The sequence below is a fragment of the Catenulispora pinistramenti genome, assembly GCF_018274385.1.
Lineage (GTDB): Bacteria > Actinomycetota > Actinomycetes > Streptomycetales > Catenulisporaceae > Catenulispora > Catenulispora pinistramenti.
Genome location: NZ_JAAFYZ010000009.1, coordinates 57,672 through 106,397, shown reverse-complemented (window position 1 = coordinate 106,397; position 48,726 = coordinate 57,672). Strand labels below are relative to the sequence as shown.

Below are 48,726 nucleotides of genomic sequence, written 5' to 3'. Positions count from 1 at the left end.
GCCCCCAGCCGCACGTTCTCCGCCACCGTCCCCGCGAACAAATACGGACGCTGCGGCACCCAAGCGATCGGCCCGCACGCGGTCGCCGTCCCCGCCGCCACATCCACGAAGCCCAGCAGCGCCTTCAACGCCGTCGACTTCCCCGCGCCCGACGCCCCCACCAGCGCCACGCACTCCCCCGGGGCCACCGTCAGCGAGAAGTCCGAGAGCGCCGGCTCGCCGCGGCCCGGGTAGCTGACCGTCAGCCCGTTGATCTCGATCCCGGTGAGCTCCGTCGCGGCGCGCGGGCCGGGCACCGGCGCCGGGACCGGTGTCTCCAGCACCCCCAGCACCTCCCCCGCAGCCGCCTTCCCCTCGGCGCTCGCGTGGTAGAACGCCCCCACCTGTCGCAGCGGCCAGTACGCCTCCGGCGCCAGGATCAGCACCAGCAGCCCGGTGCGCAGGTCCAGCGTGCCGGCCACCAGGCGCAGCCCGATCCCGACCGCGACCATCGCCACCGAGATCGTCGACGCCAGCTCCAGCACCAGCGACGACAGGAACGCCAGCCGCAGCGTCCGCAGCGTCGCCACCCGGTCCTCGTCCGTGGCCCGGCGGATGGCGGCGGCCTGGGCCCGGGCGCGGCCGAACACCAGCAGGTCCGGCAGGCCCGCGACCACGTCCAGGAAGTGCCCGGCCAGTACGTCCAGCGCCCGGCGGCGGCGCTCGACGTGCGTGCGGGTCGCCACGCCGACCAGCCACAGGAACAGCGGGATCAGCGGCAGGGTCACCAGGACGATGAGGCCGGACTCCCAGTCCGCGCCGAACAGCACCGCCAGGACCGCGGCCGGGACCGTCGCCGACAACACGACCTGCGGCAGGTAGCGCGCGAAGTAGCCGTCGAGGCCGTCCACGCCGCGAGTCGCCAGCGTCACCAGCGATGCCGTCTTGCGCGTGGCCAGCCATCGCGGTCCGAGAGCCATGAGATGCGCGGCCAGCCCGACCCGCAGTGCCGACTTCACCGACGCCGCCGCCCGGAACGCCGCGGCCTCCATCGCCCACGCGAGCCCGGCCCGCGCCGCGACACAGCAGCCCAGCGCCACCAGCCACGGCCAGACCCCCGACGCCGTGGGCGCCGCCCGATCTGCGGACCCGGACCCGAACCCGGACCCGAACCCGATCGCGATCGCGATCAACGACGCCAGCGCCCACGCCTGCCCGATCACGGCCAGCGCCGACAGCGTGCCGAGCGCCGCGCAGACCGCCGTCCACGGCCGGACGGCTCCGGCGTGCTCCGCCAGCCGCCGGTCAAGCATCAGCGGCCCGCTGCGGCAAGGCCGGCCGCCGCGGCGAGGCGAGTCGGCACGGCAAGGCAGGTCGGCACGGCGAGGCAGGTCGACGGCATCGCAGAGGTCATCAGTGCGCCGCCGGAATGTTCCGGACCCCGATCCGCTTCCGGAACACCCAGTACGTCCAGCCCTGATACAGCAGCACCAGCGGCGTGAACACGCACGCCACCACGCTCATCACCGTCAGCGTGTAGTGCGAGGACGCCGCCGAGTGCACCGTCAGCGACCAGTCCGGGTTCAGCGAGGAGGGCATCACGATCGGGAACACCGCGATGAACATCGACGCCACCATCGTCGCCACCGCCGCCCCGGACAGCACGAACGCCCAGCCGTCCCGCCCGATCCGCACCACCACCGCACACGCCAGCAACGCCACCAGCGGCACCACCGCCACCGTCCAGGACAGCGGGCCGCCCCAGCGGTTGTTCACCCGGCCCAGCAGCACGCCGACCAGCACCAGACTGACCAGCGCGCCGGGGACCGCGAGGCGGCGGGCGCCGTCGCGGATCGGGCCGCGGGTCTTCAGGGCGGTGTAGACGGCGCCGTGGGTGAGGAACAGGGCCAGGAAGGCCAGGGCGCCGATGATGCCGTCCAGGGTGGTGAGGAAGTCCGACATCCGGCCGTGGAAGTTCATGTCGTCGCCGATCTTGGTGCCGGAGAACATGCAGCCGAAGACCAGGCCCCACAGCAGCGGGGGCAGCAGCGAGCCGACGAAGATGCACAGGTCCCACCAGCCGCGGTGCCGGGCGTCGCTCTTGCCCCGGTACTCGAAGGCGACGTTGCGCACGATCAGCGCCAACAGCACCAGCAGCAGCGGCACGTAGAAGCCGGACAGCAACGTCGCGTACCAGTTGGGAAAGGCCGCGAAGGTGGCGCCGATCGCCGTGATCACCCACACCTCGTTGCCGTCCCAGACCGGGCCGATGGTGTTGATCAGGACCCGGCGGTTGGTCTCGTCACGGGCCAGGACCTGGGTCAGGATCCCGACGCCGAAGTCGAAGCCCTCCAGGAAGAAGTAGCCGATCCACAGCACCGCGATCAGCAGGTACCAGAAGTTCACCAGGCTCACGGCCGTCTACCTCTCAGTGCTCAGTACGCGAATCGAGGGCTCAGTAAGCGAATGCCAGCGGCTGGTCTTCGTCCCCGTCCGCGGATGTCGACGCCGGCCCGTCAGGCGGGGCGACGTCGTGCGCCCCGGCCCGCGCGTACTTGACGCACAGCCCCACCTCGACCACCGCCAGCACCGCGTAGAGCGCCGTGAACAGGATCAGCGAGGTCAGCACCCGGCCGGCCGGGACCGACGTCGAGACGCCCTCGCGGGTGCGCATCAGGCCGTAGACGATCCAGGGCTGGCGGCCGGTCTCGGTGAAGATCCAGCCCCAGGCCGAGCCGATCACCGGGAAGACCAGGGTCCACAGGCCGAACCGCCAGAACCACGCGCCCCAGCGTCCGGCCGGTGTGCGGCCGCGCCGGGTGAACCAGAGCCCGAACAGCGCGACCAGCACCGAGAACATCCCGAAGCCGATCATCCAGCGGAAGGACCAGTAGGCCATCGGGATCCACGGCCGGTAGTCGCCGGGGCCGTACTTGGCCCGCTCGGCGGCGTTGGTCTGGTTGATGCCGGGGACCGGGTCGTGGAAGTTGCCGTGGGCCAGGAAGGACAGCAGCCGCGGGATCTCGATCTCCACCGAGTTGCGGCCCTTCTCCACGTCGCCGACCGCGAACAGCGAGAACGGCGCCGGGCCCTGGGTGTCCCACAGCGCCTCGGCCGAGGCCATCTTCATCGGCTGCTGCTCGAACATCACCTTGCCCTGCTGGTCGCCGGTCAGCCCGACGCCGACGCCGGCGATCAGCAGCGCCCACAGGCCGACCAGCAGCGAGGGCCGGAACACCGTCGGCTGCTGCTTCTTGCGCAGGTGGTAGCAGGAGATGCCGACCAGCGCGGCACCGGAGCACAGGAAGCAGGCGGTGAGCACGTGCAGGAAGGTGATGACAGTGGTCTTCTGCGTGATCACCGCCCAGAAGTCGGTGAGCTCGGCGCGGCCCTTCAGCTCATTGATCACGTAGCCGACCGGGTGCTGCATGAAGGAGTTGGCGGCCAGGATGAAGTAGGCGCTGGCCATGGTGCCGAAGGCGGCGATCCAGATGCAGGCCAGGTGCACGGCGCGGGGCAGCCGTTCCCAGCCGAAGATCCACAGGCCGAGGAACGTGGACTCCAGGAAGAAGGCCAGCAGCGCCTCGATGGCCAGCGGCGAGCCGAAGATGTCGCCGACGAAGCGGGAGTACTCCGACCAGTTCATGCCGAACTGGAACTCCTGCACGATCCCGGTGACCAGGCCGAGGGCGAAGTTGATCAGGAACAGCCGGCCCCAGAACTTCGTGGCCTGGTAGTACCGCTCCTGGCCGGTGCGATGCCAGGCCGTCTGGAACCCGGCGACCAGGAACGACGTACCGATGGTCAGCGGGACGAACAGGAAGTGGTAGACCGTGGTGATCGCGAACTGCCAACGCGCCACCGACACCGGGTCCATCGCGACGGTCACGGTCTGGTGCACGGTTCGGCCTCCCGCGGACGGACAGACGTGGTCAGGTGATCACGCAGCGTAGTGGGTCCGGGCTCGATGCGGCCAAAGCCCCGTCACCTGTTCGGCGGCACGCGCGGGGCCGGTGTTACCTTGCCTGCATGGATTACTGCGGGCAGTGCGGCGAGCCGACGGCCGCGACCGGCCACGACCGGTGCGCGGCGCGGGCGGAGCTGGAGCCGCCGCGGTACTGCGAGCAGTGCCGCCGGCGGATGGTGGTGCAGGTCGTGCCCCGGGGGTGGTCGGCGCGGTGCGTCGAGCACGGGACGATCACCAGCTAGGGCCGGACAGCAGGTCCGAAACAGCAGAGCCGGACAGCAGGTCCGAACACGACGAAGCGCGCCGCCGGTCGACCCGGGACGGCGCGCTTTCTGTTGTCTCGCCGTGTGCTGTCTTGCCGTGACTCAGCCGATGACGGCGATGAGGTCGCCCTCCTGCACCACGTCGCCCTCGGCGACGGCCAGGCGCGACACCTTGCCCGAGACCTCGGCCAGGACCGGGATCTCCATCTTCATCGACTCGAGGATCACGAGGGTGTCGCCGTCCTCGACCTCGTCGCCCTCGGCCGCCACGATCTTCCACACGTTGGCCACCATCTCGGCGCGGACTTCCTCGGCCACGTTCGATGCTCCCTCGCAGTCACAAGCTAACTGGGTACGTGCGCATCCAATCACGCCGCACCCGGTACCCGCCCGCGCAGGGGGGCGGACTCACTCACCGACCATCCGGCTCAGCGACTCCACGACCGCCGGGTCGTAGTGCACGGCCAGCCCGAGCCGGATGTTCCGCAGCGCCTCGGTGCGCTCGGCCGGCTCCGGCGCCTCGCCGGCCAGGTCGTCGTAGTCGTTGGCGACCCGCAGTATCCGGCTGGGCAGCGGGCCGGCGGCGCCGAACGGGTCCGGGTGGTGCTCCACGATCTCCGCGGCGTTGCCCAGCGCCCCGGCGCGCCGGATCACCTCGGCGCCGGCCCGGGCCAGCTCGCGCTGGCGTTGCAGGGACAGCGGAGCGGTGCGGCCGCCGTGCACGGGCTCGGCGACGGAGAGCTGGCCGATGTCGTGCATCAGCGAGGCGTACTCCAGGTCCAGCAGCTGGTCCTCGCTCAATCCCAGCTCGCGGCCGATGCGCTGGCAGGTGCGGGCCACCCGGCGGGCGTGCCCGGGCTGGGTCAGGCCGGCGACCTCGGTGATGCGCGACAGGGCCCTGATGGTCTCCAGGTGCACTTCCTTGATCCGGGCGAAGCGGCGCAGCGAGACCTGGGTGAAGGCCAGCGGCAGGCACAGCGCCGGCAGGACCCAGATGGACATGGTGCGCGAGGCCAGGGTGACCAGCAGCGCGGTCGCCACCACGGCCAGCCCGACCCGGGTGGTGAAGCGCACCTCGTCCCGGGCCGCGGCCAGGATCGGCCGCCGGTGCTGGCCGGCCTGCAGGACCGCGCCCATCAGCCCGTCGCTGATGATGGCCAGCACCAGGAACCCGGCGGTCGCGGCGCCGACCGACACGCTGTGCAGGTGGTGCGTGAGGAAGCCGGGGTCCATCGCGGTGGTCTGCGCCAACTTCGGGCCGTCGACCCGCGCCCCGAGCACCCAGCGCAGGTAGAACATGCGGAACAGCCACGCGATCAGCGCGACCATCAAGAAGCGGCGGGCGGTGTAGTCCAGCGTGGTCGGACGCCGGACGGCCAGGTGCGGCACCGAGCCGACCAGGAACCCGAACGCGGCGACCGCGACCGCCTGCGGCGCGTTGTGCAGCGCGGGCTGGTGGCCGATCTCGGTGATGACGGCGTAGGCCAGCGCTGTGGCCGCCCCCAGCGGCGCCGCCTCGCGCCCGCCGGGCAGCCGCACGCGGAAGGCCTCGCCGGCGGCGATGATGAAGCCGAAGGCGAGGGCGTAGCCGGGCTGGCTGAAACCGTGGACCGCGCACGACCCCACCGCCGCGAACGCCACGAAGCAGGCCAGCACCAGCAGCACCGGATTGCTCTGCGCCCACGCGGTCCGCGCGTCGCTGTCAGCGTCGAAAGCCGCCCGATGGGCGGGAGGCTTGGCGTGGTTCATGCCGACCTCTCGGAATCCTTCGCCTCAGGATCGCGCGGCGGCCACGAGCCCGAACCTGCGGGCCCGATGAAGCGCATCGCGGACGAGGACGCGGACGACCCGCGGGAGAACCAGGAGGCGCCCCCGGAGGGCGCGGAGCGGGGATCAGGGTCGGCGGGCTCGGCAGCCTTCGGAGCCTCGGTCGGCTCGGGAACGGACCACGGCTCGGGGGACGGGGCCCAGGCTTCGCGGTCGCCGGGCTTCGCGCGGGGGACGGGGATGGTGTCTTCGCTGTCGATGTTGTCAGCGTTGCTGGCTTTGCTGGCTTTGTCAGCGTTGCTGGCATTGTTAGCGTTATCAACGCTATTGGCGCTGCCGGCGGGGACGGGCTCCTGGCAGGCGGGTATGGGCTTGCGGAGGTCGAAGTCGGCGGCCGACGGCCCGGCGTGCGCAAGGCGCGCCGGATCCGCGGGAACCGTCGATGGTGCGGCATCGGCAGGGCGCATCGGATCAGCGCTGTCAGCGGCAGCCGGAGTCATGCCGTCTTGGGGCGAGGCGGTCGGCTCCGCGGTCGGCCCGGCGGCAGCCGCGAGATGCACTGGTTCAGCCCTCGCGGCAGCCGGAATGTCGCTGTCCTGAGAGCCGAGGTCAGCCGTCGGAGCCGCGGCATCAAGCCGCACCGAATCAGCCTCGCCCTCGTCAGCGGCGCCGGCATCCTCCGGTGCGGCGACCGGCCCTCGCGGATCAGGTTCCGAAGCCGGTGTCGCGGCGCGCATCCGCATCGAGCCGAGCCCGACGCCGCCATACAGACCCGGGTCCTGCGGCCACCGGGTACTCTCAGCCGCCGGCTCAGACTTCGCCTCGGCCTCGTCCGCCCAAGCCCATCCTTCATCCGGCTCCGGCCCCGGCTCACGCACCACGGCCGAGTGCATCCGCTCCGACCAGCCGTCGTCGAGGTCCGCGTCCCCCGCCGTGTCGCCGGCACCCACGTCGGCGCCCGCCAAGCTGCCGTCGCTGCCGTCGCTGTCGGCCTCCGGCTCCGCCACCCGCTGCCCCGGAATCCCGCCCAGCACCTCGGGCACCGGCCGGCCGGGATCCGCGTCCTGTTCCCCGCCGTGCGCCAGCCAGCTCGGGTACCAGTCCGAGAACCACTCGGCCGGGACGAAGGGGTCGTCGTGGTCGGCGAAGGAGAATCCGGGGACGCGCTTGGGAAGCGGCCAGGGGCCCACTGCCGCGGCGGTGGTCCCGTCTTCGGGCTGGGGTTCGGCCGGCGCGAGTTCCGTGGGGACCCAGGGAGTGCCGGAACGCGCCGCCTCCTCCAGCGCCGCCTCGAAGGCGCGGACCAGGGCCGGGTCGAACTGGGTACCGGCGCCGCGGCGGAGTTCGGCCACCGCCTCCTGGACCGAGCGGGCCGCGCGGTAGGAGCGGGTGGAGGTCATCGCGTCGAAAGCGTCGGCGACGCCGATGATGCGGGCGAACTGCGGGATATCATCGCCGGACTTGCCGGTCGGGTAGCCGCGGCCGTCCAGGCGCTCGTGGTGGTAGAGCACGCCTTCGTAGACCTCGGTCAGGAACCGGATGTCGCGCAGCACCGCCACCCCGTGGTTGGGGTGCATGCACAGCAGCTTGAACTCCTCTTGGGTCAGGCCGCCGGTGCTGGTGAGCAGGCGCGTGGGGACGCCGAGTTTGCCGATGTCGTGCAGCAGGCCGGCGAAGCGCAGCATCGCGCGCCGGTCATGGGGCATCTTGAGCTGTTTGGCCAGCATCTCCGAGCCGCGGGCGACGCGCTCGCTGTGGCCCCGGGTGTAGGAGTCCTTGATCTCCACGGCCTGGACCAGCGCGGCGATCGTGCCCTCGTGCGCCGCGTTCTCCTTCGCGTACTGCGACAGGCTCCAGTGCGCGATGTACATCGGCACGATCACCAGCAGCGCGGTGTACCAGCCGATGTCGTGCCACAGCGACAGGAAGATCAGCGCCAGCACGCCCGAGGAGTAGTACGGCATGGTCGCGCGGCGGATGTCGCCGCGCAGCACGTCGATGAAGCGGGCGTTGCTGGACAGTTGGGTGTAGCCGGCGACGATCACAGCATTGGCCACCAGGCAGGTGGTGACCGCGGCGGCGACCGGCAACAGGAACTCCGGGAAGTTCAGGAAGTGCCCGGAGGCATGGCCGCCGGCCAGGAAGCACACGACCGACCCGCCGGCCGGGACCAGGCTTGTCATCGCGCTGTTGAGGATCTGCTTGGGCCAGGTCCAGTTCGGTTTCCGAGACCGGGACATCGGCACCGAGGCGGTCAGACCGACCAGCGCGGCTGCCGGCGGCGCCAGGACCACCACCGTGATGAGGGTCACGACCAGGGATACCGACATCGTCCAGCCCGACGCGCCGATCTGCACGCGGGAGAGCCGCTCGGCGACCAGCACGAGGACGCACATCGCCAGCAACAAGCGCGGATCGGTTCTGGACAACGGAAACGTGGCGATGACCGAGAGGGCCACCGCCGCCAAGCCAAAGATGTAACACCGCACGGAGAACGGCATCGATCATCCTCTAGTCCGCGCAGGGAGCGCGTCAGTACCGGTCAACGCAAAACCCTGTCACGAAACGGCCGACGGGTCCACAGGCCGACGCATGGGGCGGCGTCGGCCTGTGGCGTCGAAAGGGACCGGCGTTACCCTAGATTGCCGCTGCCCACCTGGATCATCCGAACCACCGTCTTCCAAAAATCGCCCGCGGCCATGGGACAGGCCGCGGGAATGGATCAAAGCACGTAAGAGTACAGAGGAAAATTACCCGCCAGTCAAGAAAAGATCCACTCTTCCGAGTGGATCCGGCCGGAACGCGCCAGGGGCGCGCCAGAGGCGCGCCCCCGATCCTCCGACGTCTCGCTACTCGCCGGTACCGCCCACGGCGACCTCACCGCGCACCTGCCGGATCCGGGCCAGCACCTTGGCCCGCAGGTCGACCGGCGGCTCGTCACATCCGCAGCAGCGCTGCACGAGCTTCTTCACCATCGCGTCCAGCCCGTACTTCTCCAGGCACGGCTGGCACTCGTCGAGGTGGCGCTTAACCGCCGCGCAGTCCTCATCGGGCATCTCGTTGTCGATGTACTCGTAGAGATGATCGAGGACTTCGGTACACGGCGTCTCGTGCGGCTGCCCGCAACTCATGGCGCTTCAGTTCCCTTCCGCCGCGGCGGCCACCAGGCCGCGCTCCCGCGCGTAGTCCTCAAGCATCGCACGGAGTTGCCGGCGCCCGCGGTGCAACCGGGACATCACGGTGCCGATCGGCGTCCCCATGATGTCGGCGATCTCCTTGTAGGCGAAGCCTTCGACGTCGGCCAGGTAGACCGCGATGCGGAACTCCTCGCCGATGGCCTGCAGCGCTTCCTTGACGTCGGAGTCCGGCAGATGGTCCAGCGCCACCGTCTCGGCCGACGGCAGCCCCGCCGAGCTGTGCGATTCGGCACGGGCCAGCTGCCAGTCCTCGATCTCCTCGGTCGGGCTGACCTGGGGCTCGCGCTGCTTCTTACGGTAGCTGTTGATGAACGTGTTGGTCAGGATCCGGTACAGCCAGGCCTTGAGGTTGGTGCCCTCGCGGAACTGGTGGAAGGAGGCGAAGGCCTTCGCGAAGGTCTCCTGGATCAGGTCCTCGGCGTCGGCCGGGTTGCGGGTCATGCGCAGCGCGGCCGGGTAGAGCTGGTCCAGGTACACCAGCGCGTCGCGCTCGAAGCGTTCGTTGCGCGCGTCCTCGGACTCGGCGGGGTCCACCCGCGGCGCATCGGCCGGGGCCGGTTGCTCCGGGGAGACGGCCTCGGCGATGACGGCCTCGCCACGTGCGTCGTCTGCGGTCACGGCGACCGTCCTCACCTCCTCGGGGGTACCCGAAGAGCTTATCCAAGGCGTGGCCGCCGACAAATCGATCTTGACAGCCGGACGGCGCTGCTTCAGTGCCAAAGTCATTCCTGTCCCCTCGACAACGTGGTCGGACCCTTGAGGGTTCAAGCGCTATAACCGGGCGCGGGACAGGGCTATTCCCGGGTGCGCACCCCTGTGAGCTGGGCCGCACCCGGTGTGACGAACGCCTCAGGCGGCGTCGGTGATCTCCCGGGCGACCTTGCAGTCGTCGGCCATCCGGTCCAGGAGCGCCTGGACCGAGTCGAACTTCAGCGTGTCCCGGATCCGGGCGGCGAACTCCACGGCCACGTGCGTGCCATACAGGTCCAGGTCGTCGCGGTCCAGCGCGTAGGCCTCGACCCGGCGGTCCACGCCGTCGAAGGTCGGGTTGGTGCCGATGGAGATCGCGGCCGGGTGCCGGACCGACTTCTCCGGCTTGTCGACGTCGGTGATCAGCCAGCCGGCGTAGACGCCGTCGGTCGGGACCGCGGCGAACGGCACGGTCTCCACGTTCGCGGTCGGGTAGCCGAGCTCCCGGCCGCGCTGGTCGCCGCGCACCACCACGCCCTCGACCCGGTGCGGCCGGCCCAGCAGGTCCGCGGCCTCGGCCACGCCGCCGTCGGCGATCAGCGCCCGCACCCGGGTGGAGGAGAAGCGGTTGTCGGCGCTCTCGCCCTCCGGCCCGCGCAGGCTCACCGGCACCACCTCGAAGCCGTACTCCTGCCCCGCGGCCTGCAACGCCGCGACGTCGCCGGCCGCCCGGTGCCCGAAGCGGAAGTTGGCGCCGACCACCACGGCCCGCGCGCGCAGGTGCTCGACCAGCACCAGGCGGATGAACTCCGCCGGCGCCCAGCGCGAGACCTCCAGGCTGAACGGCAGCACCAGGACCGCGTCCACGCCCTCGGAGGCCAGCAGTTCGGCCCGGTGCCGCTGGGTGGTCAGCAGCGGCGGGTGGCTGCCGGGCCGGACGATCTCGCTGGGGTGCGGGTCGAAGGTGAGCACCACGGTGGGCAGGCCGAGCGCCCGGCCCTGGGCGACCGCGCTGCGGACCACCTCGCGGTGGCCGCGGTGGACGCCGTCGAAGACGCCGATCGTGACGACCGAGGGGCCGAAGTCCTGCGGGACCTCGACAGTGCCGTGCCAGCGTTCCACGGGGGTGCCTGCCTTGTGATCGAGAGTGTCTGCCGACAAACAAGAGTGCCATCCACCGGACCCGGTCGCGCAATCGGTCCCCGGCAGGATCTCGGTCTTAGGACTTTTGGACCATTCCTCAGATGAAGACGGCTACCGGCTTGGCTTTCTTCCCGCCCGGCAGATCCTCGTACAGCGCCAGGAAGCGCCCGCCCGGCCCGAACACCGCCACCGGTTCCCCGGACCGCCCCGAGGCCGTCAGGAAGCCGCCGTGCGCCACCATCCCGGCCTCCTCGGCGGAGATGTCGCGCGCCGGGAACGCCGCCCGCGCGGCGGCGTCCAGCGGCACCACCGGCAACTCGCCGCCGCCGTCCACCAGCTCGGTGAGTTCGGCCAGCGGCCGCGCCAGGTCCAGCCCGTAGGGGCCGACCGCGGTGCGGCGCAGCATCGTGAGATGCCCGCCGACCCCGAGCACGGCGCCGAGGTCGCGTGCCAGGGCCCGGATATACGTGCCCGAGGAGCATTCGACGGTGGCGTCGACGTCGACCAGCGGGCCCTGCCGGCGGATCGCGTGGACCTCGAAGCGGTACACGGTCACCGGCCGCTCGGCCAGCTCCACCGCCTCGCCCTCGCGCACCCGCTTGTAGGACCGGACGCCGTCCACCTTGATCGCCGAGACCGCCGACGGGCGCTGCATGATCGGGCCGGTGAATGACGGAATCGCGCCACGGATCATGTCATCTGACACGTCCGCGGCGTCGGCACTGTCCGTCACCTCGCCCTCGGCGTCGTCGGTGACCGTGCTCTGACCTAGGCGGATGGTGGTCTCGTAGGTCTTGCGGGTGAGCGCCAGGTGGCCCAGCAGCCGGGTGGTCTTCTCCACCCCGACCACGAGCACGCCAGTGGCCATCGGGTCCAGCGTCCCGGCGTGCCCGACGCGCCGGGTGCGCGCCAGTCTGCGCACCCGGCCGACCACGTCGTGCGAGGTCCAGCCGGCCGGCTTGTCGACGATCACCAGACCGCCGGGCCCGTCGTCGGCCTTCGTCCGTTTTCCCACGGGACTAGGCGTCCTCGTCGTCGAGGTCGTCCTCGTCGTCGCGCGGGGCCTTGTAGGGGTCCGGCTCGCCGGCGTAGGCCGCGGTGGCCGCCGCGTCCCGGACGGCGGCGTCCGACACCGCGACCTTGGCCAGCAGGTCCTCGATGTTCCGGGCACCCTCCGGGATGGCGTCGGCGATGAAGGTCAGCGAGGGGGTGTGCTTCACCCCGGTCTGCCGGCCCACCTCGGTGCGCAGGATGCCCTTGGCCGACTCCAGCGCGGCGGTGGACTCCGCGCGCTCGTCCTCGCCGCCGTAGACGGTGTAGAAGACCGTGGCGTCGCGCAGGTCGCCGGTGATGCGGACATCTGTGATGGTCACGAATCCGAGCCGGGGGTCCTTGACCCGGGTCTTGAGGGTCTCGGCGACGATCACGCGGATCCGGTCGGCCAGCTTCGCGGCGCGCGTTCCGTTGTTCGCCATGCGAACTCACTCCTTCTAGCTCGGATTTTTCCTAGTCGTCCTCATCGCTGCGCAGCCTCCTGCGGGCGCTGAGCAGCTCGATCTCCGGGCGCCACGCTACGGCGCCCTCGAGATCGTCGAGGACTTCATTCACTCGTGCGGCCGTGGCCGCGACCACCGCGACGCCGATCTCGGCGCGGCGATGGAGGTCTTGGTGGCCGGTCTCGGCGGCGCCGACTCCGGCGCGCTTGTCCAAGTCGGCCAGGATCGGCTTCACGATCCCGCGCTTCTCCTTCAGCGAGTGAACGTCGCCCAGGAGGATGTCGAGGGTCATAGTCCCCACGAACACTGTGCATCAGGGCCAACCCGGCCCAGGGGAGGAGTCTCTATCCGTCGGGATAGAGAGTAGTAGGGGCGGCCCGGTCGGACCGCCCCCTTTACGTTACCTACTAGACGCGCGGCTTCTCGCGCATCTCGTAGGTCTCGATGACGTCCTCTTCCTTGATGTCGTTGAACGACCCGAGGTTGATACCGCACTCGAAGCCCTCGCGGACCTCGACGGCGTCGTCCTTCTCCCGCCGCAGCCCCTCGATGGTGAGGTTGTCGGCCACCACGGCGCCGCCGCGGATGAGGCGGGCCTTGGCGTTCCGGCGGATCAGGCCGCTTTGGACCATGCAGCCGGCGATGTTGCCGATCTTGCTGGAGCGGAAGACCGCGCGGATCTCGGCGGTGCCGAGCTGCACTTCCTCGTACTCCGGCTTCAGCATGCCCTTCAGGGCCGCCTCGATCTCCTCGATCGCCTGGTAGATGACCGAGTAGAAGCGGATCTCGACGCCCTCGCGGTCGGCCTTGGTCTTCGCCCGCCCGTCGGGGCGGACGTTGAAGCCCAGGATGACCGCGTCGGAGGCCATCGCCAGGTCCACGTCGGACTCGGTGATGGAACCCACGCCGCGGTGCACGACGCGCAGGTCGACCTCTTCGCCGACGTCCAGCTTGAGCAGCGAGTCCTCCAGGGCCTCGACCGAGCCCGCACCATCACCCTTGATGATGATGTTGAGCTGCTGGACCTCGCCGGCCTTGATGACCTTCTCCCAGTCCTCGATCGAGACGCGCTTGCGGGAGCGGGCCATGGCCGCGTTCCGCTCGCGGGTCGCGCGGCGCTCGGCGATCTGCCGGGCCACGCGGTCCTCCTCGACCACCAGGAAGGTGTCGCCGGCGCCGGGGACCGAGGTCAGGCCGAGCACCTGCACCGGACGGGACGGGCCCGCCTCGGCGACGCTCTCGCCGTTGTCGTCCATCATGGCGCGCACCCGGCCGTAGGCGTCGCCCACGACCATCGAGTCGCCGACCCGCAGCGTGCCGCGCTGCACCAGGACGGTGGCCACGGCGCCGCGGCCGCGGTCGAGGTTGGCCTCGATCGCCACGCCCTGGGCGTCCATGTCCGGGTTGGCCCGCAGATCGAGCGAGGCGTCGGCGGTCAGGATGACCGCTTCCAGCAGCTGCTCGATGTTCAGGCCCTCGCGCGCGGAGATGTCGACGAACATGGTCTCGCCGCCGTACTCCTCGGCCACCAGCCCGTACTCGGTGAGCTGGCCGCGCACCTTCGTCGGGTCGGCGCCCTCCTTGTCGATCTTGTTGACCGCGACCACGATCGGCACGTCGGCCGCCTGGGCGTGGTTCAGCGCCTCGATCGTCTGGGGCATCACGCCGTCGTCCGCCGCGACCACCAGGATCGCGATGTCCGTCGCCTTGGCACCGCGGGCACGCATGGCGGTGAACGCCTCGTGACCGGGGGTGTCGATGAAGGTGATGGCCCGCTCGTTGCCCGCGACCTCGGCGACCACCTGGTAGGCGCCGATGTGCTGGGTGATGCCGCCGGCCTCGCCCTCGATGACGTTGGTCTTGCGGATGGCGTCCAGCAGGCGGGTCTTACCGTGGTCGACGTGACCCATGACGGTCACGACCGGCGGACGGACCCGCAGGTCCTCCTCGCCGCCCTCGTTCTCGCCGAAGTCGATGTCGAAGGACTCCAGCAGGACGCGGTCCTCCTCCTCCGGCGAGACGATCTGCACGGTGAAGCCGAGCTCCTGGCCGAGCAGTTCGAAGACGTCGTCGGAGACCGACTGCGTCGCCGTCACCATCTCGCCGAGGTGGAACATCACCTGCACCAGGGACGCCGGGTTGGCGTTGATGCGCTCGGCGAAGTCGACCAGCGAGGCGCCGCGGGGCAGCCGGATGGTCTGCCCGTTGCCGCGAGGGAGCATCGCGCCGCCGAGCGACGGCGCCTGCATGTTGTCGAACTCTTGACGCCGCTGCTTCTTCGACTTGCGACCGCGGCCCGGACGACCGCCGGGACGGCCGAAGGCACCGGCCGTACCGCCGCCGCCGGCGCGACCGCCGCGGCCGTAGCCGCCACCGCCGCCGGGACGGCCGCCGTAGCCGCCGCCACCGCCGCCGGGGGCACCGCCACCGGGACGCGGGGCGCCGTAACCGCCGCCACCGCCACCGCCGCCGGGACGGGCACCGCCGCCGGCCGGGGCGCCGGGACGCGCGCCGCCGCCGGAGCGGCCGCCGGGACCGCCGGCCGGGGCACCCGGACGGGCACCGCCGCCGGGGCGGCCCTGGCCGGGGCCGGGACGCGCAGGGACGCGACCGGGCATCATGCCCGGGTTCGGACGCGGGGCGCCGGGGACGCCGCCGCCGGGACGCGGCGGCATGCCCGGACGCGGGCCGCCGTCGCCGCCACCGGTGGCACCGGACGGCGGGCCCGGACGGGCCGAGGGCCGCTGGGGCTGCTGCATGCCGGTCGAGCCGGAGGACGTGAACGGGTTGTTGCCGGGACGCGGACCGGCCGGACGCGGACCCGGGGCCGGGGCGCCGGGACGGCCTCCCTGGCCCTGACCCTGACCCTGGCCCTGAGCGGGACGACGGTCGCCGGCCGGACCCGGACGGGCACCGCCGGGCGCCGGACGCTGACCGCGATCGCGGTCCCCGGGGCCTCCCGGACGCTGCCCGGAACCCGCGGGACGCGGACCGGGACGGCCGGGGATGCTGCTGCCGCCGGCCGTCGGGGCCTGGCGCGGCGGGATCGCCCCACCGGCACCCTGGCCCTGACCCGCGGCCGGACGACCGGAGGAAGCCGGACGCTCGGGGGCCGGAGCCGGAGCCGGAGCCGAGGGCGCGGCCTGCTCTGGCAGCGCCGCCGGAACCTCCGGGGCGGCGGCCGGAGCCGGGGTCTCCGCCACCGGGCTGGCCGCCGCGGCCGCTGCCTGAGCCTGCGCGGGAACCGCGGGGCCGGGCTTGGGCGCGACCGGACCGGGGCGCGGACCGGGCCTGGGGGCACCGCCGGCGGGACGCGGGGCGCTCGAGGACGCCGCGGTCTTCGCGGCGGGGGCGGACTGCGCGGAGGCAGCCGACTTGCCGGCGCCGCCCTTGGCGCCGCCGGATTCACCTTGCTGGATGCTGTCGATCAGTTTACGGACGACCGGCGCCTCAACGGTGGAGGACGCCGAGCGGACGAACTCACCCAGATCTTGGAGCTTGGCCATCACGACCTTGCTCTCTACTCCGAGCTCCTTGGCGAGTTCATAGACCCGGACCTTGGCCACTTCACTCCTTCTTCGGCCCGCGTCTGTTCGCGAAGCCGTCTGGTTACTGCATGGGCGTACTCATCGCGTGTTGCTGCTCATCGAGTGCTCATCGCCTGACTCGACCTGCTTCCGACTAGTACTGGGGTCTCTGTTCCACGCACCGGACGCGGACAGGGATGTCATGCTTCAGCTGCCTTCCAACAACGCGCGGACCGCCGTTGTTTCCAACGGACCGTCGACCCGCAGCGCCCGCGGGAACGCCCGCCGCTTCTCGGCGAGGGCCAGGCATCCCGGATCGGGGTGGAGGTGCGCTCCCCGGCCGGGCGACCGCCCGCGCAGGTCGGGGACGACGACGCCCTCGACCGCCACGACGCGCAGCAGCTCCGTCTTCGCCGCTTTTGCCCGGCAGCCCACACAAGTGCGCATCGGTACGGAACGCGCCGATGCGGCAAGGCGTGCAGAAGCATCCGTCTGGCTAGACACGTCTCAGTCTAGCGCCTGGATCACTCCCGCGTTTCCCGGGCTATTTGACGGGCGGTCAGAATCCGGCTTATAGTCAACGCATCAGTTGATTAAAGGGATGGTTGATCAAAGGTATGGTTGACAAAGAAGAGGCGCTGGACCGGGCCTTCACCGCCCTCGGCGACCCGGTGCGCCGCGCGATCGTGGCGCGGCTGTCCCGCGGCGAGGCCACGGTGAACGAGTTGGCGGACCTGTTCCCCATCACCAAGCAGGCGGTCTCCCGGCACATCGGAGTGCTGGAGGACGCCGGCCTGATCACCCGCAGCCGGGACGGCCAACGCCGGCCCTGCCATCTGGACCCGGCCGCCCTGGAGCGGCTCACCAGCTGGATCGACGGCTACCGGCTGGCGGCCGAGAGCCGTTTCCGAAAGCTCGACGCCGTACTGGAAACACTCAAAGAGGAGGAAGAACGATGAGTACCAACCCCACCAACCCCACGACCATCACCGCCGAGGAAGGCACCCCGTACCTGGAAGTCGTCCGGGACTTCGACTGCACCCCGGCCCAGCTGTTCCGCGCGCACACCGACCCGAAGGTGGTCGCCCGGTGGCTGGGCCCGCGCGACCTGGAGATGGACGTTGAGGAATACGACGCCCGCCCGGGCGGCAGCTACCGCTACATCCACCACGGCGGCCACCTCGGCGACCACCGCGCGGCGTTCCACGGCGTCTTCCACACGGTCAAGCCGGACCTGATCGTGCAGACCTTCGAGTTCGAGGGCGCACCGGACGAGGTGGTGCTGGGCACCTACCGCATCCAGGAGGTGGACGGCCGCACCCGCCTGATCACCCGCTCGGTGTTCCCGTCGATGGCCGCCCGTGAGGCCGCCCTGGCGTCCGGGATGGAGTACGGCATCCGGGACTCGATGGACCGCCTGGCCGAGCTGCTGGCCCGGGAGGTGTGAGCGCGATGGCCGGGGTCATCATGGCCGACGCGGTCTCGCTGGACGGCTTCCTGGCGACCGAGGACGACCAGGTCGGTCCGTTGCACGACTTCTACTTCAACGGCGACACCAGAATCACTGCGGGCAACCGGCATATGTCCTTCAAGGCGCCGGCGGCGTCGGCGCGGTACCTCGACGAGCAGTGGTCCCGGATCGGCGCGATGGTCATCGGCCGGCGGCTGTTCGATCTCACCGACGGCTGGGACGGCGTGCCGGTGGCCGGGGACCGGGTGTTCGTGGTGACGCACAGCGTTCCCACGGACTGGAAGTACATGGGCACCGCTCCGTTCACCTTCGTCACCGACGGAGTGGCGAGCGCGATCGCGCAGGCGAAGGCGGTCGCCGGGCCGGATCGCGACGTCGCGGTCAACGGCGGCGACGTCGGCGGGCAGGCCTTCGCCGCCGGGCTGGTCGATGAGGTGGACGTAGCGCTGGTACCGGTGGTGTTCGGCTCGGGCAAGCGGTTCTTCGGCGACCGCTTCGAAGGCCAGGTACTGCTGGAGGATCCGGTCGTCGTGCCCAGCGAGCGGGTCACGCACCTGCGGTACCGGGTTCGGAAGAGCTGAGGGGACACGCGGCCGACAGCGCACGGCGCACCGAGGGGGTGTTCACCGTGCGCGGTCGGCTCGCGGCCCCGGCAGGCGGTCGGCTCGCAGCAGGGGCAGGCGGCCGGCGTGGTCAGCCCGCGGCCCAGGAAGCGAGCATCCGCAGCGAGTCCGCGGTCGGCGATCCGGGCGGCGCGGTGAAGACGATCATCGTCAGGTCCGGATCGGCCGCGACGGACAGCGCCTGCCAGTCCAGCAGCAGCCACCCGGCGACCGGGTGGTCGAAGCTCTTGCGGAAGGTGTCGGTCGCCAACACCTCGTGGCCGCCCCACCACTTCCGGAAGTCGGCGTCCCGCTCCAGCAGCTCGCTGACCAGCTCGGCCATCCGCCGGTCCCCCGGCATCAGGCCGACGCTCATCCGCATCCGCGCCACACTGACCGCGGCGACCTCTTCCCAGTTGCGGTGCATGGCCCGGACCCGGGGTTCCAGGAAGAGCATGCGGATCATGTTCCGCTCGCGCGGCGGCAGCTCGGCGAAGTCGAAGTACAGCGCCACCGCGAGCGGGTTCCAGGCCACGATGTCCCCGCGCGGATCGATGACCATGGCCGGGATGTCGCGCATGGCGTCGAGCAGATGCCAGACCAGCGGGCCGACCTTGGTGCCGCCCTCCGCCTGGTCACCGGAGTTCCGGGAGCGCGTCGGGGGCTGCGCCAGGATGTGCAGGTAGGTGCGCTCGGCGTCGGTCAGCCGCAACGCGGTGGCGATCCCGTTCAGCACACTGTCCGAAGCCGTGGTGACGCGGCCCTGTTCCAGCCGCGTGTAGTGATCGACACTCATAGTGGCCAACTGCGCGACCTCTTCGCGGCGCAGACCGCGGACCCGCCGCGGATTGCCCACAGCGGGCAGTCCGACAGATTCCGGCGCTATGGCCGCGCGCTTCGACTTCAGGAAATCACCGAGCTCACTCACGTACCCAGCATCGCATCCGCGCCGCCGACGTTCCTGGGGTCGCTGTCCCCAGGAACAGGCGAGCTCTGGTTGCGCACCGCCGCGCCGAGCACGCTGGAGGCCATGAGCACTCTGAACCTCGAAACCGCAACCCGCCTCCTCGCCGCCGGCCAGGAGGCCGCCGCCGAGATCGGCGTCCCCATGAGCATCACGATCGTCGACACCGCCGGGAGCCTGATCGCGTTCCAGCGGATGGACGGCGGCTGGCTGGGCTCCGTGGATCTGTCCCAGCGCAAGGCGAAGACCTCCGCGCTGTTCCCGATGCCGAGCTCCGTCCTCGGCGAGATGTCGCAGCCCGGCGGCCCGATCTACGGCGTGGAGAACTCCAACGGCGGCCTGGTCACCTTCGGCGGCGGCCTGCCGCTGGCCACCGCGGACGGCACCGTGCTCGGCGCGGTCGGCGTCTCCGGCGGCCTGGTGGACCAGGACGTCGCGGTCGCCGAGGCGGTCGCCAAGGCCCTGTGATCCCACCGCCGGGCAGACGGGTCTGCCTGACTCTGTAAGCAACTCCCCGCATGAGCAGATAAGGGCCTTCCAACCGGAAGGCCCTTATTTATGCTCGCCAGGTACTACTCCGTGACCGGCTCCACGTCCGAGCGGATGTCGATCCGCCAGCCGGTGAGCCGCGCGGCCAGCCGCGCGTTCTGGCCCTCCTTGCCGATGGCCAGCGACAGCTGGAAGTCCGGGACGATCACCCGGGCGCTGCGCTGGTCCAGATCCACGACCTGCACCTTCGACACCCGGGCCGGGGACAGGGCGTTGCCGACCATCTCGGCCGGGTCCTCGGACCAGTCGACGATGTCGATCTTCTCGCCGTGCAGTTCGGCCATGACGTTCCGGACCCGCGCGCCCATCGGGCCGATGCAGGCGCCCTTGGCGTTGACGCCGGCCCGGTGCGAACGGACCGCGATCTTGGTGCGGTGGCCGGCCTCGCGGGCGATCGCGGTGATCTCCACCGCGCCCTCGGCGATCTCCGGCACCTCCAGCGCGAACAGCTTCTTCACCAGGTCCGGGTGGGTACGGGAGAGGGTCACCTGCGGGCCGCGGGCACCGCGCCGGACGTCCACGACGTAGCACTTCAGGCGCTCGCCGTGCCGGTACTCCTCGCCCGGGACCTGCTCGGCGGCCGGCAGCGTGCCCTCCAGCTTGCCGATGTTCACCAGCACCGCGCGCGGGTCCCGGCCCTGCTGCACGACCCCGGTGATCAGGTCGCCCTTGCGGCCGGAGAACTCGCCGAAGGTCTGCTCGTCCTCGTGGTCCCGCAGCCGCTGCAGGATCACCTGCTTGGCGGTGGTGGAGGCGATGCGGCCGAACTCGCTCGGGGTGTCGTCGTACTCCCGGGTGGTGCCGTCCTCGATGTCCTCCACGGCCCACACGGTGACGTGGCCGCTGGCCCGGTCGACCTGGACCCGGGCCCGGGTCTTGGCGCCGTCGGTGCGCTTGTAGGCGATCAGCAGCGCCGCCTCGATGTCCTCGACCAGCTTCTCGAAGGGGATCCCGCGGTCCTTCTCCAGGTCGCGCAATGCACTCGTGGGGATGTCCATGGTCGTCAGCCCTCCTCGTCCTCGTCGATGTCGTCATCGATGTCGTCGATGTCCGCCGGCTCGCCGTCCGCGTCCGGATCGGCCTGGCCAGTCTCGTCGTCCTTGCGGTTGAACTCAATCTCCACGCGCGCCTTGGCGACCTCGGCGAACGTCAGCCTGCGCTGTTCGGCCACGGCCTTCTTCTTGCCGGGCTTGGCGGGCTCCGTCTGGAGTTCGAGCAGCACGCCCTCGTCGTCGCCGTCCAGCACCCGGCCGGTGACCTCGCCGCCGTCGCGCAGCACGGCCCGCACCAGCCGGCCCTTGGCCCGGTGCCAGTGCTTGGGCAGGGTCAGCGGCCGGTCGGTGCCCGGGGACCCGACCTCCAGCACGTAGGGCTGATCGCCCATGACCCCGGCCGCGTCTGGGCCGTCGAGCACCTCGGAGACCACCCGGGTGAGATCGGAGACCGCGTCGAGCGACACGCCGTCGTCGCCGTCCACCACGACCTCGACCCGGCGACGCCGGGCCACCTGCGAGACACGGACGGCTTCCAGGTCGTAGCCGGCGGCGGCGACGACCGGCTCCAGCAGCGTTTGCAACCGGTCCGCCGGGGATCCGGATCGGGGGGTGCTCATCGTTCTCCTTGTGCAGTTGTCGTGCAGTTGTCGGCGTTCGTGCTGTCGCTTCGTAGCCAACACAGTATCCGTTCCGCCCCAGGGCGCGCTCCCGTCAGCACGTCCGTCGGAATCGCTACACTTTGCCGGTGACCTGGGTGCCCGCCGTGCTGACGAGACGCATGCTGCTCACTGTGACGGGTGTGGCGCTGGTAGGCGCCTGTGCCGCTCCGTCCGACAAGACAAGCCCGGGGAGCTCTCCGGCCAAACCGGTGCCGGCGGGGCAGCCGGATCCGGTGCGGGACCGGGCGCTGGCGGCGGAGTCCGACCTGATCGCACGCTACGACGCCGCGCTGGCGCTGCCTTCCGTGGGCGCCGACGCGGTTCTCAGCGCGAAGCTCAGAACGATCCGCGCGGAGCACTCCTCGCATGCCGCCGCTATAGGGGCCGGTTACACGCCGCCCCCATCCACGCCGTCGTCCACACCGCTGTCATCCACTCCGCCGCCCTCCCCGCCGGCGGCCACCGTTCCCCCGGTGGACGCCAAGACCACAGTGGCGACGCTGGCCAAGGCGGAACAGGACGCCGCGAGCGCCCGGACCACCGACATCCTGTCCACCGACGCCGCCACCGCCATGCTGCTGGCGTCGGTCGCCGCCTCCGAGGCCGGACACGCGGCGTTGCTGCTGGGAGGCACCGCATGAGCGCGTTTCAGACCGCGCTGGGCAACGAGTACGCGGCGGTATACGGATACGGAGTCCTCGCGGTCCGCCTCACCGGGGCGCAGCGGACCGCCGCGCAGAACGCGTACGACACCCACCGTGCGCGCCGCGACATCCTCATCGGATGGATCGAGGCACAGGGCGACAAGCCGGTGGCCGCGGCGCCCGCGTACACGATCCCGTTCCCGGTGAACACCGCCGCTGATGCCACCCGATTGGCGACGCAGTTGGAGGAACGGCTCGGCGCCTCCTACGCGGACGTCGTCCAAGCCTCTGACGGTGACGTCCGCCGCACCGGCGTGGAGTGGCTGACCGACGCCGCGGTCCGCGCGGTCCGGTGGCGCGGGACCTCCGTGCCGTTCCCGGGCCTTCCCGAACGGGACTGATGCCCCACCGGTCTGTCCGGTCCGCCATCAGTTATTGCCGTTGTCACCGCCACCGTTGCTCAGCGCGTCGGAGAAGTTCTGGAGCTCACCGGACAGGGCCGAGGCCGTGGTGTCGTTGACCAGCCCCTGGCCCTGGTCGTCGTTGACCTGCGAGCCCAACTGGTCGGTTTTGTCCTGCACATCGCGCAGGTAGCCGCCCTTCATCCCGTGCTGCTGCGCCTTCTGCACCGAACTCTCCAGATCGGTCAGGGAGTTCTGCAGATCGCGCCCGGCGTTCGGGTCCATCACCGTCGCCCCCTGCGCGATGAATCCGTCGATCTGGCTCCGGATGCCCTCCAGATAGGCGAGCGGGTTCGCGTTCGGATCGGCGGTCGGTGAAGCCGTGGACGCCGGCCCGGAGGAGGAGGGTGTGGAAGGGGTCGGGCTGCCGGACGACGACGTGGCCGAGCCGGACGGCGCCGTCGCGGATCCGCTCGGGGTGGTCTTCGCGGTGATGCCAGGCGGCGGCGCGGACTTGGTCTGCTTCTCCGCCTGCGAGCCCTTCATGAACAGCGCGGTGGTGGCCGCCGCGATGAAGGCGATGACCAGGGCGCCCAGGAGCATCCAGATCCAGTTGTAGCGGCGCGGCGGAGGCGGGCCGGGGAACGTCGGCTGGGCCGGGTAGGAACCGCCGTCATCGTCGTCCGGAACGCTCTGCTGGGGAACGCGCGGCCCCATGTAGGCGGGCTGCTGCTGGGCGGCCAGGGACGAGGGCGGTGAAGCGTCGTACGGCTGCATCACCATCGTCCGGTTCGCGGTCGGCCGCACCGCGCCGGGGATCTCGGCCGGGGCACCGCGCAGTTCCAGGACGGCCGCGACCGTCGCCGCGGCGGGCCGTTCCATCGGGTCTTTGGCCAGGCACTGCCGGTAGATCCCGGCTATCTGCGGCGGCAGGCCGGCGGTGGGCAGCGGCGGCGGGAGCCGGTGCAGGTGGCCCTTGACCACGTCGTCGACCGTCTCGCCCTCGAACGGGGCGCGGCCGGTGATGGACCAGTAGAGGATGCAGCCGAGCGCGTAGACGTCGGACGCCGGGAGCGCGCCGCGTCCGGTCAGCTGCTCGGGCGCCATGCACGACGGCGTCCCGATCACCAGGCCGGTACGGGCGTCGGTGTCGGAGGAGGCCTGCGCGATGCCGAAGTCCAGGAGCTTGACCCCGTCGGACATCAGCATGACGTTGCCGGGCTTCAGGTCGCGGTGGATGATCCCGACCTGGTGCACCGCCTCGAGCGCGCTCGCCAGCTGCGCGCAGGCCAGCCGGGCGTCGTTCTCCAGCAGCGGGCCCTGCTCCAGCCGGTCCTCCAGGTTCAGCCCGGCCAGCAGCTCGGTGACCAGCACCGGCTGGAAGTCCCCGTCCCCGTCCTGCCACTCGATGTAGTCGAAGACGGTGGTCACCCGCGGATGCGACAGCCGGGCCAGGGCCAGGGCCTCCCGGCGCAACTGCTCGCGGCCGGCCGGATGCGCGGCCGCCCCGCCGTGCAGCAGCTTCACCGCGACCAGCCGGTCCAGGCTCGAGTCCTGCGCCTCCCAGACGACCGCACTGCTGCCGGCCCCGAGGGGCCTGGTCAGACGGTAGCGCTCGGCTATGACGGTGCCGGGGGTCGGTGCATCCATGGAGGTGATTATTGCGCGTCAGCCGATGGGGACGACGCCCTACCGGGTGTGATCGAGACGACCCGGGACCCGGACGCGACGCTGCGCCGCCGGAAAGCTTCCGGCGGCGCAGCGCGGTGACGGTCCGGCCTCAGCCGCGCACCAACGCGTGCACGTGCTCGACCAGGTCCGGTACCGCGACCTCGGTCTTCTCCCCGCTGCGGCGGTCCCGGACCTCGACCACGCCGTCGGCGAGGTTCCGGCCGACCACGACGATGGTCGGGATGCCGATCAGCTCGGCGTCCTTGAACTTCACCCCGGGCGAGACGCTGCCCATGCGGTCGTCGTACAGGACCCGCACGCCGCGCGCGCCGAGCTCTTCGGCGTAGCGGTTCGCGGTCTCGTAGATGGTCTGGTCCTTGCCGGCCGCGACGATGTGCACGTCGGCCGGGGCCACCTCGCGCGGCCAGACCAGGCCGAGCTCGTCGTGCAGCTGCTCGGCCAGGACCGCGACGGCGCGCGAGACGCCGACGCCGTAGCTGCCCATGGTGACCCGGGCCGGCTTGCCGTCCTTGCCGAGCACGTCGAGCTTGGCGACGTCGGCGTACTTGCGGCCGAGCTGGAAGATGTGGCCGATCTCGATGCCGCGGTCGATGGACAGCTCGTGGCCGCAGCGCGGGCACAGGTCGCCGGCCCGCACCTCGGCGGCCTCGACGGTGCCCTCGATGTCGAAGTCCCGGCCGGCCACCACGTACGCGGCGTGCTTGCCGGCCTCGTTGGCGCCGGTGACCCAGGCGGTACCGACGGCCACCCGCGGGTCGACCAGGTACTCGTACCCGGCCTCCTTCATACCGACCGGGCCGATGTAGCCCCGGACCAGCTTGGGGTGCTTAGCGAAGTCCTCAGCCTCGAACAGCTCGACCTCGCCGGGCGACACCGCCGCCTCCAGGCGCTTGAGGTCCACCTCGCGGTCGCCGGGCACGCCGACGATCAGGACCTTGGGCTCCTTCACGCCGGGGTAGCTGACCTTGACCACGACGTTCTTCAGCGTGTCCTCGGCCTCGATCTCGATGCCGAGGCCGTTCACCACCGCGACCAGCGAGTCGATAGTCGGGGTGTCCGGGGTGTCCAGGATCCGCAACGCGGGATGCGAGGCGGCGTCCTGCGCGGGCGGCACCGCGGTCTCGACGGCCTCGACGTTGGCCGCGTAGCCGCAGTTGTGGCACGCCACATAGGTGTCCTCGCCGGTAGGCGCGGTGGCCAGAAACTCCTCGGAGGCCGAGCCGCCCATCGCGCCGGACATCGCCGAGACGATCTTGTACTTGATGCCGAGGCGCTCGAAGATCCGGATGTAGGTGTCTCGGTGCTGCGCGTAAGAGTGCTTCAGGCCTTCGTCGTCCAGGTCGAAGGAATACGAGTCCTTCATCAGGAACTCCCGGCCGCGCAGGATGCCGGCCCGGGGCCGCGCCTCGTCCCGGTACTTGGTCTGGATCTGGTAGAGGGTGACAGGCAGGTCCTTGTAGGACGACACCTCGCCCTTCACCATGTCGGTGAACATCTCCTCGTGCGTGGGGCCGAGGAGGTAGTCGTTGCCGCGGCGGTCCTGGAGCCGGAACAGGTTGTCTCCGTACTCGGTCCAGCGGCCGGTCGCCTCGTAGTACTCACGGGGCAGCAGAGCGGGGAACTGGACCTCCTGCCCGCCCATCCGGTCCATCTCCTCGCGGACCACGCGGGTCACGTTCTCCAGCACCTGCTTGCCCAGGGGCAGCCAGGAGTAGATGCCCGGGGCGACGCGGCGGACGTACCCGCCTCGGACCAGGAGCTTGTGGCTCGGAACCTCGGCGTCCGCCGGGTCCTCGCGCAGTGTTCGCAGGAACAACGACGACATACGCCAGATCACGGGGTGCTCCTAGTGTTCGATCGGGTAGCCTGGGACGCCACGCGCAAGCCGCTGCGGCGCACTTTCTGTCCTGCGAGGATATCCGGCTCCGGCGTGATCGACTGCCGTTTGGCCCTTCGCACATGCCTTCAACAGCGCGTAAAGACCCTCCCGTAATCGCGACGGGCAGGTTACCGTGCCGACATGGCAGCGAAGACCCGGAACGACGTCCTCCGGGTGAATATGGATCCGGCGCTCGGCGACGTGGCGCTGGCCGAGGCGCGGGACGCGCTCGCTTCCGGGGATTGGGGACCGGCGCGGGAGGTTCTGGCCGAGACCCGCAAAACGGTCGACGGTCCGGGCTGGGACCGGCGCAGCCACCGGGTCCGGGTGCTCGCCGAAGCGGTGGCGAACTCGTCCTGGGTGGAGCGCTGGCAGGTGCTGGAGCCGGTGAATCCGGACGCCGCACTACTACGTGCGCAGGTGGAGACCGTGCGCACGCTGCGCGCGTCGCTGGCCGGCGGCAGCGGATACCGCGAGACCGCCGCCGAGGCCTTGGACCTGTGTACGCACGCCGCCGAGATGGCGCCGGCGGACCCGACTCCGTGGGTGGTCATGCTGACGTTGGCGCGCGCCGCGGACCGCGGCTCCAAGCGCGGCCACGAAACGTTCTGGAGCCGCTGGCAGGAGATGCGCACCCGGGACGCCCTCAACCGGGACGGCCACCACGAAGCACTGATGTATCTGTTCGCGGCCTGGTGCGGTTCGCATCAGGAGATGTACGACTTCGCTTATTGGCTGGCCGGTGAAGCCCCGCCCGGATCCCCACTGGCAGTGCTTCCGTTGGTCGCACATGCGGAAGTCTTCCGGACCTCCCTATTGGGGATCCCCAAGCAACGTGAGCCTTCTCCGTACGCGCACTGGTCGCGGGACCTGGTTTCCGCGGATGTGGACCGTGTCCTGCACAGCTGGTTGGGATCGGCGATAGTGCCGCACGCGCAGGCCGATCTGGACCGGAACTACCTGTTGCACGCGATGGTGTACTCCGGCCGCTTCGACACCGACGAGACGCGGGCGCTTTTCGACGCGATCGGCTCGCACGCTATGCGGGTGCCGTGGTCGTACACCGGGGACCCGGGATCCTCGTTCCTGTACTGGCGGGACCAGGCGTTCCACGCCACGGCCCCGCGCCGCTGACGGTCTGGTCCGAATCCCGCTAGTACCGCGCACTGCCCTGCGCGACACTCGAAGCATGCGGGAAACAGCTCTCCTGGACGACTTCGACACTTACTACCGCGCCGTGGCCAGCCGCGACACGCGCTTCGACGGCCGTTTCTTCACCGGCGTGACCACCACCGGCATCTACTGCCGGCCGATCTGCCCGGCCCGCACCCCGAAGCCGGAGAACGTCCGGTTCTTCCGCGTCGCCGCGGCCGCCGAGGCCGCCGGGTTCCGCACCTGCCGCCGCTGCCGCCCGGACAAGGTGCCGGGCTCCCCCGACTGGAACATGCGCGCCGACCTGGCCGGCCGCGCACTGCGGCTGATCGCCGACGGCGCCGCCGACCAGCCGGACGGGATCGCGGCCCTGGCCCGGACGCTGGCGGTGAGCGAGCGGCACCTGCACCGGATCCTGGTCGCCGAGCTCGGGGTCGGGCCGCTGACGCTGGCCCGCTCCCGCCGCGCGCAGACGGCGCGGCTGCTGCTGGAGTCGACCTCGCTGCCGGTCTCGGACGTCGCCTTCGCCGCCGGCTACGGCTCGATCCGCCAGTTCAACGACTCGGTCCGGGAGGCCTTCGGCGCCACCCCGAGCGAGATCAGGACCCGCTTCGGCACCGGAACCGCGGCCGCCGAACTCGCCGGAAGCGCGGTGGACGGGGACGGGGCGCTGACCCTGCGTCTGACGTACCGGCCGCCGTTCGACTTCGCGGCGCTGCTCGGCTGGTTCGGCAACCGGGCGGTCCCGGGGGTGGACGAGGTGGTCGGCGAGGGTCCCGACGCGGTGTACCGGCGCGCGCTGCGGCTCCCCCACGGCATCGGCCTGGTGGAACTGCGCGACGACCAGAACGTGGTCCACGCCCGCCTGGCCGTCGACGACCTGCGGGACGTCGCGGTGGCCGTCCGCCGCTGCCGCGACCTGCTGGACCTGGACGCCGACCCGGCACAGGTGGACGCGGCACTGTCCGGGGATCCGGCGCTGGCCCCGCTGGTCGCCGCCCGGCCCGGACTGCGGGTGCCCGGCGCGGTCGACGGCTTCGAGATCGCCGTGCGCGCGGTGCTCGGCCAGCAGATCAGCGTGGCCGCCGCCCGCACCATGGCGGCGCGCGTGGTCCAGCGGTTCAGCGCGGTGGAGCTGGCTGCCGAGGCGGCGTTGGTACCGCCGGGGACGGGTGCCGGGCCAGCGGTCGCGGGTCCGGAAGTCGCGGCGGCGAGTGCCGGTTCGACGGCCGAGGCGAGTCACTTTGTCGACAACCAGGCGGTCCTCAACCCCTTCCCGCGCCCCGAGACCCTGGCCGAGGGCGACTACGAAGGCCTCGGCCTCACCCGCCGCACCGCCGCGACCCTGCGCGCGCTGGCGACGGCGGTCGCCGGCGGCGAGCTCACGCTCGACCGCGGCGTCGACCGGGCCCAGGCCCGCGCCAAGCTGCTCGCCGTCTCCGGCATCGGTCCCTGGACCGCCGACTACATCGCCCTGCGCGTGTTCGGCGATCCCGACGCCTTCCCGGTCGGCGACCTGATCGTGCGGCGCCAAGCCGAACGCCTCGGGCTGCCCGGGACCGAGAAGGCGCTCCTGGAACACGCCGAGGGCTGGCGTCCCTGGCGCGCCTACGCCGCCCTGCACCTGTGGGCCGCCGCGAGCGACCCCGTCACCGAAGGAACGAAGTGATGAGCACCCTGACCTACACCACCATCCAGACGCCGGCCGGCCCGTTCACCGTGCTCGCCGACGCGCACGACACCGTCCACGCCGCCGGCTTCACCGCCGACCCGGCGTTCCTGGCCGGCATGCTGAGCGCGCCGGTACCGGAGAAGGGCGCGCACGACCACGTGGCGGAGCGCGTGGCGGCCTACTTCGCGGGCGACCTGTCCGCGCTCGACGACGTCACTGTCGTCTACCGGCCCACCGGGCCGTTCCGGACCGCGGCCTGGGACGCGATGCGCACGGTGCAGGCCGGTGCCACGATCAGCTACACGCAGCTCGCGGCGACCGCCGGGAACCCCAACGCGGTCCGCGCGGCGGGATCGGCGTGCGCGTCGAACGCGATCGCGTTGTTCGTGCCCTGCCACCGCATCGTGCGCAGCGACGGCTCCAGCAAGAACTTCCTGTACGGCCTGGAGTGCAAAGCGACGCTGCTCGCCCACGAGAAGCAGTACGCGGACGCCTGAGCTGCGCAACGGCGCACCGCCGCCGGCTCCGGCTCCGCACAGGGGTCTGAGCCGCGCGCGGCAGCCTCCGAATCCACCGCGCGGGCTTCGGCGCCTCAGGCCTCGGCGACCGGCCGTCGTAACCCGGGCTCCGCCCCGGCCGCCCGGTCGCCGTTCAAGGCGGCCTGGCCGGGGAGGAAGCCCGGCGGCATCGCTCCGACCGGGGCCACCTCGAACAGCACCTGGAACTCGACTCCGTACTTCTCCTCCATACGCACCCCCAGCGGCCCGCACTCCACCCACGGGATCAACCGCATAGCGCGGAACTCCGCGGGCTCATGCTTATAGGCCGCCAGCTTCACCGGTTCCCCGCCGCCGACGCGCGGCGCGACGGTCCACACCACCGGGTTCTCCCGAGGCGAGGCCAGGCCGAGGAAGACCACACCGCCGTACTCGACCCACGCGACGTGCTCGCTGCGTCGGCCGACCGTGGCCGTCCCGTACAGATACGAGACCATCTCAACCGTGTCCGCGTCCTCCCGGATGTCCCGGAAGTGGTCGTTCACGATCTTCCCCAGCTTCTCCTTCAACGCCACGTCCACGTGGGCGCCCCGCTCCGACGAAGTCCGCAGCGAGTAGAAGGCGATGGATGCCCTGTCATCCACCCTGTAGTAGGCACAGGCCGGGGTCGCGTTATAGAGCTTCACCAACAGCTTGCTCCGCGCGCCGTCCGGCAGACCATTGCGGATCTCGTTGAGCAGCGCCAGATTCCGGCTCACCCCGGCGGAGACGTCGATCCCCTCTTCCCGCAGGTCCGTGTTCCGTTGCCGGGCCGCGTCCGAGGTCGGGTCCAGGAGCAGGATCTCGACCCGCACCTCGTTGTCGGCGGCCAGCACGTTCCGCAGCGCCGTGACACAGCGCTGCCGCTCGTCCACCTCGTCGCCCTCGGCGGTGGTGACGTCCAGGACGCTGCTGGACGTGTCCATGATCCGCACCAGGTCGTCGCAACGTTCCAGACGCTCTATGAACTTCAGATACGGGAAACGCTCGTAGCCGGTCATCGGCGCGTAGTCGGCGATGTTGCCGAACTTCTCGTTGGCGAAAGCGCGGATCGCCAGGAACACCGGCGACAAGAAGAACGCCACCAGAAGCGCTCCGGCCACATCGCCGATGACTCCGCGGAAGAACTCCTTCCACTGGCCGTTGTCCGGATGCACCCAGAACATCGTGAGCGTGATCGCCACCGCCGCCAGCACCACGGACAGCGACCACGCCACCAGCGCGCTCATCCGCCGGTTCCGCAGTCGGGTCAGCCAGCCGGGCCGGCCTTCCGGGGCGTCGGCGGGATCACGGTCCCGGTCTCGTTCACGCTCCGTCTCCCGGCCCTCATCCCGCCGGGCAGGCGTGAAACCGTTCTCCACAGTGGGGAACTCTTGGGAGGTCTCTTCGGGCATGACCACCCCCTTCGGTGTTGGGAATCGCCCATCAGAGCATTCCCAAACCGGTAGCGGGTGGAACAATTAAGAACAATGTCAGAACAGGATCGACGCGAAAGCGCCGACCTCCTCGAAGCCGACTTTGCGGTAGACCGCGCGGGCCGGTGCGTTGTAGTCGTTCACGTACAAGCTCACCACCGACGCGAAATCGCGCAGCGCGTACTCCACGACCGCCGCCATCCCGGCCGCGGCGACGCCCTTACCTCGCAACGCCGGGTGCGTCCACACCCCCTGGATCTGGCACGCCTGCTCAGTCACCGCGCCGATCTCGGCCTTGAACACCACGTGCCCGTCCTCGATCCAGGCGAAGGCCCGGCCGGCGTGCACGAGTTCGGAGACCCGGGCACGGTAGGAATAGCCGTTGTCGTCGCCGACCGGCGAGACGCCGACCTCCTCGGTGAACATCGCTATGCAGGCCGGCAGCAGGGTGTCTATCTGGTTCGCGGTCACCGGCTTCACCCGGAAGTCCGGGGTCACGGTCGGCGAGGAGCCGCGGATCTCCATCAGCGGCTGGCTGGAGCGCACCTCGCGGGCCGGGCCCCAGGACGGTCGCAGCTGCTCCCACAGCGCCATCGCGGCGTCGGCCGGACCGACGATCGAGGAGCAGCGGCGGCCCTGGCGGCGGGCCCGCTCGGCGAAAGCCCGCACAGCCTCCGGATTGGCCTGGACCGGGACCAGGTTCGCGCCGGAGTAGCACAGCGCGTCGAGCTTGCCGTTCACGATGTGGCCCCAGACCTCGCCACCCAGGCGCCACGGGTCCAGGCCGGAGGCCTCCACCCGGGAGGCCACGAAGACGTTCGAGACCGGGTCGCGCGCCAGCAGCGCACGGACGTCGGCCAGATCGGCCACGCCGAGCAGCCTGGTGTTGGTCCCGCGGACCCTCGACAACACGCTCATCGCACGCTCACCAGTTCACTGTACGGCGGTTAACCGCAGCCTGCCCTGCTCTGTAGCGGAAACGGCCGCGCACCGACCGACCATACGGCTGTTCGGTGCGCGTTCCGTGACCCGAAGACCCTCTACTAGAGCCTGGAAACACTCTAGAGAAGCCCTCTGTAGCCCCGTACAGGACGGTACTGGAAGCAGAGCGTTAAAGCGCGGCGTTCACAGACTCCACGACCTCGCCGGTCTCGGTGTCGATGTCGATGCCCATGTCAGAGGCGATCTTGAACGCCTCCTCGATCAGCGTCTCCACGATCTGCGCCTCGGGCACGGTCTTGATGACCTCGCCGCGCACGAAGATCTGGCCCTTGCCGTTGCCGGAGGCCACGCCGAGGTCGGCCTCGCGGGCCTCACCCGGACCGTTCACCACACAGCCCATGACCGCCACCCGCAGCGGCACCTTCAGACCGTCGAGGGCGGCGCTGACCTGGTCGGCGAGCTTGTAGACGTCGACCTGGGCCCGACCGCAGGAGGGGCAGGAGACGATCTCCAGGCCGCGTTTGCGCAGCCCCAGCGACTCCAGGATCTGCTGCCCGACCTTGACCTCCTCGACCGGCGGCGCGGACAGCGAGACCCGGATGGTGTCGCCGATGCCCTCGGCCAGCAGCGCGCCGAACGCGACCGCGGACTTGATGGTGCCCTGGAACGCCGGGCCGGCCTCGGTGACGCCGAGGTGCAGCGGGTAGTCGCAGGCCTCAGCCAGCTGCCGGTAGGCGTTGATCATCACGACCGGGTCGTTGTGCTTGACCGAGATCTTGATGTCGCGGAAGTCGTGCTCCTCGAACAGCGAGCACTCCCACAGCGCCGACTCCACCAGCGCCTCGGCAGTGGCCTTGCCGTATTTCTCGTACAGCCGCTTGTCCAGGGAACCGGCGTTGACGCCGATCCGGATCGGGACCCCGGCGTCCTTGGCCGCGCGGGCGATCTCGCCGACCTTGTCGTCGAAGGCCTTGATGTTGCCGGGGTTGACCCGCACCGCCGCGCAACCGGCGTCGATGGCGGCGAAGACGTACTTCGGCTGGAAGTGGATGTCCGCGATCACCGGGATCTGCGACTTCTTCGCGATCGCCGGCAGCGCGTCGGCGTCATCCTGCGAGGGCACCGCCACCCGGACGATCTGACAGCCGGCCGCCGTCAACTGCGCGATCTGCTGCAACGTGGCGTTCACATCCGCGGTCAACGTCGTGGTCATCGACTGCACGGACACCGGGGCGTCACCGCCGACCGGGACGGAACCCACCATGATCTGGCGGGACTTGCGGCGGATGGCAAGCGGCTTGGTCGGGAGTGCGGGCATGCCCAGCGCGATGGCGGTCAAGGTCTCACCGTTCCGTGAATGGTTGCTACTGCCGTCAACGCTACGGCACTGCCGTGGGGTGTCCGCACACACCGCGAGATTTTCACTTGGCCTTCACCGGCGCCATGGTGGCGCAGGTCACAGCTACCGCGCGGACGATCCGAAGTCAATGCCCGATCAGCTCGGGAACTTCAGCGGGTTGGTGATGTCGGCGGCCATCAGCAGCAGCGACAGGCCGACGAACAGGACCAGGAAGGTGAACGCGGCCGGCATCAGCTTGTTCAGGTCCACGCGGCCCGGGTCCGGGCGGCCGACCAGCTTGGCGACCTTGCGGCGCCCGGCCTCGTACAGCGCGATGGCGATGTGCCCGCCGTCCAGCGGCAGCAGCGGCAGCAGGTTGAAGATGCCGATGAACAGGTTGATGCTGGCGATGTACTGCAGGAAGCTGGCGTAGCCGCCGTCCTTGATCACGCTGCCGGTCAGGCTGGCCATGCCGACCACGCCGACCGGGGCGTTGGCCGAGCGCGGCTGGCTGGTGTTGGTCGCCGCCTGGAACAGCTTGGGGATCGAGGCCGGGATGTCGACCAGACCGGTGACCGAGCCCTTGGCGTAGGTGCCGAAGTCGCTGAAGCCCTGGCCGAGCGCGCTCACCGGGCCGGGGTGCTTGGTGATCTCCGGCGGGGCCTGGATACCGATCATCAGACCGAGCTGGACCTGGTTCGGGTCGGCCGCGACGTTGCCGACGGCCGGGGTGATCTTGGTCGTCTCCTGCTGGCCGTTCCGCAGGTAGGTCACCGTCACCTGGACCGGGGGGCTGGTCGGCTTGTTGTCGCTGCCCAACGACGGCTGGCCCTTGTGCAGCTGGTCGGTGACGTCCTGCCAGCTGTGGGTCGGCACGTTGTCCACCGCGATGATCTTGTCGCCGTTCTGCAGGCCGGCGGCCAGCGCGGGGCTCTTGGCGTCCCCGGCCCCGCAGGCGCCGGAGGTGGTCTTCAGGCACTGGGTGACCGTGCCGACCGTGCCGGACAGGTCCCGGGTGGCCACACCCCAGGTCAGCGGGACCATCAGCAGCAGCACCAGGGCGATGATGAAGTGCACCAGCGAGCCGGCCGACAGCGTCAGCAGCCGCCAGCCCAGCGGCTTGCGGTAGAAGGCCCGCGGCTCGTCCTCGGGGTCGATCGGCTCCAGGTCCGTCATCCCGACGATCTTCACGTAGCCGCCGGCCGGGATGGCCTTGACGCCGTACTCGGTCTCGCCCCGGCGGAACGACCACAGCCGCGGCCCGAAACCGACGAAGAACTCGGTGACCTTGCCGCCGGCCTTGCGGGCGCACACCATGTGCCCGGCCTCGTGCAGCATGATCGATGCGATGAGCGCGAGGGCGAACAGGATGATGCCTAGCGGGCCCACTTATCCACCTAACGTAGTCGGCACGGATGCCTGTCGACGTCTGTCGTCTTCTCAGCCGGCCGTCAGTTCGCGTGCCCGCGCACGCGCCCAGGAATCCGCCTCCAGAACGGCCTCCAGGGTAAGGTCCCCACCCTGAGAGCGCCCTGAACCGGAGTGTTCGGCGACCACCCGTTCGATGGTATCCACGATCGCCGGGAAGCGGAGGCGGCCGGCGAGGAATGCCGCCACACACTCCTCGTTGGCACCGTTGAAGACGGCCGGAGCGGTCCCTCCGGTTGCGCCGACCTGCTTGGCCAGCCGGACCGAGGGGAAGGCCTCGTTGTCCAGAGGGAAGAACTCCCAGGTCGAGGACTTGGTCCAGTCTATGGCCGGGGCGGCGCCGGGGACCCGGTCCGGCCAGCCCAGGGCCAGCCCGATCGGCAGCCGCATGTCCGGCGGGCTGGCCTGGGCCAGCGTCGAGCCGTCCACGAACTGCACCATCGAGTGCACGATGGACTGCGGGTGCACCACCACCTCGATGCGGTCGAAGGGCACGTCGAACAACAAGTGCGCCTCGATCACCTCCAGGCCCTTGTTCACCAGCGTCGAGGAGTTGCAGGTGACCAGCGGGCCCATGTTCCAGGTCGGGTGCTTCATGGCCTGCTCGGGCGAGACGTCGGCCATCTCGGCCCGGGTCCGGCCGCGGAACGGGCCGCCGGAAGCGGTGACGATCAGCTTCTCGACCTCTTCGGCCCGGCCCCCGCGCAACGCCTGGGCCAGCGCCGAGTGCTCGGAGTCGACCGGCACGATCTGACCGGGCTTGGCCAGCCGGGTGACCAGGTCGCCGCCGATGATCAGCGACTCCTTGTTGGCCAGCGCCAGGATCCGGCCGGACTCCAGGGCGACCAGGGTGGCTTTCAGGCCCGCGGCGCCGTCGATGGCGTTCAGGACGATGTCGCACTCACGCGCGGCCAGCTCGGTCGAGGCTTGCGGGCCGGCCAGGATCTCAGGGATCTGGAACTCCCCCGCGGAGTAGCCGCGCTTCTGCGCGGCGGCGTAGAAGGCCAGGTTCAGGTCCTGCGCGGCACTGCCCTTGGCCACCGCCACCGTCCGCGCGCCGGTGGCCAGCGCCTGCTCGGCCAGCAGCTCCGGGTTCCCGCCGCCGGCCGCCAGGCCGACGACCCGGAACCGGTCGGGGTTGCGGGCGACCAGGTCCAGGGTCTGAGTGCCGATGGAGCCGGTCGAGCCGAGCAGGATGATGTCACGCGGGAAGTGGGTCACGCCGCTCATTGTGGCGCACCCCGATGCGTGGTCAGGGCGCTGCGGCCGGACCGCCACACGAGATTCACACCGATGTGCTCATTTCCGCCACGGTCGCGGTCGGACCGGCGGCTACATCTCCATCAGGCGGGCCGAGAGCCCGCCGACCGGGATCCGGTCGATCTCGCTGCCCGCGTCCCGCAGGTCGGTGAGCACCAGGTCGTCGTACATCAGGTGGGCCGCGTCGTGCGGCCAGAGCACGGCCCAGAGCCACAGGCCGCCGGCTTCGCCGAGGAAGACCGCGCGGTCGCCGGTGTCGGGGACGTTCCACATGGAGGTCGAGCGGCCCGCGGCGTAGAGCTTGGCGTGGGCGGCGGTCTGTTCGAAGATCTCGCCGGGGTCCGGGCCCTCCAGCCCGGCGAAGCGGGCACCCAGGCCGATGCCCATCTCCTCGGCGATCAGGAGGAGTTCGCCGACACCGCCGAAGGGGTTGGGGCCGGCACAGGCCACCGCGGTCGCGCGGGCTCCGGCTTCGTCACCGGCGTAGGCGACGCCGGTGAACTCCCAGCCGGTCGGCAGCGGCCAGGGCATCCAGACCGGGACCTGGCTGTTGGCGGCCGTCTCGGCCAGTTCCTTGACGGTCGGGGGCTGGACCGGTTGCAGCGGGTGGACCGCGCCGTGCAGGTCGCACTCCCAGGTCGTGGCGAGCAGGCCCGGGGCGCGCACCCGCTTCCCACAGCGTGGGCAGCTGGGGTCGGCCTTCATAGAGACTGACGGTCCTCTCGTGGCGGGCGGTCCGTCAAGCCCCGTCACCCGGATGGCGGGGAGGCCGGAACCGTGGGCGGGGCGCGGTTCCGGGCCCGCGCCCCCGCCGGACATCCCGCGCCCTGCCGCGCTCCCGTCCCGCCAACGGGTCCGGCTACGCCAAGGGGGTCGGGCGGCCGGGCTGCTCGCCGCCCCTGGCCTCACCGTAGGAGCGCTTCGGGACCATCACCTTGCGACGGAAGAGGCAGACCACGGTGCCGTCCTGCTTGTAGCCCTTGGTCTCGACATAGACGATGCCGCGGTCGTCCTTCGACTTGGACTCGGTCTTGTCCAGGACCACGGTCTGGCCGTAGATGGTGTCGCCGTGGAAGGTCGGGGCGATGTGCCGCAGCGACTCCACTTCCAGGTTCGCGATCGCCTTGCCGGAGACGTCGGCCACCGACATGCCCAGCAGCAGCGAGTAGATGTAGTTGCCGACCACCACGTTGCGCTTGAAGTCGGTGGTCTCCTCGGCGTAGTTCGCGTCCAGGTGCAGGGGGTGGTGGTTCATGGTGATCAGGCAGAACAGGTGGTCGTCGTACTCGGTGACCGTCTTGCCCGGCCAGTGCTTGTACACCGCGCCGACCTCGAACTCCTCGAAATACCGGCCGAACTGCATGGGTCGGGTCCCTTCCTCGCCTGGTCGCCGCCGGTCACCGGTCGGCGCTGCCTGTGTCCTGCCCGCTCTCCCGTCATCTTGGCGCAGTCGGCTACCGGCCAGTAGTACGCCGGGCGGTGAGGTCGGCCACGTTCTTGACGCGGCGGCCCGGCCCTGATGTGATGCCCGGCGTGACCGGCAGTCCCATATCCGACTACGGATACCCCGCGCCCTTCGCGGCTCCGAGGCCACGCCCCCGGACCTCGGTGGCCGGCCTCGGCGTGGCGCTGATCGTCCTGCTGGCCCTGGACGCCGCGGTGGCGGCGCTGGCCGCGGGCCTGCTGGTCTGGCGGCACCAGGTGCTCGGCACGCTGCTCACCGACCCCGGCTCCCTCGGCCCGGACGACCTGCACAACTCAGACCGGCTGGCCCTGGGCGCCGTGGGCTGGCTCTACATCTTCCTGGTCCCCACCATCGTGATCTTCATCTGCTGGTTCTGGGCGGCCCGCAACAACGCCGAGCTCTACTTCCCGAACCGCGGCACCCTGGCCGTCGGCTGGGCGATCGGCGGCTGGTTCCTCCCACTGGCCAACTGGGTCCTGCCGCTATTTGTCGCCCGCGACATCCACCGCGGCACCATGGCCGGCCGCAAGGGCAAACCGGCCGGCGGCCAGATCACCGGCTGGTGGTGGGGCCCCTACGTGATCGCGGAGATCCTGGCCCTGGCCTGCAGCGGCGAGAACGGCAACGCCAAGAAGGCCGCCGACATCACCGACTTCGTCCACGACCTGCAAGCCGTGGCCACGACCGGCATCGCGGCCCTGATCGCGACAATCGCGGCGGCCCTGCTGGCGATCGGCTACGTGCGCACCATCACCAACACCCAGAACGCCCGCAACCGCGAGGGCGACTGGTACGGCGGGCCGGGGCCGGCAGTGCTGCCGGGGCCTTACGGGATGGGGTACGGATACGGGTATGGGGCGCCGATGCCGGGCTACTCGGCACCGCAGATGCCCGTGCCCGGCTATCCGGCGCCGCAGATGCCCATGCCCGGCTATCCGGCACCGCAGATGCCCATGCCGATGCCAGCGCAGTCACCGGCCCCGCCGACGGAGACCGCGCCGGTGGTGCAGGACCGGATTCCGGTGGCCGACACCCAGATCGCCGACACGCATAGTGCCGACACCCAGAGCGCCGAGACTTGGAGCAGCGATGCGCCGAAGCCGGCGGAGCCCGGGGACTGGCTTACGCCGCCAAGCTGACCGGCACACGCCGCGGCACAGCGCACCTGGGCCGCACAGCCGCCGAGGCGAACTCGCCGCCCGCCGCAGCTTCACCGCAAGCGCAACCGCCGCCGCCAGCGCTCCACCTCAGCCACACAGCTGCCGACGCAGACTCGCCGCTCGCCGCAGCTTCACCGCAAGCGCAGCCGCCGCAGCCGCGGCCACCCCACCTCAGTCCTCGATCTCACCCTCGCCCGCGGCGTCGCCGACACCCACCGCGACCGCCGCCCCGTAAGCCTCCATCTCCCCGGCCGGAAGCACCTCGGAGATGTGCGGCGTCAGCTTCTTCAGCAGCAGCGTCAGCTGCTCCTCGCTGAGTACGTCGCCGACCACCGTGGCGTGCGCCAGGTCGCCGATCAGCGAGGCGGCGCGGGACAGGCCCGCGTCGCGGTCCCAGGCGCGGTAGGTGGCGGCGCGGGCGTAGCCGCGGGCCACGCGGGCGGCGCCTACGCGCTCGTGGCGCAGGAGTTCCAGGTCGGCGGCGTCCAGGACTTCGCGGCGGTCCACCTCGAAGATCACGTCCGGCCGCTCCAGGGCGGCGCCTATCTGGTCCACCTGCGGGCGCTCCAGGTTGGAGACCGCGGTGATCAGGCCGTTGACGTGCCGGCCGTGCGGGCCGTAGGCCCACCAGCCCGGGACCTCGGCCACCACCAGGAACTCGCGGGTGACGATGGCCTGGGCGCCGATCGCGCTGGAGGGTGTGTAGTGCTCGGGGGCCGGGACCGCCTGGAGCTGGAACAGGCGGAAGCCGCCGTCGATGCCGAGCGAGAGGGTCATGTCGTCGGCGATGCCCAGACCGGCCTGCGCCGGGTCCGGGTAGACCAGCAGGCCGACCGGGACCTCGGTCTTCGGCGAGGCCTCGTCGTCGTCCACGGACAGGGCGTCGTGGTCCTGCCACGCCGAGGGGATGAACGTGGTCACGCCCCGATTGAGCGCGTCGTAGAGATCGACCTTGTGGTGGTCCGGCCCCACGAACCTTGTCCCGTCCATCCTCGCTATGACGTAGTAAGTCGCCACTGTTTACTTCCCGCCCTATACGTTCGCGCTCTTCAACCGCCTCAAGGCACCATCCTGCCGCAACCCGGCCCCGCGGTGGGAGCGACCACCTAAAAACCCAGGGAGCGCACGCCGGTGGCGACGGCGTCCGGTCGGTCCGCCGCGATCAGGTGTTTGGCATCCGGTAACTCTACGACTTCAGCCCCGGGAAACAAGCCCGCGAACTCGCGCTGGCGTTCGATCCACCGCCGGACATGTCTGTTCTCTGATTCGCCCGCCGCCCCGACCAGCACCTGTACCAGAACCTCGGGAAAGGCCCGCTCGCAGCGCAGCTCAAGTAACTCCACCGCGCAGGCCCGATACGACGACAACTCGTTCACCACCGCCGCCGCGACCCGGCTGGACCGATAGACGGCCCGTCCCAACTCCCGGTCCGGGTCCCGGTGCGTGGTACTCGCGGCCTGATAGACCAGCCGCCGCACCGCCGGGCCCAGCACCTGGTTCAGGCCCAGCAGCGTGGTGCCGCGCACGAACGCCCGCCCGGCCGCGCGCCCCGGCCCGCCCGGCGCCGGGGTGATGTCCGACTCCGCGCTGGCGTCGACGAAGACGATCCCGGCCACCCGCTCGGGGTCCAGCCGCGCGAAGGCCTCGGCGTGGAAGGCCCCGTAGGAGTGCGCGACCAGGATCACCTTCTCCCGCGGCGGCACGCCGACGGCATCCAGGACCCGCCCCAGCCGCTCGGCCTCCCCGGCCAAGGTCTGCGGCAGCGGCCGGCCGTCGGCTCCGAGCTCCGGCTGCGACCAGCCGAGCCCCGGCCGGTCGAAGCGCACCAGCCGGTGGTCCCCGGCCAGCATCGGCACCACCGGGTCCCACTCGAACCAGGCGCCGGCCAGGCCCTGCACGAACAGCACCACCGGCCCGCCCGAACCGTCCCGCACGACATGCAGCAGCGTGCCGCGATCATCGACGAACCTCACCGCGCCTCCTCGCAGCCATGATCCCACGCGGAAGGGGCGAAACGCCGAAGCGCTCGCCGTTCACAGCCGACTCGGCTGTACGGAATAGGAAGGAATTCTGGCCCGCGCCGCGCCCGGCTGGCGAGACTTCGAAGGCGAACATCCCATCGCACCAGATCACCGAAGGAGCTGGTCACAGTATGAAGCACGGCCACTCGCGGCGGACCGCCGCTCTCACCCTCACCGCAGCCGTCACCCTCGGCGGCGCCCTGCTCACCGCCGGCCCGGCCGCGGCGATCAGCCGCGTCGGCGGCATCGACTGCACCACGAACGGCGTCACCATCTTCAAGGGCACCAGCGACGAATCCCTCGCCTGCTATGCCGGCAGCGCGGGCACGATCTACGACACCGTGCCCGGCGTAGGCGGCGTCATGGGCGTGTGGAACTACGGCTACACCACGTACTACGTCCCCCCCACCGGGCGCGACGACTACACCAGCTTCTATGCCAACAGCGTCCGCTACCCGTACGACTACGACATCTCGCAAAACCGGACGGTCACCATCGAGAGCTGAGAAAGAGCCCGCCGGGCGGGAACACGCCTTCCCGCCCGGCCCGACCCGGATGCGGACTTTCATGAAGCACCTCACGCGGGCCGTCATCGCGCTCGCACCGATGGCGCTGCTGGCCGGCTGCGGCAGCACGAACACGCCGGCCGCCGCGCTGCCGGCGCTTTCCGGCCCGGTACCGGTGGTGACGACCTTGGAGCAGGTCAACCGACCGATCGATCCCTATATACCGACGCCGTCCGAAGTCCTGGCCCTGATAGCCGCGGCCAACGTGCTGAACGCCCGCTGCATGGCGGCCTTCGGACTGCACGGCAGCGACACCCACGCCACGGACGTCGACGCACACGGGGTCCGGGTCGCGATCGCGCACACCCACCTTTACGGGTTCTTCGATCCCTCGGTAGCCGCCACCGACGGCTACGACGTCGTCCAACTTCAGTCCTCCCAGGTACCGGGCCAGCCGGCCGCCGCACCGGTATCCCCCGCCGCGCTGTCGGTGGAGTCCGGCCAGGACGACGCCGGCCATCCCGTGGCCGACTACGCCGGCAAACCCGTCCCGGCTCATGGCTGTAAAGCCCAAGCCCAGACGGGTATCGGCGGAGAGTACCCCGACATGAGCGCGGCGGGCCTGCCGGACGGCGGCCCGGTCACCCCGCTCAGCGACCCACGAGTCCTCGCCGCGAACAAGCAGTGGAGCGCCTGTATGAAGGGCAAGGGCTATCACTTCGCCACCCCGTACGAGGCGATGGACAGCGCGACGGCGCAGGACGCGCAGGTCGTCGGCCCGGAAGGCGACCGGAAGGTAGTCCACTCCCCCGCCGAGATCGCCCAGGCGACCGCGGATGTCGGGTGCAAACAGGCCACGAACTTCATGGGCACGGCGACCGCCGTCCAGGACGCCTACGACCGCCAGTACATCGCCGGCCACGGCCCCGCGCTGGCCGAGTACCGGCGCCAGCTCGATGACCGGGTCCATGCCGCACAGCAGATCGTGGCATCCTCCGGGGCACCGCCCTCGGATTAGTCACCCGGCCCGGCATGCTCAAGCTGAGTCAGACGCTCGTCGCTCACGGAGCAGTCACGGAACCGGCCGACCCGACGACGCCCGCTGGTCCCGGAGTATCCAGCTCCGGGGCCGGCAGGCGTGACCGTTTCCAGCCCTGAGCTGGACCCCTACTTCGCCTTGTGGTCCGCCGGCAGCCGCCGACCGATGATCATCTTCTGGCCGTCGATGACGTGGTCATCGCCGTCCGGCACGCCCGCCGGCGTGCCGCGGCTCGGCTGTACGGAATAGGAAGGAATCCTGGCCCGCGCCGCACCCTGCTGGCGAGACTTCGAAGGCGAACATCCCATCGCACCAGAACAGCGAAGGAGCTGGTCACACCATGAAGCACGGGCACGCGCGGCGGACCGCCGCTCTCACCCTCACCGCAGCCGTCACCCTCGGCGGCGCCCTGCTCACCGCCGGCCCGGCCGCGGCGATCGACCGCGTCGGCGGCAGCGGCTGCAAGACGAACGGCGTCACCCTCTACGTCGGCCTCACCGGCTCGATCTCGCGCGCCTGCTACGCCGGCAGCGCGGGCACGATCCGCGACAACGTCTCCGACGTGGGTTCCGTCGCGAGCGTGTGGAACCACGGCTACGCCCAGTACACCACCACGGCCAAGGTCGACGACGTCACCGGCTTCCTGGCCAACGGGGTCCACTACCCGTACGACGACCCGGACTCGAACAACTACTCGGTCACCATCCTGCCCTGAGGACGAGACCGCCGGGCGGGGACCCCCTTCTTCCCGCCCGGCCCGACCCGGGATACGGACTCTCATGAAGCACCTCGCGCGAACCGTCATCGTGCTCGCACCGGTGGCGCTGCTGGCCGGCTGCGGCAGCCCGACCAAGCCCGCGACCGCGCTGCCGGCACTTCCCGGCCCGGTACCGGTGGTGACGGCCTTGGAGCAGATCAGCCGGCCGGTCGACCCCTACCTTCCGACACCAACCGAAGTCCGGACCCTGATATCCGCGGCCAACGTGTTGAACGCCCGGTGCATGGCGGGCTTCGGACTGCGGGGCACCGACACCCACCCGACGGACATCGACGCCCACGGGGTGCAGGTCGCGACAGCGCACACCCACCTGTACGGATTCTTCGATCCCGCGATAGTGGCCACCAACGGCTACGACCTCATCCAACTTCAGACCTCCCAGGTGGCGCCGGGCGAGCCGAGACCCCAGCCGATATCCGACTCCGCGGAGTCGGTGGAGATCGGCCGGGACACCGCCGGCCACCCCGTGACCAGCTACGCGGGCAAGTCCGTCCCGGCTGAGGGATGCAAGGCCCAAGCCCAGCAGGGTACCGGCGGCGAACTGCCGGACATGAGCGCGGCGGGCCTGCCGGACGGCGGCCCGGTCACCCCGCTCAGCGACCCGCGCGTCCTGGACGCGAACAAGCAGTGGAGCGCGTGCATGAAGGGCAAGGGCTACCACTTCTCCACCCCGTACGACGCGATGACGAGCGAGCCCGCGCAGGACGCGCAGGTCGTCGGCCCGGAAGGCGACCGGAAGGTGGTCCACTCCCCCGCCGAGATCGCCCAGGCCACCGCGGACCTGGCCTGTAAGCAGACCACGAACTTCATGGGAACGGCCACCGCCGTCCAGGACGCCTACGACCGGCAGTACATCGCCGGCCACGGCCCGGCGCTGGCCCAGTACCGCCGCCAGCTCGACGACCGGATCCGAGCCGCACAGCAGATCGTGGCATCCTCCGGGGCTCCGCCCTCGGCGTAGCGGCGACCAGACCGGCTTCCCGAGCGGCTTCGATGACCGGGCCCGGAGTCGCTCGATCATCACCGCCAGACCATCACCGCAAGGCCGGGTCGGTCAGCTCCTCACCCGGGAGCCGGCCGACACGACGGCGCCCGCCGGTCCCGGAGTATCCAGCTCCGGGGACCGGCGGGCGTGGCGCGTCTCCAGCCCTGAGCCGGACCCCTACTTCGCCTTGTAGTCCTCCAGCAGCCGCCGACCGATGATCATCTTCTGGATCTCGGCCGTACCCTCGCCGATCAGCAGCATCGGCGCCTCGCGATAGAGCCGCTCGATCTCGTACTCCTTGGAGTACCCGTAGCCGCCGTGGATCCGGAAGGAGTCCTCGACGACCTCCTTGCAGTACTCGGCGGCCAGGTACTTGGCCATGCCGGCCTCCAGGTCGTTGCGCCGGCCGGCGTCCTTGACCTTCGCCGCGCGCACCATCATCGCGTGCGCGGCCTCGACCTTGACGCCCATCTCGGCCAGCTTGAACTGGATGGCCTGGTGCTGGGCGATCGGCTTGCCGAAGGTGGTCCGCTGCTGGGCGTAGGCGGCGCCGAGTTCGAAGGCGCGCACCGCGATGCCGCAGGCCCGGGCCGCGACGTTGACCCGGCCGACCTCGACGCCGTCCATCATGTGCGCGAAGCCCTTGCCCGGGGCGCCGCCGAGGATCCGGTCCGCCGGGATGCGGTAGTCGGACAGCACCAGCTCGGTGGTGTCGACGCCCTTGTAGCCCATCTTCTCGATCTTGCCCGGGACGGTCAGGCCGGGCGCCACCTCGCCGAAGCCGGCCGGCTTCTCCACCAGGAAGGTGGTGAGGTTCTTGTGCGGAGCCGCCTCGCCGAGGTCGGTGCGGGCCAGCAGCGCGACCAGCGTGGAGGAACCGCCGTTGGTCAGCCACATCTTCTGGCCGTTGATGACGTAGTCGTCACCGTCCGGGACGCCCTTGGTGGTGATCGCCGCGACGTCCGACCCGAGCGCCGGCTCCGACATCGAGAACGCGGCGCGGACCTCGCCCTCGGCCATCGCGGGCAGGAAGTGCTGCTTCTGCTCGTCGGTGCCGTGCTGCTTGATCATGTAGGCCACGATGAAGTGGGTGTTCAGGATCCCGGACACCGACATCCAGCCACGCGCGATCTCCTCTACGACCAGCGCGTAGGTGAGCAGCGACTCGCCGAGGCCGCCGTACTCCTCCGGGATCATGAGCCCGAACAGGCCCATCTCCTTCATGCCCTCGACGATCTGTGTCGGGTACTCGTCGGCGTGCTCCAGGTCGTTGGCGACCGGGATGATCTCCTTGTCCACGAAGGTGCGGACGGTCGCCAGGATCTCCTGCTGGATGTCGGTCAGGCCCTCGGTCTGCGCCAGGCGCCCCATCTCAGGCCTCCGGCGCTTCGAAGGAGCTGGTGCGGGACATCCCGGCGGCCCGGCCCTTGCCCGCGATGACCAGGGCCATCTTTCGGGAGGCCTCATCGATCATCTCCTCGCCCAGCATCGCCGAGCCCTTCTTCCCGCCGGCCTCGGAGGTGTAGTAGTCGTACGCGTCCAGGATCAGCTCGGCGTGGTCGTAGTCCTCCTGGGCCGGCGAGTAGATCTCGTTGGCCGCCTCGACCTGGCCCGGGTGCAGGACCCACTTGCCGTCGAAGCCGAGCGCGGCCGAGCGGCCGGCGACCTCGCGGAACGCCTCCACGTCCCGGATCTGCAGGAACGGGCCGTCGATCGCCTGCAGGTCGTGCATACGCGCGGCCATCAGGATCCGCATGAGGATGTAGTGGTACGGGTCGGCCGGGTAGCCCGGGATCAGCGCGCCGACGACCAGCGACTTCATGTTGATGCTGGCCATGAAGTCGGCCGGGCCGAAGATGATCGTCTCCAGGCGCGGGCTGGCGGCGGCGATCTCATCCACGTTCACCAGGCCGGCGGCGTTCTCGATCTGCGCCTCGATGCCGATCTTGCCGACCTCGAAGCCCATCGTCTTCTCGATCTGCGTGAGCAGCAGGTCCAGGGCCTGCACCTGGGCGGCGTTCTGCACCTTGGGCAGCATGATGGCGTCCAGGTTCTGCCCGGCGCCCTCGACCACGGTGACCACGTCACGGTAGGTCCATTCGGTGGTCCAGTCGTTGACCCGCACCACCCGGGCCTTGCCGGTCCAGTCCCCCTCGTTCAGGAACTTCACGATCGTGTGCCGGGCCTCCGGCTTGGCCAGCGGGGCGCAGGCGTCCTCCAGGTCCAGGAAGACCTGGTCGGCCGGCAGGCCCTGGGCCTTCTCCAGGAAGCGCGGGTTGGAGCCGGGGACGGCCAGACACGAACGGCGCGGGCGCTGGGGGCGAGCGGAGTCGGACATGGGTGGGTTCCCTCCCGGGAGTGGGTACGGACCGCTGATATAGCCGTCACGTTACTGGCGGGTCACCTAACGCGTCATCATGACGCGCGCCACTTCCGGGGGCCTCTTCATGGGGATCAGTGCGCGCTCTGCCCCCGGTTCGCGGTCACCACGAGCAGCAATCCGCCGAGGATCAGGACCGCCCCGGGGATCGCCCATACAGAGGGGATCTGGTGCAGGAACACGGCGGCGATCACGGCGGCCGTGGGCACCTCCAGCAGGATCGCGGTGGAGATGACGGTCGCGCTGGTGGTCTTCACCACCCGGTTGAAAAGCGTGTGCCCGAGGAACTGCGCCAGGAGGGTGAGCGCGCCGATTTTCAGCCACGCGTTAGCGCCGAACCCGACGAGCGAGGACCCGGTCGCCACCGCGGCGCCGATCAGGAAGACCGAGGCCGCGCCGTAGCAGAGGAAGGCGTAGGTCGGCAGCGACGCGGTCTTGCGCACCTCGCCGCCGATGGTCATGTAGACCGCGGCGAACGCGGCGGCGCTCAGCGCGAGCAGGTCGCCCTGGAAGGCCCGCGCCGAAGCGTGGAAGTCCACCCCGGACAGCACGATCACCCCGACGAACGCCACCGCGATCCCGCCGAACGCCCGGCGCGGCACATGATGTCCCAGCACCTTCGCCACGATCGCGGCGAAGATCGGCTGCGTCGCGGCGAACGCCGTCGCCGACGCCACCGAGGACATCTTCGCGGACGGCGTCCACGTCGCGAAGTGCGCACCGAGGATGAGGCCGGACACCAGGGCCAGCAGCGTGGTCCGGCGACCGAGACCGCGCAGCTCGGCCCTCAGGTTCCGGCGCAGGAGGACGTAGGGGGCGAAGACCGCGGCGGCTATCGCGTTGCGCCAGAAGGCGATGGCCATCGCGGGCGCGGCCGCCGCGGCGATGAGCGGCCCGGACGTGCCGACCGCGGTGACCGCCACGCCGAGCACCGCGACGTCGGCTTTGGGCGGCCGATGGACCGCGGAGACACGGAGCGGGGCGGACGGCGTCCCGGACGGCCCGCCGACCGGGACGGTCGCGGCGCTGTCGGCGGTCACCTGGGGATCCCGGTCACGTGTAAGCCCCTGTCGGTGGGTGGAGTCCTGTCGGCAGGACTCAGCGTAGCCGGGGGCGCAAGGAGGCCAGGCGGGCGCTCATTATGCGGGCGGCGCCAGTATCTCGGCGGCCGTGGAACGCACGGCGGCCACCGCCGCGGGCGCGAACTCCGAGAGCGCGATCGCGCCGCGCAAGGTATGAGACGCTACGGCCATGCCCGAGCAGCCCGCGCAGCCCGCACCGCCCACTGACGGGGACCAGAACAGCGAGAAGAACGAGACCCCCTGGGTCCCCGAACCCGACTTCGACGCGGCCCTGATCGAGGAGGCGGCCAAGAAGTCCGGGCTGGTCTGGCTGAGCCCTGCGGGCCTGTCCGCCAAGGCCGACGCCGGCCGACCGAGCGGACGGGGCGGCCCGAGCGCGCCGAGCGGCCCGAGCGGCCCGCAGGCGGTCTGGCACGTCTGGCACGACAGCGCGGTGACCATCGTCGCCGGCGGCGCCGAACAGCCGCTCCCGATGTGGGCGGTCCCCGGCCGGGTGGTCGAGGTCGCGATCCGGAGCAAGGAGCAGGGCGGCCGCCTGATCAGCTTCCTGAGTCAGGTGGCGCTGGTGGCACCCGGCACCCCCGAATGGGGCCCGGCCGCCGAGGCACTCCACGCCGAGCGCCTGAACCTGGCCGAGGGCGACCGGTACCAGCAGCGCTGGGCCGAGGAGTCGGCGATCCTGCGGATGCGGCCGCTGGGCGGCGCGGTCACGCCGGATGGCGGGTCCGGCGCCGCCCGGCCGCTGCCCACGCCGGCTACGACGCTGGGGCGGATGCCGCGGATGGTTGGCGGGCTGCCGCGGGAGCGGACGCGGAAGAAGTAGGGGCTGTTCCGAGCCTGGCTGTTCCGAGCCTGGCTGTTCCGAGCCTGGCTGTTCCGAGCCTGGCTGTTCCGAGCCTGGCCCCGACCACCCATTCGGCAGAACCCCAGCATCTCCCCACAAACCACCGGGTAGCGCACCGGCATGAACCGTGCCGCCCTCGAAGCCGCCAACGCCGACCCCGACGAGCGCGGGCGCAAGGGGCGGATCGGGTTCTTCGTCTTCATGGCGCTGCTCATGCAGCTGGCCTTCGTCGTCTCCTACACCGGCGCCATGCATGGGCCGCAGCGGCCGCATCGCATGCCGGTGGGGGTGGTGGCGCCGCCGCAGGTGGTGCAGCAGTTGCAGAAGACGTCCGATCAGGCCGGGCCGCTGTTCACGCTCAAGGTGGAGGCCAGTGCGGCGGCCGCGGAGGACGCCATCAAGCACCGGCGGGTGCTCGGCGCGTATCTGCCGGCGGCGGTGGGGAATGGCGATGAGCTGCTGGTGGCCACGGCTGTCGGGCCGGCGGCTCCGCAGGCTCTGACCGTCGCGTTCACGCAGGCGGCGCAGGCGCAGCAGCACACGTTGCAGGTGCGGGATGTGCTGCCGCCGCACCGGGGCGACATCGAGGGGCTGGTGCCCTTCTATCTGGTGATCGCCTGGACCGTGGGCGGGTACCTGGTCTCGACGCTGGTGGGGCTGATGGGCGGGATGAAGAGCTCGACGCCGCGGCTGGCGCTGGAGCGGATCGGGATGCTGGCCGTCTACAGCTTTCTGGGCGGGGTCGGCGGGACGCTGATCGTGCACACGATCCTGGGCTTCCTGGGCGGCGGCTGGTGGACCCAGGCGCTGATCGGGATGCTGGTCGTGTTCTCGGTG

Annotated in this window: 48 protein-coding genes (1 of these 48 cut by a window edge); 17 read left to right on the top strand and 31 right to left on the bottom strand. The window is 70.8% G+C overall.

Annotation, left to right across the window (positions count from 1 at the left end; translation table 11 throughout):
- From cydD to KGQ19_RS04530, 3 genes are all read right to left on the bottom strand, one after another.
- Window positions 1-1,292: thiol reductant ABC exporter subunit CydD (cydD, locus tag KGQ19_RS04540; RefSeq protein WP_212007778.1), on the bottom strand; the 1,292-nt coding region annotated here is incomplete at its 3' end.
- Window positions 1,293-1,392: 100 nt separating this feature from the next.
- A complete protein-coding gene (gene cydB / locus KGQ19_RS04535) occupies window positions 1,393-2,394 on the bottom strand; it encodes a cytochrome d ubiquinol oxidase subunit II (RefSeq protein ID WP_212007777.1) in 1,002 nt (333 codons plus the stop codon).
- Between the two features lie 40 nt (window positions 2,395-2,434).
- Window positions 2,435-3,868 carry a cytochrome ubiquinol oxidase subunit I gene (locus KGQ19_RS04530; RefSeq protein WP_368862056.1) on the bottom strand — a complete coding sequence of 478 codons (1,434 nt, stop codon included), beginning with the start codon at window positions 3,866-3,868 and terminating at the stop codon, window positions 2,435-2,437.
- 140 nt (window positions 3,869-4,008) lie between these two features.
- On the opposite strand from KGQ19_RS04530, the gene bsaP reads away from it, so the two are divergent.
- Complete coding sequence (gene bsaP / locus KGQ19_RS04525; RefSeq protein ID WP_194899554.1) at window positions 4,009-4,188, top strand: biotin synthase auxiliary protein BsaP; 180 nt, start codon at window positions 4,009-4,011, stop codon at window positions 4,186-4,188.
- A gap of 123 nt (window positions 4,189-4,311) precedes the next feature.
- Here bsaP and KGQ19_RS04520 read toward each other — a convergent pair whose 3' ends face one another.
- The 11 genes from KGQ19_RS04520 to KGQ19_RS04470 form a co-directional block, all read right to left on the bottom strand.
- A complete protein-coding gene (locus KGQ19_RS04520; protein ID WP_015796282.1) occupies window positions 4,312-4,527 on the bottom strand; it encodes a biotin/lipoyl-binding carrier protein in 216 nt (71 codons plus the stop codon).
- Between the two features lie 90 nt (window positions 4,528-4,617).
- Window positions 4,618-5,958, bottom strand: a complete 1,341-nt coding sequence (locus KGQ19_RS04515) for an HD-GYP domain-containing protein (RefSeq protein WP_212007775.1) — start codon at window positions 5,956-5,958, stop codon at window positions 4,618-4,620.
- Window positions 5,955-8,435, bottom strand: a complete 2,481-nt coding sequence (locus KGQ19_RS04510; protein ID WP_307856343.1) for an HD domain-containing phosphohydrolase — start codon at window positions 8,433-8,435, stop codon at window positions 5,955-5,957. The genes KGQ19_RS04515 and KGQ19_RS04510 overlap by 4 nt, the downstream gene beginning before the upstream one ends.
- 390 nt (window positions 8,436-8,825) lie before the next feature.
- Complete coding sequence (gene rsrA, locus KGQ19_RS04505) at window positions 8,826-9,107, bottom strand: mycothiol system anti-sigma-R factor (RefSeq protein ID WP_194898826.1); 282 nt, start codon at window positions 9,105-9,107, stop codon at window positions 8,826-8,828.
- A 6-nt stretch (window positions 9,108-9,113) separates the two neighbouring features.
- Window positions 9,114-9,758 (bottom strand): sigma-70 family RNA polymerase sigma factor, encoded by a 645-nt coding sequence (locus tag KGQ19_RS04500; protein ID WP_413562506.1) that lies wholly within the window; start codon window positions 9,756-9,758, stop codon window positions 9,114-9,116.
- Between the two features lie 264 nt (window positions 9,759-10,022).
- A complete protein-coding gene (locus KGQ19_RS04495; protein WP_212007773.1) occupies window positions 10,023-10,985 on the bottom strand; it encodes a bifunctional riboflavin kinase/FAD synthetase in 963 nt (320 codons plus the stop codon).
- 118 nt (window positions 10,986-11,103) lie between these two features.
- Window positions 11,104-12,021: a tRNA pseudouridine(55) synthase TruB gene (gene truB, locus KGQ19_RS04490; RefSeq protein ID WP_212007772.1), complete on the bottom strand. Its 918-nt coding sequence runs from the start codon at window positions 12,019-12,021 to the stop codon at window positions 11,104-11,106.
- Between the two features lie 4 nt (window positions 12,022-12,025).
- Window positions 12,026-12,481, bottom strand: coding sequence for a 30S ribosome-binding factor RbfA (gene rbfA, locus KGQ19_RS04485; RefSeq protein WP_212007771.1), 456 nt, complete (start codon window positions 12,479-12,481; stop codon window positions 12,026-12,028).
- Window positions 12,482-12,512: 31 nt separating this feature from the next.
- A complete protein-coding gene (locus KGQ19_RS04480; RefSeq protein ID WP_230418191.1) occupies window positions 12,513-12,794 on the bottom strand; it encodes a DUF503 domain-containing protein in 282 nt (93 codons plus the stop codon).
- A 115-nt stretch (window positions 12,795-12,909) separates the two neighbouring features.
- Window positions 12,910-16,068 carry a translation initiation factor IF-2 gene (infB, locus tag KGQ19_RS51705; protein ID WP_212007769.1) on the bottom strand — a complete coding sequence of 1,053 codons (3,159 nt, stop codon included), beginning with the start codon at window positions 16,066-16,068 and terminating at the stop codon, window positions 12,910-12,912.
- Between the two features lie 168 nt (window positions 16,069-16,236).
- Window positions 16,237-16,476, bottom strand: a complete 240-nt coding sequence (locus tag KGQ19_RS04470; RefSeq protein ID WP_194891027.1) for a YlxR family protein — start codon at window positions 16,474-16,476, stop codon at window positions 16,237-16,239.
- Between the two features lie 170 nt (window positions 16,477-16,646).
- Between KGQ19_RS04470 and KGQ19_RS04465 the strand changes: the two genes are divergently transcribed.
- The 3 genes from KGQ19_RS04465 to KGQ19_RS04455 are packed head-to-tail and all read left to right on the top strand — an operon-like array spanning window position 16,647 to window position 18,081.
- The gene (locus tag KGQ19_RS04465; protein WP_212007768.1) at window positions 16,647-16,988 is read left to right on the top strand and encodes an ArsR/SmtB family transcription factor; all 342 of its coding nucleotides are present in this window, start codon (window positions 16,647-16,649) and stop codon (window positions 16,986-16,988) included.
- Window positions 16,985-17,476 (top strand): SRPBCC family protein, encoded by a 492-nt coding sequence (locus KGQ19_RS04460; protein WP_212007767.1) that lies wholly within the window; start codon window positions 16,985-16,987, stop codon window positions 17,474-17,476. The genes KGQ19_RS04465 and KGQ19_RS04460 overlap by 4 nt, the downstream gene beginning before the upstream one ends.
- Before the next feature lie 5 nt (window positions 17,477-17,481).
- Window positions 17,482-18,081 (top strand): dihydrofolate reductase family protein, encoded by a 600-nt coding sequence (locus KGQ19_RS04455; RefSeq protein WP_212007766.1) that lies wholly within the window; start codon window positions 17,482-17,484, stop codon window positions 18,079-18,081.
- A 112-nt stretch (window positions 18,082-18,193) separates the two neighbouring features.
- Here KGQ19_RS04455 and KGQ19_RS04450 read toward each other — a convergent pair whose 3' ends face one another.
- A complete protein-coding gene (locus KGQ19_RS04450) occupies window positions 18,194-19,030 on the bottom strand; it encodes a helix-turn-helix transcriptional regulator (protein WP_212007765.1) in 837 nt (278 codons plus the stop codon).
- 102 nt (window positions 19,031-19,132) lie between these two features.
- Here KGQ19_RS04450 and KGQ19_RS04445 point away from each other — a divergent pair, with 102 nt between their 5' ends.
- A complete protein-coding gene (locus KGQ19_RS04445; RefSeq protein ID WP_212007764.1) occupies window positions 19,133-19,534 on the top strand; it encodes a GlcG/HbpS family heme-binding protein in 402 nt (133 codons plus the stop codon).
- Window positions 19,535-19,638: 104 nt separating this feature from the next.
- Here KGQ19_RS04445 and nusA read toward each other — a convergent pair whose 3' ends face one another.
- A complete protein-coding gene (nusA, locus tag KGQ19_RS04440) occupies window positions 19,639-20,613 on the bottom strand; it encodes a transcription termination factor NusA (protein ID WP_212007763.1) in 975 nt (324 codons plus the stop codon).
- Between the two features lie 5 nt (window positions 20,614-20,618).
- On the bottom strand, window positions 20,619-21,227 hold the full coding sequence (gene rimP, locus KGQ19_RS04435) for a ribosome maturation factor RimP (protein ID WP_212007762.1): 609 nt from the start codon (window positions 21,225-21,227) through the stop codon (window positions 20,619-20,621).
- Between the two features lie 128 nt (window positions 21,228-21,355).
- On the opposite strand from rimP, the gene KGQ19_RS04430 reads away from it, so the two are divergent.
- Window positions 21,356-21,910: a hypothetical protein gene (locus KGQ19_RS04430; RefSeq protein WP_212007761.1), complete on the top strand. Its 555-nt coding sequence runs from the start codon at window positions 21,356-21,358 to the stop codon at window positions 21,908-21,910.
- Entirely contained in the window at window positions 21,907-22,314 is a 408-nt protein-coding gene (locus KGQ19_RS04425) for a ferritin-like domain-containing protein (RefSeq protein WP_212007760.1), read from the top strand. The genes KGQ19_RS04430 and KGQ19_RS04425 overlap by 4 nt, the downstream gene beginning before the upstream one ends.
- Window positions 22,315-22,341: 27 nt before the next feature.
- Here KGQ19_RS04425 and KGQ19_RS04420 read toward each other — a convergent pair whose 3' ends face one another.
- Together KGQ19_RS04420 and KGQ19_RS04415 are read right to left on the bottom strand one after the other, a co-directional pair.
- Window positions 22,342-23,964 carry a serine/threonine-protein kinase gene (locus KGQ19_RS04420; protein WP_212007759.1) on the bottom strand — a complete coding sequence of 541 codons (1,623 nt, stop codon included), beginning with the start codon at window positions 23,962-23,964 and terminating at the stop codon, window positions 22,342-22,344.
- A gap of 130 nt (window positions 23,965-24,094) precedes the next feature.
- On the bottom strand, window positions 24,095-25,843 hold the full coding sequence (locus tag KGQ19_RS04415; protein ID WP_212007758.1) for a proline--tRNA ligase: 1,749 nt from the start codon (window positions 25,841-25,843) through the stop codon (window positions 24,095-24,097).
- A gap of 183 nt (window positions 25,844-26,026) precedes the next feature.
- On the opposite strand from KGQ19_RS04415, the gene KGQ19_RS04410 reads away from it, so the two are divergent.
- Genes KGQ19_RS04410 through KGQ19_RS04400 form a run of 3 tightly spaced genes read left to right on the top strand, consistent with a single transcriptional unit; the run spans window position 26,027 to window position 29,206 of the window.
- On the top strand, window positions 26,027-27,019 hold the full coding sequence (locus tag KGQ19_RS04410; RefSeq protein ID WP_212007757.1) for a hypothetical protein: 993 nt from the start codon (window positions 26,027-26,029) through the stop codon (window positions 27,017-27,019).
- 55 nt (window positions 27,020-27,074) lie between these two features.
- Entirely contained in the window at window positions 27,075-28,706 is a 1,632-nt protein-coding gene (locus KGQ19_RS04405) for a DNA-3-methyladenine glycosylase 2 family protein (RefSeq protein ID WP_212007756.1), read from the top strand.
- Entirely contained in the window at window positions 28,706-29,206 is a 501-nt protein-coding gene (locus KGQ19_RS04400) for a methylated-DNA--[protein]-cysteine S-methyltransferase (RefSeq protein WP_212007755.1), read from the top strand. Before KGQ19_RS04405 ends, KGQ19_RS04400 begins: the two co-directional genes overlap by 1 nt.
- A gap of 95 nt (window positions 29,207-29,301) precedes the next feature.
- Here the strand turns inward: KGQ19_RS04400 and KGQ19_RS04395 are convergent, their stop codons facing one another.
- The 7 genes from KGQ19_RS04395 to KGQ19_RS04365 form a co-directional block, all read right to left on the bottom strand.
- Window positions 29,302-30,639: a hypothetical protein gene (locus KGQ19_RS04395; protein WP_212007754.1), complete on the bottom strand. Its 1,338-nt coding sequence runs from the start codon at window positions 30,637-30,639 to the stop codon at window positions 29,302-29,304.
- A gap of 78 nt (window positions 30,640-30,717) precedes the next feature.
- A complete protein-coding gene (locus KGQ19_RS04390; protein ID WP_212007753.1) occupies window positions 30,718-31,578 on the bottom strand; it encodes a GNAT family N-acetyltransferase in 861 nt (286 codons plus the stop codon).
- Window positions 31,579-31,771: 193 nt separating this feature from the next.
- A complete protein-coding gene (gene ispG / locus KGQ19_RS04385) occupies window positions 31,772-32,941 on the bottom strand; it encodes a flavodoxin-dependent (E)-4-hydroxy-3-methylbut-2-enyl-diphosphate synthase (RefSeq protein WP_230418190.1) in 1,170 nt (389 codons plus the stop codon).
- Between the two features lie 156 nt (window positions 32,942-33,097).
- Window positions 33,098-34,330, bottom strand: a complete 1,233-nt coding sequence (locus tag KGQ19_RS04380; protein WP_212007752.1) for a M50 family metallopeptidase — start codon at window positions 34,328-34,330, stop codon at window positions 33,098-33,100.
- Window positions 34,331-34,381: 51 nt separating this feature from the next.
- Window positions 34,382-35,599, bottom strand: a complete 1,218-nt coding sequence (gene dxr / locus KGQ19_RS04375) for a 1-deoxy-D-xylulose-5-phosphate reductoisomerase (protein WP_413562496.1) — start codon at window positions 35,597-35,599, stop codon at window positions 34,382-34,384.
- Between the two features lie 102 nt (window positions 35,600-35,701).
- Complete coding sequence (locus KGQ19_RS04370; RefSeq protein WP_212007750.1) at window positions 35,702-36,334, bottom strand: DUF6758 family protein; 633 nt, start codon at window positions 36,332-36,334, stop codon at window positions 35,702-35,704.
- A gap of 154 nt (window positions 36,335-36,488) precedes the next feature.
- Complete coding sequence (locus KGQ19_RS04365) at window positions 36,489-36,992, bottom strand: MaoC family dehydratase (protein WP_212007749.1); 504 nt, start codon at window positions 36,990-36,992, stop codon at window positions 36,489-36,491.
- 170 nt (window positions 36,993-37,162) lie between these two features.
- On the opposite strand from KGQ19_RS04365, the gene KGQ19_RS04360 reads away from it, so the two are divergent.
- Window positions 37,163-38,233, top strand: coding sequence for a DUF4328 domain-containing protein (locus KGQ19_RS04360; protein ID WP_212007748.1), 1,071 nt, complete (start codon window positions 37,163-37,165; stop codon window positions 38,231-38,233).
- Between the two features lie 192 nt (window positions 38,234-38,425).
- On the opposite strand, the gene KGQ19_RS04355 is transcribed toward KGQ19_RS04360, so the two are convergent.
- Together KGQ19_RS04355 and KGQ19_RS04350 are read right to left on the bottom strand one after the other, a co-directional pair.
- Window positions 38,426-39,244 (bottom strand): hypothetical protein, encoded by an 819-nt coding sequence (locus KGQ19_RS04355; RefSeq protein WP_212007747.1) that lies wholly within the window; start codon window positions 39,242-39,244, stop codon window positions 38,426-38,428.
- A 116-nt stretch (window positions 39,245-39,360) separates the two neighbouring features.
- Window positions 39,361-40,227, bottom strand: a complete 867-nt coding sequence (locus KGQ19_RS04350; protein WP_212007746.1) for an alpha/beta fold hydrolase — start codon at window positions 40,225-40,227, stop codon at window positions 39,361-39,363.
- Window positions 40,228-40,406: 179 nt separating this feature from the next.
- Here KGQ19_RS04350 and KGQ19_RS04345 point away from each other — a divergent pair, with 179 nt between their 5' ends.
- From KGQ19_RS04345 to KGQ19_RS04330, 4 genes are all read left to right on the top strand, one after another.
- Window positions 40,407-40,781, top strand: coding sequence for a hypothetical protein (locus KGQ19_RS04345; RefSeq protein ID WP_212007745.1), 375 nt, complete (start codon window positions 40,407-40,409; stop codon window positions 40,779-40,781).
- A gap of 61 nt (window positions 40,782-40,842) precedes the next feature.
- A complete protein-coding gene (locus KGQ19_RS04340; protein WP_212007744.1) occupies window positions 40,843-41,799 on the top strand; it encodes a hypothetical protein in 957 nt (318 codons plus the stop codon).
- 361 nt (window positions 41,800-42,160) lie between these two features.
- Window positions 42,161-42,535 carry a hypothetical protein gene (locus KGQ19_RS04335; protein WP_212007743.1) on the top strand — a complete coding sequence of 125 codons (375 nt, stop codon included), beginning with the start codon at window positions 42,161-42,163 and terminating at the stop codon, window positions 42,533-42,535.
- A gap of 64 nt (window positions 42,536-42,599) precedes the next feature.
- Window positions 42,600-43,559 (top strand): hypothetical protein, encoded by a 960-nt coding sequence (locus KGQ19_RS04330; RefSeq protein ID WP_212007742.1) that lies wholly within the window; start codon window positions 42,600-42,602, stop codon window positions 43,557-43,559.
- 201 nt (window positions 43,560-43,760) lie between these two features.
- On the opposite strand, the gene KGQ19_RS04325 is transcribed toward KGQ19_RS04330, so the two are convergent.
- The 3 genes from KGQ19_RS04325 to KGQ19_RS51700 form a co-directional block, all read right to left on the bottom strand.
- A complete protein-coding gene (locus KGQ19_RS04325) occupies window positions 43,761-44,954 on the bottom strand; it encodes an acyl-CoA dehydrogenase family protein (RefSeq protein WP_212007741.1) in 1,194 nt (397 codons plus the stop codon).
- Between the two features lies 1 nt (window position 44,955).
- Entirely contained in the window at window positions 44,956-45,921 is a 966-nt protein-coding gene (locus KGQ19_RS04320; protein ID WP_212007740.1) for an HpcH/HpaI aldolase/citrate lyase family protein, read from the bottom strand.
- Window positions 45,922-46,037: 116 nt separating this feature from the next.
- Window positions 46,038-47,003 carry a DMT family transporter gene (locus KGQ19_RS51700; protein WP_212007739.1) on the bottom strand — a complete coding sequence of 322 codons (966 nt, stop codon included), beginning with the start codon at window positions 47,001-47,003 and terminating at the stop codon, window positions 46,038-46,040.
- 211 nt (window positions 47,004-47,214) lie between these two features.
- Between KGQ19_RS51700 and KGQ19_RS04310 the strand changes: the two genes are divergently transcribed.
- Both KGQ19_RS04310 and KGQ19_RS04305 read left to right on the top strand, forming a co-directional pair.
- Window positions 47,215-47,868 carry a hypothetical protein gene (locus KGQ19_RS04310; RefSeq protein WP_212007738.1) on the top strand — a complete coding sequence of 218 codons (654 nt, stop codon included), beginning with the start codon at window positions 47,215-47,217 and terminating at the stop codon, window positions 47,866-47,868.
- A 141-nt stretch (window positions 47,869-48,009) separates the two neighbouring features.
- Window positions 48,010-48,726 carry the 5' portion of a hypothetical protein gene (locus tag KGQ19_RS04305; protein WP_212007737.1) on the top strand. It continues 318 nt past the right edge of the window, so 717 of the gene's 1,035 nt are visible here — the first part of the coding sequence; its start codon is at window positions 48,010-48,012; the stop codon falls past the right edge of the window.

Excerpts from the sequence above, each read along its gene's own strand:
- bsaP (WP_194899554.1), top strand. The coding sequence starts at position 4,009 with ATGGATTACTGCGGGCAGTGCGGCGAGCCGACGGCCGCGACCGGCCAC.
- KGQ19_RS04515 (WP_212007775.1), bottom strand. The coding sequence starts at position 5,958 with ATGAACCACGCCAAGCCTCCCGCCCATCGGGCGGCTTTCGACGCTGAC.
- rsrA (WP_194898826.1), bottom strand. The coding sequence starts at position 9,107 with ATGAGTTGCGGGCAGCCGCACGAGACGCCGTGTACCGAAGTCCTCGAT.
- rbfA (WP_212007771.1), bottom strand. The coding sequence starts at position 12,481 with ATGGCGAACAACGGAACGCGCGCCGCGAAGCTGGCCGACCGGATCCGC.
- KGQ19_RS04480 (WP_230418191.1), bottom strand. The coding sequence starts at position 12,794 with ATGACCCTCGACATCCTCCTGGGCGACGTTCACTCGCTGAAGGAGAAG.
- KGQ19_RS04470 (WP_194891027.1), bottom strand. The coding sequence starts at position 16,476 with ATGCGCACTTGTGTGGGCTGCCGGGCAAAAGCGGCGAAGACGGAGCTG.
- KGQ19_RS04465 (WP_212007768.1), top strand. The coding sequence starts at position 16,647 with ATGGTTGACAAAGAAGAGGCGCTGGACCGGGCCTTCACCGCCCTCGGC.
- KGQ19_RS04460 (WP_212007767.1), top strand. The coding sequence starts at position 16,985 with ATGAGTACCAACCCCACCAACCCCACGACCATCACCGCCGAGGAAGGC.
- KGQ19_RS04455 (WP_212007766.1), top strand. The coding sequence starts at position 17,482 with ATGGCCGGGGTCATCATGGCCGACGCGGTCTCGCTGGACGGCTTCCTG.
- KGQ19_RS04445 (WP_212007764.1), top strand. The coding sequence starts at position 19,133 with ATGAGCACTCTGAACCTCGAAACCGCAACCCGCCTCCTCGCCGCCGGC.
- nusA (WP_212007763.1), bottom strand. The coding sequence starts at position 20,613 with ATGGACATCCCCACGAGTGCATTGCGCGACCTGGAGAAGGACCGCGGG.
- rimP (WP_212007762.1), bottom strand. The coding sequence starts at position 21,227 with ATGAGCACCCCCCGATCCGGATCCCCGGCGGACCGGTTGCAAACGCTG.
- KGQ19_RS04425 (WP_212007760.1), top strand. The coding sequence starts at position 21,907 with ATGAGCGCGTTTCAGACCGCGCTGGGCAACGAGTACGCGGCGGTATAC.
- KGQ19_RS04420 (WP_212007759.1), bottom strand. The coding sequence starts at position 23,964 with ATGGATGCACCGACCCCCGGCACCGTCATAGCCGAGCGCTACCGTCTG.
- KGQ19_RS04410 (WP_212007757.1), top strand. The coding sequence starts at position 26,027 with ATGGCAGCGAAGACCCGGAACGACGTCCTCCGGGTGAATATGGATCCG.
- KGQ19_RS04405 (WP_212007756.1), top strand. The coding sequence starts at position 27,075 with ATGCGGGAAACAGCTCTCCTGGACGACTTCGACACTTACTACCGCGCC.
- KGQ19_RS04400 (WP_212007755.1), top strand. The coding sequence starts at position 28,706 with ATGAGCACCCTGACCTACACCACCATCCAGACGCCGGCCGGCCCGTTC.
- KGQ19_RS04395 (WP_212007754.1), bottom strand. The coding sequence starts at position 30,639 with ATGCCCGAAGAGACCTCCCAAGAGTTCCCCACTGTGGAGAACGGTTTC.
- KGQ19_RS04390 (WP_212007753.1), bottom strand. The coding sequence starts at position 31,578 with ATGAGCGTGTTGTCGAGGGTCCGCGGGACCAACACCAGGCTGCTCGGC.
- dxr (WP_413562496.1), bottom strand. The coding sequence starts at position 35,599 with ATGAGCGGCGTGACCCACTTCCCGCGTGACATCATCCTGCTCGGCTCG.
- KGQ19_RS04370 (WP_212007750.1), bottom strand. The coding sequence starts at position 36,334 with ATGAAGGCCGACCCCAGCTGCCCACGCTGTGGGAAGCGGGTGCGCGCC.
- KGQ19_RS04365 (WP_212007749.1), bottom strand. The coding sequence starts at position 36,992 with ATGCAGTTCGGCCGGTATTTCGAGGAGTTCGAGGTCGGCGCGGTGTAC.
- KGQ19_RS04355 (WP_212007747.1), bottom strand. The coding sequence starts at position 39,244 with ATGGACGGGACAAGGTTCGTGGGGCCGGACCACCACAAGGTCGATCTC.
- KGQ19_RS04345 (WP_212007745.1), top strand. The coding sequence starts at position 40,407 with ATGAAGCACGGCCACTCGCGGCGGACCGCCGCTCTCACCCTCACCGCA.
- KGQ19_RS04340 (WP_212007744.1), top strand. The coding sequence starts at position 40,843 with ATGAAGCACCTCACGCGGGCCGTCATCGCGCTCGCACCGATGGCGCTG.
- KGQ19_RS04335 (WP_212007743.1), top strand. The coding sequence starts at position 42,161 with ATGAAGCACGGGCACGCGCGGCGGACCGCCGCTCTCACCCTCACCGCA.
- KGQ19_RS04330 (WP_212007742.1), top strand. The coding sequence starts at position 42,600 with ATGAAGCACCTCGCGCGAACCGTCATCGTGCTCGCACCGGTGGCGCTG.
- KGQ19_RS04325 (WP_212007741.1), bottom strand. The coding sequence starts at position 44,954 with ATGGGGCGCCTGGCGCAGACCGAGGGCCTGACCGACATCCAGCAGGAG.
- KGQ19_RS04320 (WP_212007740.1), bottom strand. The coding sequence starts at position 45,921 with ATGTCCGACTCCGCTCGCCCCCAGCGCCCGCGCCGTTCGTGTCTGGCC.
- KGQ19_RS04310 (WP_212007738.1), top strand. The coding sequence starts at position 47,215 with ATGCCCGAGCAGCCCGCGCAGCCCGCACCGCCCACTGACGGGGACCAG.